The organism is Advenella mandrilli (assembly GCF_016595155.1).
GTDB lineage: Bacteria > Pseudomonadota > Gammaproteobacteria > Burkholderiales > Burkholderiaceae_B > Advenella > Advenella mandrilli.
Map to the genome: position 1 here is coordinate 1 of NZ_JAENGP010000019.1, position 46680 is coordinate 46680.

At 46.7% G+C, this 46680-nt stretch carries 48 protein-coding genes; 13 read left to right on the top strand and 35 right to left on the bottom strand.

Annotated features, from left to right (window positions below; all coding sequences use genetic code 11):
• Positions 1 to 109: 109 nt before the first annotated feature.
• The 3 genes from JHL22_RS14305 to JHL22_RS14315 all read right to left on the bottom strand — a co-directional run bounded on the left by JHL22_RS14305 (position 110) and on the right by JHL22_RS14315 (position 2608).
• The gene (locus tag JHL22_RS14305) at positions 110 to 445 is read right to left on the bottom strand and encodes a MurR/RpiR family transcriptional regulator (protein ID WP_200238929.1); all 336 of its coding nucleotides are present in this window, start codon (positions 443 to 445) and stop codon (positions 110 to 112) included.
• Positions 446 to 617: 172 nt separating this feature from the next.
• On the bottom strand, positions 618 to 1610 hold the full coding sequence (locus JHL22_RS14310) for a Bug family tripartite tricarboxylate transporter substrate binding protein (RefSeq protein ID WP_200238931.1): 993 nt from the start codon (positions 1608 to 1610) through the stop codon (positions 618 to 620).
• A 104-nt stretch (positions 1611 to 1714) separates the two neighbouring features.
• Positions 1715 to 2608, bottom strand: a complete 894-nt coding sequence (locus tag JHL22_RS14315) for a LysR family transcriptional regulator (protein WP_200238934.1) — start codon at positions 2606 to 2608, stop codon at positions 1715 to 1717.
• A 127-nt stretch (positions 2609 to 2735) separates the two neighbouring features.
• On the opposite strand from JHL22_RS14315, the gene JHL22_RS14320 reads away from it, so the two are divergent.
• Both JHL22_RS14320 and JHL22_RS14325 read left to right on the top strand, forming a co-directional pair.
• On the top strand, positions 2736 to 3629 hold the full coding sequence (locus tag JHL22_RS14320; RefSeq protein ID WP_200238936.1) for an NAD(P)-dependent oxidoreductase: 894 nt from the start codon (positions 2736 to 2738) through the stop codon (positions 3627 to 3629).
• A gap of 41 nt (positions 3630 to 3670) precedes the next feature.
• Positions 3671 to 4246 (top strand): amino acid synthesis family protein, encoded by a 576-nt coding sequence (locus tag JHL22_RS14325; RefSeq protein WP_200238939.1) that lies wholly within the window; start codon positions 3671 to 3673, stop codon positions 4244 to 4246.
• Positions 4247 to 4324: 78 nt separating this feature from the next.
• On the opposite strand, the gene JHL22_RS14330 is transcribed toward JHL22_RS14325, so the two are convergent.
• The 6 genes from JHL22_RS14330 to JHL22_RS14355 all read right to left on the bottom strand — a co-directional run bounded on the left by JHL22_RS14330 (position 4325) and on the right by JHL22_RS14355 (position 10336).
• A complete protein-coding gene (locus JHL22_RS14330; RefSeq protein ID WP_200238943.1) occupies positions 4325 to 5728 on the bottom strand; it encodes an amidase in 1404 nt (467 codons plus the stop codon).
• Between the two features lie 52 nt (positions 5729 to 5780).
• Entirely contained in the window at positions 5781 to 6500 is a 720-nt protein-coding gene (locus JHL22_RS14335) for an ABC transporter ATP-binding protein (protein ID WP_200238945.1), read from the bottom strand.
• The gene (locus JHL22_RS14340; RefSeq protein ID WP_200238948.1) at positions 6500 to 7216 is read right to left on the bottom strand and encodes an ABC transporter ATP-binding protein; all 717 of its coding nucleotides are present in this window, start codon (positions 7214 to 7216) and stop codon (positions 6500 to 6502) included. Before JHL22_RS14340 ends, JHL22_RS14335 begins: the two co-directional genes overlap by 1 nt.
• Positions 7200 to 8147: a branched-chain amino acid ABC transporter permease gene (locus JHL22_RS14345; RefSeq protein WP_200238951.1), complete on the bottom strand. Its 948-nt coding sequence runs from the start codon at positions 8145 to 8147 to the stop codon at positions 7200 to 7202. Before JHL22_RS14345 ends, JHL22_RS14340 begins: the two co-directional genes overlap by 17 nt.
• A complete protein-coding gene (locus tag JHL22_RS14350) occupies positions 8144 to 9028 on the bottom strand; it encodes a branched-chain amino acid ABC transporter permease (protein ID WP_200238955.1) in 885 nt (294 codons plus the stop codon). Before JHL22_RS14350 ends, JHL22_RS14345 begins: the two co-directional genes overlap by 4 nt.
• A gap of 126 nt (positions 9029 to 9154) precedes the next feature.
• Positions 9155 to 10336: an ABC transporter substrate-binding protein gene (locus tag JHL22_RS14355; RefSeq protein WP_200238958.1), complete on the bottom strand. Its 1182-nt coding sequence runs from the start codon at positions 10334 to 10336 to the stop codon at positions 9155 to 9157.
• Between the two features lie 189 nt (positions 10337 to 10525).
• Here JHL22_RS14355 and JHL22_RS14360 point away from each other — a divergent pair, with 189 nt between their 5' ends.
• Complete coding sequence (locus tag JHL22_RS14360; RefSeq protein ID WP_200238960.1) at positions 10526 to 11305, top strand: IclR family transcriptional regulator; 780 nt, start codon at positions 10526 to 10528, stop codon at positions 11303 to 11305.
• A 462-nt stretch (positions 11306 to 11767) separates the two neighbouring features.
• On the opposite strand, the gene lpxP is transcribed toward JHL22_RS14360, so the two are convergent.
• The 15 genes from lpxP to paaN all read right to left on the bottom strand — a co-directional run bounded on the left by lpxP (position 11768) and on the right by paaN (position 25620).
• Positions 11768 to 12688, bottom strand: coding sequence for a kdo(2)-lipid IV(A) palmitoleoyltransferase (gene lpxP / locus JHL22_RS14365; RefSeq protein ID WP_200238962.1), 921 nt, complete (start codon positions 12686 to 12688; stop codon positions 11768 to 11770).
• Between the two features lie 433 nt (positions 12689 to 13121).
• Positions 13122 to 13748 carry an acyltransferase gene (locus JHL22_RS14370; RefSeq protein ID WP_200238964.1) on the bottom strand — a complete coding sequence of 209 codons (627 nt, stop codon included), beginning with the start codon at positions 13746 to 13748 and terminating at the stop codon, positions 13122 to 13124.
• 53 nt (positions 13749 to 13801) lie between these two features.
• Positions 13802 to 14566, bottom strand: a complete 765-nt coding sequence (locus JHL22_RS14375) for a Phenylacetic acid catabolic protein (protein ID WP_200238966.1) — start codon at positions 14564 to 14566, stop codon at positions 13802 to 13804.
• A gap of 8 nt (positions 14567 to 14574) precedes the next feature.
• Positions 14575 to 15651: a 1,2-phenylacetyl-CoA epoxidase subunit PaaE gene (gene paaE, locus JHL22_RS14380; protein ID WP_200238968.1), complete on the bottom strand. Its 1077-nt coding sequence runs from the start codon at positions 15649 to 15651 to the stop codon at positions 14575 to 14577.
• A gap of 18 nt (positions 15652 to 15669) precedes the next feature.
• Positions 15670 to 16185, bottom strand: a complete 516-nt coding sequence (gene paaD, locus JHL22_RS14385) for a 1,2-phenylacetyl-CoA epoxidase subunit PaaD (protein ID WP_329610673.1) — start codon at positions 16183 to 16185, stop codon at positions 15670 to 15672.
• A 5-nt stretch (positions 16186 to 16190) separates the two neighbouring features.
• Complete coding sequence (paaC, locus tag JHL22_RS14390; RefSeq protein ID WP_200238972.1) at positions 16191 to 16964, bottom strand: 1,2-phenylacetyl-CoA epoxidase subunit PaaC; 774 nt, start codon at positions 16962 to 16964, stop codon at positions 16191 to 16193.
• Positions 16964 to 17248, bottom strand: coding sequence for a 1,2-phenylacetyl-CoA epoxidase subunit PaaB (paaB, locus tag JHL22_RS14395; protein ID WP_200238975.1), 285 nt, complete (start codon positions 17246 to 17248; stop codon positions 16964 to 16966). The genes paaC and paaB overlap by 1 nt, the downstream gene beginning before the upstream one ends.
• 83 nt (positions 17249 to 17331) lie before the next feature.
• A complete protein-coding gene (paaA, locus tag JHL22_RS14400; protein WP_200238978.1) occupies positions 17332 to 18321 on the bottom strand; it encodes a 1,2-phenylacetyl-CoA epoxidase subunit PaaA in 990 nt (329 codons plus the stop codon).
• 142 nt (positions 18322 to 18463) lie between these two features.
• On the bottom strand, positions 18464 to 19324 hold the full coding sequence (locus tag JHL22_RS14405) for a PaaX family transcriptional regulator C-terminal domain-containing protein (RefSeq protein ID WP_200238981.1): 861 nt from the start codon (positions 19322 to 19324) through the stop codon (positions 18464 to 18466).
• Positions 19325 to 19339: 15 nt separating this feature from the next.
• Positions 19340 to 20041: an ABC transporter ATP-binding protein gene (locus tag JHL22_RS14410; RefSeq protein WP_200238983.1), complete on the bottom strand. Its 702-nt coding sequence runs from the start codon at positions 20039 to 20041 to the stop codon at positions 19340 to 19342.
• Entirely contained in the window at positions 20028 to 20819 is a 792-nt protein-coding gene (locus JHL22_RS14415; protein WP_200238986.1) for an ABC transporter ATP-binding protein, read from the bottom strand. Before JHL22_RS14415 ends, JHL22_RS14410 begins: the two co-directional genes overlap by 14 nt.
• On the bottom strand, positions 20819 to 21775 hold the full coding sequence (locus tag JHL22_RS14420) for a branched-chain amino acid ABC transporter permease (RefSeq protein WP_200238989.1): 957 nt from the start codon (positions 21773 to 21775) through the stop codon (positions 20819 to 20821). The genes JHL22_RS14415 and JHL22_RS14420 overlap by 1 nt, the downstream gene beginning before the upstream one ends.
• A gap of 3 nt (positions 21776 to 21778) precedes the next feature.
• On the bottom strand, positions 21779 to 22651 hold the full coding sequence (locus JHL22_RS14425; protein ID WP_200238991.1) for a branched-chain amino acid ABC transporter permease: 873 nt from the start codon (positions 22649 to 22651) through the stop codon (positions 21779 to 21781).
• Positions 22652 to 22718: 67 nt separating this feature from the next.
• Entirely contained in the window at positions 22719 to 23876 is a 1158-nt protein-coding gene (locus JHL22_RS14430) for an ABC transporter substrate-binding protein (protein ID WP_200238994.1), read from the bottom strand.
• Between the two features lie 85 nt (positions 23877 to 23961).
• On the bottom strand, positions 23962 to 25620 hold the full coding sequence (paaN, locus tag JHL22_RS14435) for a phenylacetic acid degradation protein PaaN (protein WP_200238998.1): 1659 nt from the start codon (positions 25618 to 25620) through the stop codon (positions 23962 to 23964).
• A 142-nt stretch (positions 25621 to 25762) separates the two neighbouring features.
• Here paaN and paaG point away from each other — a divergent pair, with 142 nt between their 5' ends.
• The 4 genes from paaG to JHL22_RS14455 all read left to right on the top strand — a co-directional run bounded on the left by paaG (position 25763) and on the right by JHL22_RS14455 (position 29079).
• Positions 25763 to 26563: a 2-(1,2-epoxy-1,2-dihydrophenyl)acetyl-CoA isomerase PaaG gene (gene paaG, locus JHL22_RS14440; RefSeq protein WP_200239001.1), complete on the top strand. Its 801-nt coding sequence runs from the start codon at positions 25763 to 25765 to the stop codon at positions 26561 to 26563.
• Positions 26564 to 26565: 2 nt separating this feature from the next.
• Complete coding sequence (gene paaI / locus JHL22_RS14445) at positions 26566 to 27012, top strand: hydroxyphenylacetyl-CoA thioesterase PaaI (RefSeq protein WP_200239004.1); 447 nt, start codon at positions 26566 to 26568, stop codon at positions 27010 to 27012.
• Between the two features lie 53 nt (positions 27013 to 27065).
• Entirely contained in the window at positions 27066 to 28379 is a 1314-nt protein-coding gene (gene paaK / locus JHL22_RS14450; RefSeq protein WP_200239007.1) for a phenylacetate--CoA ligase PaaK, read from the top strand.
• 97 nt (positions 28380 to 28476) lie between these two features.
• On the top strand, positions 28477 to 29079 hold the full coding sequence (locus JHL22_RS14455) for a TetR/AcrR family transcriptional regulator (protein ID WP_200239010.1): 603 nt from the start codon (positions 28477 to 28479) through the stop codon (positions 29077 to 29079).
• Positions 29080 to 29352: 273 nt separating this feature from the next.
• On the opposite strand, the gene JHL22_RS14460 is transcribed toward JHL22_RS14455, so the two are convergent.
• The 3 genes from JHL22_RS14460 to JHL22_RS14470 form a co-directional block, all read right to left on the bottom strand.
• The gene (locus JHL22_RS14460; protein WP_200239013.1) at positions 29353 to 30330 is read right to left on the bottom strand and encodes a Bug family tripartite tricarboxylate transporter substrate binding protein; all 978 of its coding nucleotides are present in this window, start codon (positions 30328 to 30330) and stop codon (positions 29353 to 29355) included.
• Positions 30331 to 30391: 61 nt separating this feature from the next.
• The gene (locus JHL22_RS14465; RefSeq protein WP_200239016.1) at positions 30392 to 31906 is read right to left on the bottom strand and encodes an AMP-binding protein; all 1515 of its coding nucleotides are present in this window, start codon (positions 31904 to 31906) and stop codon (positions 30392 to 30394) included.
• 11 nt (positions 31907 to 31917) lie between these two features.
• Positions 31918 to 32784: an SDR family oxidoreductase gene (locus JHL22_RS14470; RefSeq protein ID WP_200239063.1), complete on the bottom strand. Its 867-nt coding sequence runs from the start codon at positions 32782 to 32784 to the stop codon at positions 31918 to 31920.
• 127 nt (positions 32785 to 32911) lie between these two features.
• On the opposite strand from JHL22_RS14470, the gene JHL22_RS14475 reads away from it, so the two are divergent.
• Together JHL22_RS14475 and JHL22_RS14480 are read left to right on the top strand one after the other, a co-directional pair.
• Positions 32912 to 33835, top strand: coding sequence for a LysR family transcriptional regulator (locus tag JHL22_RS14475; RefSeq protein ID WP_200239019.1), 924 nt, complete (start codon positions 32912 to 32914; stop codon positions 33833 to 33835).
• A gap of 114 nt (positions 33836 to 33949) precedes the next feature.
• Entirely contained in the window at positions 33950 to 34180 is a 231-nt protein-coding gene (locus JHL22_RS14480) for a hexameric tyrosine-coordinated heme protein (protein WP_200239022.1), read from the top strand.
• 132 nt (positions 34181 to 34312) lie between these two features.
• Here the strand turns inward: JHL22_RS14480 and JHL22_RS14485 are convergent, their stop codons facing one another.
• Genes JHL22_RS14485 through JHL22_RS14500 form a run of 4 tightly spaced genes read right to left on the bottom strand, consistent with a single transcriptional unit; the run spans position 34313 to position 37877 of the window.
• Positions 34313 to 35413: a maleylacetate reductase gene (locus tag JHL22_RS14485; protein ID WP_329610674.1), complete on the bottom strand. Its 1101-nt coding sequence runs from the start codon at positions 35411 to 35413 to the stop codon at positions 34313 to 34315.
• Positions 35413 to 36387: a Bug family tripartite tricarboxylate transporter substrate binding protein gene (locus tag JHL22_RS14490; protein WP_200239029.1), complete on the bottom strand. Its 975-nt coding sequence runs from the start codon at positions 36385 to 36387 to the stop codon at positions 35413 to 35415. The genes JHL22_RS14485 and JHL22_RS14490 overlap by 1 nt, the downstream gene beginning before the upstream one ends.
• A gap of 36 nt (positions 36388 to 36423) precedes the next feature.
• On the bottom strand, positions 36424 to 36999 hold the full coding sequence (locus tag JHL22_RS14495; protein WP_200239033.1) for a VOC family protein: 576 nt from the start codon (positions 36997 to 36999) through the stop codon (positions 36424 to 36426).
• Entirely contained in the window at positions 36996 to 37877 is an 882-nt protein-coding gene (locus JHL22_RS14500; protein WP_200239036.1) for an alpha/beta fold hydrolase, read from the bottom strand. The genes JHL22_RS14495 and JHL22_RS14500 overlap by 4 nt, the downstream gene beginning before the upstream one ends.
• Positions 37878 to 38035: 158 nt before the next feature.
• Between JHL22_RS14500 and JHL22_RS14505 the strand changes: the two genes are divergently transcribed.
• Positions 38036 to 38938, top strand: a complete 903-nt coding sequence (locus JHL22_RS14505) for a LysR family transcriptional regulator (protein ID WP_200239038.1) — start codon at positions 38036 to 38038, stop codon at positions 38936 to 38938.
• A 199-nt stretch (positions 38939 to 39137) separates the two neighbouring features.
• Here JHL22_RS14505 and JHL22_RS14510 read toward each other — a convergent pair whose 3' ends face one another.
• Entirely contained in the window at positions 39138 to 40163 is a 1026-nt protein-coding gene (locus JHL22_RS14510; RefSeq protein WP_200239040.1) for a bile acid:sodium symporter family protein, read from the bottom strand.
• Between the two features lie 88 nt (positions 40164 to 40251).
• Positions 40252 to 41004 carry a glucosamine-6-phosphate deaminase gene (gene nagB, locus JHL22_RS14515; protein ID WP_200239043.1) on the bottom strand — a complete coding sequence of 251 codons (753 nt, stop codon included), beginning with the start codon at positions 41002 to 41004 and terminating at the stop codon, positions 40252 to 40254.
• Between the two features lie 511 nt (positions 41005 to 41515).
• On the opposite strand from nagB, the gene JHL22_RS14520 reads away from it, so the two are divergent.
• Both JHL22_RS14520 and JHL22_RS14525 read left to right on the top strand, forming a co-directional pair.
• Entirely contained in the window at positions 41516 to 41959 is a 444-nt protein-coding gene (locus JHL22_RS14520) for an H-NS histone family protein (RefSeq protein WP_200239046.1), read from the top strand.
• Positions 41960 to 42183: 224 nt separating this feature from the next.
• On the top strand, positions 42184 to 42453 hold the full coding sequence (locus JHL22_RS14525; protein ID WP_200239049.1) for a hypothetical protein: 270 nt from the start codon (positions 42184 to 42186) through the stop codon (positions 42451 to 42453).
• A gap of 13 nt (positions 42454 to 42466) precedes the next feature.
• Here JHL22_RS14525 and JHL22_RS14530 read toward each other — a convergent pair whose 3' ends face one another.
• Positions 42467 to 43591 carry a CaiB/BaiF CoA transferase family protein gene (locus JHL22_RS14530; protein ID WP_200239052.1) on the bottom strand — a complete coding sequence of 375 codons (1125 nt, stop codon included), beginning with the start codon at positions 43589 to 43591 and terminating at the stop codon, positions 42467 to 42469.
• Between the two features lie 133 nt (positions 43592 to 43724).
• Positions 43725 to 45398, bottom strand: a complete 1674-nt coding sequence (locus JHL22_RS14535; protein WP_200239057.1) for an acyl-CoA dehydrogenase family protein — start codon at positions 45396 to 45398, stop codon at positions 43725 to 43727.
• Positions 45399 to 45512: 114 nt separating this feature from the next.
• Here JHL22_RS14535 and JHL22_RS14540 point away from each other — a divergent pair, with 114 nt between their 5' ends.
• Positions 45513 to 46400, top strand: a complete 888-nt coding sequence (locus tag JHL22_RS14540; RefSeq protein WP_200239060.1) for a LysR family transcriptional regulator — start codon at positions 45513 to 45515, stop codon at positions 46398 to 46400.
• The last annotated feature ends 280 nt before the right edge of the window (positions 46401 to 46680 follow it).

Genomic DNA, 46680 nt, shown 5'->3' on the forward strand with positions numbered 1-46680 from the left:
TCAGACACGTAACTGGCAACCGATTGGGGAAGTATGGCTCAATCCCGATAAACACCAGGAGATCATTCAACACAAAAAAGTGTTAGAGGCCGCGTGACTTATGTTCCAACTAGCTTGACAGATACCGCAAGCGTTGCATTAGCGCATTGCTGTGGCTTTCGTCGTTGTCCTTGCCTGTCAGTGACTGTTGGTTGGTCGCAGCCAGTTCTGCCATTAAAGCCAGCTTGAAATCACTAAAACCATTAAACCCCAGTTGTCGGCACAAGCGAACCACACTGGCCTGCCCGCTATGGGTAAACCCAGCCAGCTCGGCAACCGTCTGGCGAACCACTTTTTCGGGGTTGCCCAGAATATACTGCCCTACCCGCGAGGCGGCTTCACTTAAACCCGCAATGGAGTTGCTTAAATGGACCAGGGGTGCGCGTTGCTTGTTGATTTCAGGCATAAGTGAAAAAAGCCAATAATAGGTAACCGAAGAGCCCTATTATATGGATGAATAAAAGGATCTTACAAACATCAAATGTATATGAATAACAACACGGAAAGTATAAATCCACCCAACGCTACAATCAGGTGGATTTATACGGTAAGCACTATCGTTTACAAATATTCAGTATTTATAGTTTAGTAAAGTTTGTCTGTTCAGCTGCTGTTTTAAAACGCTCGATCTCCTCAACCTGGAATTTCCGCAGTTCTTCCGGCGCTAATGGCATAATTTCACCCGAGTTATTTGCAACAAATTCCTTTGAAGCGTCTTCACTCATAACTTCTATCAGATTTTCCGAGAGATATTTCTGCGTACTTTGCGGCGTACCGGCCTTTAGCCAAAGCGAAGTCCAGCTATAGTGCACGGCATTCTTAAAACCTTGTTCTTTTAACGTTGGAACATCTGGCAGTTCGGGGTGACGCGAAGTACCAGTTACGGCAACAGCCCTGACCTGCCCTCCTGCAATAATTTTAGTTGTTCCCGGTGTATCAATGACAGCAACATCAAGCTGTTTACCAATCACATCGCTGGTTGTCTGTGACAAGCCTTTATAAGGAACAACTTGCCAGTTAAAGCCTGCTTCCTTGACGAAACCAGCCACACCCAACTCATAACCAGTGGAATAGGTTCCCATATTCAAAATAGGTTGTTGCTGACCACGATTAACCAAATCTTCTACATTTTTAATCGATGAGTCATTAGGAACAATTACAACCGCCATACTGCGGCTCAGTCCAGATAAGGGAATGAACTGCTTTAATGGATTGTAGCGAAGCTCATTATAAGTAGAGACATTCACCGCCATCGGAGAATTACTGCCCAGCAATATGGTTAGTCCATCAGCAGGTTTGGCATAAACGGCCAACGCAGCCACTGCTCCGCCGCCACCTGGTTTATTTTCTACAATCACGGGTTGATTGATTTTTTTGGAAAGCTTATCACCAAAGTATCTGGCATAAACATCAGACCCACTGCCTGGCCCAAAGGGCACAACAATGGTAATGGGCTTGTCAGGAAATTCTGCTGGACGTGCCGTATTGGCATTTGCCCCTCCCATACATGCAAAAGCAATGGTTGTCAGCGATACGGCCTTCAGGGATTTTTTCAATATCTGTTCAATCACATTTGTCTCCTTTTATAGTCATACTTATGATAGAAACAAATGGCTGTAATGTCCTATTCCAAATGAACTGAACCTATAACTAAATGATATTGTCTGTCATCCTTTCAAAAACTGTTTTTAACATGTTTTCTTAATATTGATTTGAAATTTTTAATCTCTATACTTGGATTGTCAAACTTGGACTCAATAATGCTGATTTTTATGGAAATATCTTCCACCAATGGTTTAACTACCAGATTTGCCCACAGATTGTTACTTACGGAAAACTGATCAACAATGGCAATACCCAGCCCTTTTGACACCAGTGAACAGGCAAGCTCCGCACGCGGAACATCTATAATTGGCGATAAAGCAACCCCCTGTTTTTCTGCTGCGATGTTTAATATCTGCCCAAACGGAATCTGTCTGGAATACAGGATCAGTTTCTGATCTTCCAGATCTTTCAATGAAATAGAAGGTTTATCGCAAAAAGGATGAGTAATGGGTACAGCACATACCATCTTGCCTGTCATCAGGGTTTCCACATTCAGATTTGGGTGCTCTACTGGCAGTACAGATATGGCAATATCCGATTTCCTGCTTAACAACTCAAGTGGCATATCCTTAATCAGGGTTGTGTGAAAGTGAATTCTGGTATGGGGATACTTTTCAGAAAACAGCTGTAAAACAGATGGAATAATATTCAGACCAAGACTGGGGCTGCAGCAAATATTAATTTTCCCCGAGGGATTTGCAGACAGGTTTTCCGCAAAAGCGTCTACTTTCAATGCGGCTTCATAAACCAGATTGACTTCATCAAACAGATTATGAGCCTCTGGCGTGGGAATAAGTTTCCCCTTGCTCCTGTGGAATAGTTTAAGACGCAGATTGGTTTCTGTATGTGCCAATAATTTACTGACCGCGGGTTGAGAAATAAATAACATTCGTGCCGCACCACTAATCGAACCTGTAATCATCACCGCCCGAAAAATCTCCATTTGACGCAGCTTGAACTTCATGTTTTTCTCTTTTCCTATTAACTCACGGTTATGGCCTGTGATGATATTGATATACAGGGTATAAGCAATTTTCTTATAGACTGGCTATTTTAAAGCAACTGTACGACAAACAACACAGGAAGGAATAATGAAAATAGGATTTGTTGGACTTGGCACGATGGGACAACCCATGGTTAAAAACCTGTCAAAGCAATTTGAAGTACACGCATTTGATAATGCCCAAAAAACCATAGAAGACATCCAGAAAAACAATGAAGCAAACTCATTAACACTTCTGGATTCCATAGAAGAACTGAAAGATATTGATGTTCTTATATTGATGCTGCCTAACGGAAGAATTGTACGTGATTGCATTCTGGGGACCCATAGCACCGCTGGCGCACTGAACGGATTAAGTAAAGATGCAATTGTTATTGATATGTCCTCAAGCTCTCCACTGGACACCCTCAATCTTGATGAAGAATTAAAAAAAAGTGGTATTACCCTGCTTGATGCCCCTGTTTCAGGCAGTGTTCAAAAAGCGATAAATGGAACGTTATCCATCATGGTAGGTGGAGATGCTTCAGCCATAGAAAAAGTAAATCCGATACTCAAGACAATGGGTTCAGTCATTATCCCCACAGGTAAAACCGGTTCAGCACATGGCATGAAAGCATTGAACAATTATGTCTATGCAGCAGGCCTGTTCGCCGTGTCCGAAGCCCTGTTAATGGCAAAAAAACTGGAACTGGATCTGGAAAAATTCACCGATATTCTTAATGCCTCAAGTGGCAGGAATGTTGCATCAGAAACAAAGATCAAGCAGCATATGCTGAAAAATGGCGATTTCAAAGGTGGATTTGGTTTACACCTGATGGCTAAAGATTTGGGTATTTCATATGGCCTGACAGAGAAACTTGATTTCACCCCTTCATTATTGAATCTCTGTTTCCATACCTGGCAGGAAGCCACCAAGAATTTTCCGCCTGATGCGGATAATCTGGAAATTTATCATCATCTTCAAAATGAATATCAAGCCTGACTCAATGCTCAGGAAAATTTACAACGACAAGGAATCAGACGATGGCAATAGAAATCAGAAAAACCGTTTTAACCATTGAAGACATCTATCACGATGGGGGGCCGCCTGCACAAGAACCTTTAAAATGTGCTGTGGCATTTGCTATCGTAAAAAATCCATTTGCCGGTCGTTACGAAGAAAACCTGATCGATTTCATGAAAGCGCTTCGCGATGTCGGTTTTGATTTAGCCACTAGACTGGTAAATACATTAGGCAAAGACAAGGTTGAATCTTATGGCAAGGCAGCCATTGTTGGCTTGAATGGAGAAGCGGAACATGGTGCAGTATGGCACGAAGCCGGAGGCTGGGCCATGCGTGAAGTACTGGGCAACCCCAAAGCCATGGTGCCAGCTTCCCAAGTAACGGCAAGTGCCGGATTCCGGCTGATAATGCCACTTCATTATATCCACGCCTCCTATGTCAGGAGCCATTTCAACTCGATAGAAGTTGGTGCCGTTGACTCACCAAAACCCGACGAGCTGCTATTTGCTCTGGGCATGGCCACTGGGCCGCGTCTACACTCAAGGCTGGGGGGGTTATTGATTGAAAACGTGATTGGTGAAGACGGACAACGTTAAAGATAACTTTAATCAAGCAAGCATTCATCAGCAAAAAATGAATGCTTGCCTTTTACTCACTTAATAGTATTGATTAGTTCATTGTTTGTTTGCTATAAGTGATTTTTTCCTGAGCATCTTCTCAATTTCCACGGCAATTTCAAGCAATTTCAAATCATTGCCCGGTGCACCCATTAATTGATATCCAATAGGCAAACCTTCTGTCTGCAAAGGAATGGAAACAGCACATAAACCCAGGTAATTGGCTGGCTGCGTGTTTTGCGTCATTCCAAGTGCCAGCTTAAATGCATTGTCGGGATTGGCAAGCTCAGAAAGCAAGGGCGGGTAATCTGCTGTTGTGGGGCTGACCCACGCATCAAATCCAATAAATCTATTCTCCACAGCCATCCTGCTTCTGGTTCTTTTATCTTCCAGCGCCAGAAAATCATAAGTTTTTGCTTCCAAGCCAGACTCAATCCGTTTGGCAATGACCGGATCCATGATATTTTTTTGTTCCAGAAAATTATCTTTGCCCAAAACGGATAACAATGCTGCTGGCATGGAAACAGGAAAATAATCTGCCCGCTCTGGAGCCTCTGGCACCACGATTGACTCCAGTATACTACCTGCCTCTTGCAGCCACTGGTTAGTCGTTTTGAATGCCTGCTCAATTTCCGGATTCACATTATCCTGGAAATGGTTTTCAGGGATCCCCAGCCGTAATCTATCTACTCGAATGCCAGAAGATGAAGGCTGGAATTTATAACCAAACAAAATAGAAGAAATGGCACGGAAAATCACTAGCGCATCCTGAGCTGATTTAGTAAGCAATCCGATAGAATCCACTCTGGGATCAAGTGGAAATGCACCGTCAACTGGCCAGAACCCGAAGGTGGTTTTAAGCCCGAATACGCCGTTAAATGCAGCGGGTACCCGTACCGATCCACCCGAATCAGAACCAATGGCAAATGCACACAAACCTGCTGCAGTAGCCACTCCAGAGCCAGAACTTGATCCGCCTGGCAAGCGGTGACTTTCCGGGTCAGCCGGATTCCATGGTGTTCCCCGAGGGGCTGAATCCCCTGTTATCCCCAAGCAAAATTCAACGGTTTTTGTTTTCCCCAGGAATACACAACCTGCTTTTCGCAAGGCTTGAATAAAAGGCCCTTCTGCATCCCCTAGAATATCAGGGAAATTAATATTGGTTCCAACTTTAGGGGGTGGCATCCCCGCTATGGTAAATACATCTTTAATGGCAATCGGGAGGCCCATCAATGGACCTAGATCGGTTCCTGATTGCCTCAACAAATCCATGGCACGAGCCGTTGCCAGTGCCTTTTCAGTATCAACGAACTCAAACGCACCTAATTTTTCATCCAGTTTTTTTATTCTTTCCAGATAAATTTCCGTTAACTGCACCGACGTTATTTTTCCTGACCTGAAGTCTTTCCCAAACACTTCAATACCACCATCCAATAATGGGTCAACGGGTAGAGTTGCCATTGTTACCTCCTTTATGCTTAATATTTTGAATAACGATTGTTTTTAATTAGATCTATAAACCCAAATAAGCTTTTTTAATCATAGGGTGCCCCTGTAATTGATCTGATGGCCCCTCAAGAACCAGTTTGCCATTTTCCAGCACATACGCTCGATGGCTAAATTGCAAAACCTGTTTGATATTCTGTTCTACAAGTAAAACCGGAAATCCCAAATCGGCAATTTGACGAATGGCATGCATCACCTGTTTCACATATAACGGCGACAAGCCAAGACTGGGCTCATCCAAAATCAGCAAATCAGGCTCGAGCATTAAGGCTCGTCCAATAGCCACCATTTGTTGCTGTCCGCCAGACAAAGAGCCTGCATAAGAATTTGCAAATTTTTCCAGATCAGGAAATAAAGAAAAAACTTTATCCAGGTTTTTCTCTCGATTGGCTCGTAATCTGGGTAAATACGCCCCTAATAAAATATTATCTTTAACAGAAAGGTTGGGAAACAACTGTCGCCCCATCGGTACATGAGCAAGACCCCGCTCAGCCATTTGGTGCGGTTCCAAACCAGAAATGGACTCTCCTTTGAACAGAATCTGTCCACGCATGGGTTTAATCATCCCGGAAACAGCCCTCAATATTGTTGACTTTCCGCTTCCATTTCCCCCAACCAGCCCAACCAGCTCTCCCTTTTTAACCTCTATAGAAGCATTAAATACAACCTGTAATGTTCCATAACCAAGATCAACTGAGTCCACTTTCAATACAACATCATTATTCATTAGTCAGTCCCCAGATAAGCCTCTATGACGTTTTCATCATTAATCACGTCGATTGCCAAACCCTCTGCAATTTTATTACCGCTTGCCAGCACAATGACATGATCAGCCAATTGAATAATGGCTTCCATAATATGCTCAACCATGACAATGGAAATCCCTGTTGCCGTCAACTCCCTTAACAAGGCAATCATTTCCTTTAATGCCGGCGGATTTAATCCAGCCATAATTTCATCAAGAAACAAAATCTCAGGCTCAAGCGCCAGCGCTTTTGCCAATTCAAGACGCCTTAATCTGGCTAGATTAAGGTCAGATGACAATTGATGTGCCCTATCCAGCAAACCAACTTTTTCCAAAGCCGATAACGCAATTTTTTCTGCATCTTTCCTTTTATTGTTTTTCAAAAAAGCAGCGACTAATACATTTTCCAACACAGTTAAATCTTCATAAGGACGCTCTGTTTGAAATGTCCGGCCCATGCCATATCTTGTGCGAATATAAGGAGGCAGTTTTGTAACATCTTTATCGAGAAAAAATACTTTCCCAGAAATAACCGGAGCAAAACCCGTAATAGCATTGAACAACGTTGACTTGCCAGCTCCATTTGGCCCGATCAGACCAAGAATTTTTCCTTTTTCAAGTGACAGGGACACATTATTGACAGCAACCAGACCACCAAATTTTACGGTTATGTTCTCTGCATTAAGTACGACTGGCATATTTCCTCCTGATAACTCTTTGCACATATTCACCTACAATACCTCTGGGCATCATCAGGATAACAACGAGAATCAATGCTCCATAAAGTAACAAATTGGCCTGTGCGAATGTTGTCCGGAATATTTCACCTGAGACAACCAAAAGGAATGCGCCAACTGCCGGCCCCCATATTGTTCCCCGCCCACCAATAATCACGGTCAGTGCAATCTGGATTGAAAGCAATAAGTTAAAAATAATATGTGGCTCAATAAACGACAGGTAAATGCCGTATATTCCACCTCCCAATGCAGTCAATACACCGGAAAGCACAAACGCTTTTAATTTAACAACGGTTGGATTTATGCCTGCAGCCATCGCTGCTTCTTCGTTATCCCGGACTGCCCTTAACTGAAAACCAAATTTTCTGCCAGAGACAAAAATCGTAATTGCTATTGTTAGGGCAGCATAAAACAACGCCATATAGTATTGGGACACCTTATCAAACAGATCCAAACCAAAAGGCTCTGGTAAAGTATCAATAAACACCCCAGTTGCACCACCTGTTAACCAACCTTCGTTAATCGCAACCAGCCTTAAAATTTCTGCTACGGCAATAGTTGAAAGGGAAAAGTAAGGCCCACTCAAACTAAAAGTAATCCTTCCCCAAATAAAGGCAAGAATTGCTGCAAACAACATCCCAAGCATAATTGACCACCATGGAGCCAATTGAAACTCAGAAGCACCCAGTGCTACAAAATAAGCACCTAATCCAACAAAGCTGGCATGTCCCAAACTTAATTGACCTGCCCATCCGCCCAACAAGTTCCAGGAACTGGCCCAGCCGGTAAAAAGCAAAACTGAAATACCAACCGTTATATAAGAAGAGGAGATCACCGGAAAAAGCCCGGCAATCAATAAAACGCCAATTAAAAAAATGAAATGTTTCTTCATACCCGTTTCACCGTTTTACCAAAAAGACCTTCCGGTTTGACTAAAAGCACAATCAGAAAGACAACGAGCCCATAAGCATCCCGATAAGCGGAGTCCATATATGAAGCACCCATAATTTCTACAATACCCAAAATAAGACCGCCCGCAATCGCGGCACCAATATTGCCAAGTCCTCCCAGTACAGTAACCACAAAAGCTTTAAGTGTAAATAAAGCACCCGTTGTAACTGGTGAAGCAAAAAGCAAAGGAATTAAAGCGACACCTGCAGTAACTGCCAAGGCCATACCAAGACCAAAAACAATTGCCTGTATTTTTTTAGTGTTTATGCCAACTAGCTCTGCACCCAAACGGTTCTCTGAAGTTGCACGGATTGCTCTGCCAATCTCCGTTTTATTCAGTAAAAAATATAAAGCGGCAATAACAAAACATGTTGCAATCCCTGCAAGCAGAAGAACAATTGAAATTCTTACCTCACCCAATGAAAAAGTGCTGGAAGCATAAGAAACATTGACGGACTTAGGCTCACCACCAAAAATCAATAGCAACAGATTCGCAATAACCAGTGAAACCCCAAGTGTTGCCAGCATCATGGTTTCAGGTTGGGCATCAATTACTTTGGCCAGAATAAACTTCTGGATAAAGGCACCAACAATAAACCCCAGTGGTATGGCAAAAATCAAGGTCAGGTATGGATCAATACCAAAAATACTATTTAAAACAACTGCAAAATACATCCCCAGCACAACAAAATCACCATGTGCAAAATTAATCGTTCTCATTACGCCAAAAACCAGTGTCAAACCGACACCAATCAGCGCATAAACAGCACCGATTAAAAGACCGTTGGATAAATTCTGCAAAAAAGAAATTAAATCAAACATAAGCAGACCACAACCTTAAAAACTCATTTTCAATACGATTCAACAGTCAATACTCATCCACCTGCATGCCAAAGAATTGGCGTGCAGGATGGTTTTAACTTCTGAAACAGGAAATATTACTGAGGATTATTCGTTGGAAACCCTTGCTTCCTTAGAAGCAAGTTCAGTTGGGAAAACAGTTACATGTTTACCATCCTGAATTTGAACAATGACACTCTTGATAGGATTTTGTCCCTGGAAACCATCGTAGTTTTTGAAGACAACATTGGTCACGGGTGTTTTCAAATCGGTATTTGCCAATGCTTCACGGACCGCTTCACGATCAGTGGACTTGGCCCGTTTTAAGGCATCTGCAGCTACTTTCAAAGCCAGATAACCTTCTGCCTCATAGAAAGAAGGTTCACCTTTAATTTTTTCTTTTATAGCTTTATAGAACTCAGGGTTACCCTCGTATTTCACGTCAGGACTCCAGCTAACAGCAGAAACGATATTCTCAGACTGTTTTCCGACCTGATCTATATAACTGCTCATTGAAGAGGCAGTATCAATAGCCACCACCTTGGTGGCCAGACCAACCTCCTTCAATTGACGGGCAATTGCAATACCATCATCAGCATAAGAACTGGTCAACAGAATATCAGGATTGCCTGAACGGAACTTATTAAGGATGGGCCTGAAATCGGTTGTACCTTGATCGTAAGCCTGCCTCCCGATGACTTCATAACCACGTTCCTTGGCAAGTTTTTCCCCTTCTTCACTCACAGAGGTTGGCCATGCACCGTTACCATGCATAATGGCAATTTTTTTCAGACCGTGTTTATCGCGTAAATTATCGAAATAGTCCAGGTAAGCCTTCGCTACAATACTGGAATTATGTTTGGCACGAAATACCCAAGGTGAGCCTGGCTTGGTAATAGAATTGTCTGCACTACCAAGAACAATTAATGGAATTTTCTGGCGGGTTGCTACTTTAGACATGGGTCCTGTAATGCCGGAGGCATAAGATCCGATAACCAGTGGCACGTTCTGCTTGTTTAATGACTCAAGTGCGGACAGGGCACTTTGTGCATCAGATCTATCATCCTGGGAGATAATTTCCAGCTTTTCGCCATTAATACCACCATTTGCGTTGATTTCTTCCAAAGCAAATTGTAAGCCTGCATTGTAACGTTCACCAAAAGCCGCAAAATTGCCCGACAAACTATTAATGACTCCAATTTTAATCTGGGCTGCTACCGGCATTGAAAATGCGGTCGCCGATAATGCGATCAACAAACCTGCTTTAATATTTCTAGATTGAGTTTTCATCTTGTCTCCGTTTATTCTATGAGTTAACTATTATGAATTAATTTACAACAGCTCTTTTTAATTAAGAAAAATTTCCAAACCCCTCCATATTTTTAACTGTTTTAAAATTGCTATGTTGAAAGTAGTATATATGTTAATCAAAAAAATTCATTCCATTTATCAGAGTTTAAAGCTAGAATATTCCGTATAATGGAACATGAATCAAATTTACTACCAAATAGTGCAACTTCTCTTGCCAAAGGCTTGGAAATTCTCAGGTGTTTTTCCGCGCGCGAACCTGCGCTTTCAAATAGTCAGCTTGCAAGCTATACTGGTTTACCAAAATCGACCGTTTCCAGATTAACCAAGACCTTGGTAGAGTTAGGCTATTTACGACACGACCAAAAAAGAAGACAGTACCGAATAGGTCCGTCTGTTCTTGCTCTAGGATATGCGGCTTTGTCAAATCTGCGTGTCATTGACATTGCACGTCCACATATGCAAGCTTTAGCAGAAGCCACGGATGCACTCATTTCCCTGGCAATCCGAGATCGTCTTTCAATGCTTTACATTGAAGCCTGCTCCAGTGATGCAAATTTGACACTAAAAATGGGACGTGGCGTGCACATGCCCATGATAACAACCTCAATTGGCAGAGCTTTCCTTGCAAGCCTGCCAAAACTGGAACGCGAATATTTAATTACGCAAATCCAGTCAGAGCAGCCCCAACAAGTTCAGGCAGATATTCTGGCTGCTTTAAATGCGGAACTGGATTTTTTTAATAGGAATAAATACTGCCGTTCTTTTGGTGAATGGAAAAAAGATGTCAATGCCGTTTCGGCCCCCATTCAGTGGCCCGATGGCACTGATCTGGTGGTATTGTCAATAAGTGGCCCATCATTTATTATTACTCCCCGTCTGCTTGAAGATGAGCTGGTTCCCAGATTACTTTCACTCACTGACTATATTTCAAGCCAACTTGTGTTATGAGAATTTTAAAGCGCTTGACCGTACACAGAAAATACTTGCAAACAAGCAGGCGTTTGCCGTCTCACCATCACCTAGCTGGAACTTGGTCAAGTATTGGGCCTGGCAATTCATAGCTTGTACTACGGTCACCTACCGGTGATTTTTACAAAACACCGTGCGCAAACAGTTCTGTAATATCACTAGCTGCCTGTTATGGATTCTGCTAAAGCATCAAGGTAATAGTGCCACCGCGGCCAAGGCGGAGATCGCCTGATATATTCACCGTAACTCATGCGGTGATTATGGGATGGTTTTTCTGGCTGTCAACGTAAAGCAGAACCGTTTTAGTTCATTATTTTAATCAGCGAAAAGTTATTTTTGATTTAATCGCATTGCCTAATCCAGTATCCAGCTAATGTGACAGACATCGCAAGTAAGTCATTGCCATCCTGGATGAACTGCCATACCGCTCCATTCCACCTATCAGTAAAGTGATGCCACCCCTACCGGTCGCGTTTTGAAGCGGCGATGCAGCCACATGTATTGATCAGAGGCACGCATGATTTCCTTTTCCACGACCTTGTTCATATACGTGGCAGCGGCAATTTTATCTTCAATGGGAAAATTTTTCAGTTCGGGTTGAATCAGCAAGTCATAACCACTGCCATTATCTCGACGCACCAGCACCACGGGCAGTAATGCCGGTTTGGCCATCCGCGCCAGCATATACGGGGCACAGGTCGTCGCTGCCTCATTGACCGCGAACAGCGGCACAAAAACACTGCCACTACGACCGTAATCCTGGTCAGGCGCCAGCCAGAGCGCTTCTCCCTGTTTGAGGGCATGAACCATGCCACGTAAATCCTTGCGGTCAAGCATCGCCTTGTTGGACCGCAAGCGGCCTTTGGTCTGCACCCATTCCATCGCTTTGTTATTGTGTGGCCGATAGGTGGCCATCATCGGCTGACACAGCCCCATGGCACGACCACCCAGTTCAAGCGACATCAAATGCACGCCAATCATAAGCGCACCGCGACCATCCTGCTGCGCCAGCTTCAGATGATTCAACCCTGAAACATCGAACCAGCGCTTCACCCGCCTGTCAGACCAGAACCAGGCCATACCGGTTTCAAACAAGCCCATGCCCAGCGATTCAAAATTGGCCTGCACTTTACGCTCTCGCACGGCTTCATCCATTTCAGGAAAACACAACTCCAGATTGCGTCGCGTGATAGCGACACGGCGCTTCAGAAAGTGCATGGAAATGCGCCCCATCCATATTCCCAGGCGATTCAATATTGGATAAGGCAGCTGAACAAGCAGAAAAAGCACGCCCAACCCAAACCAGGTCAGCCAGTAGCGGGGGTGAAAAAAGCTGGCCTGAAATTGCCGTGAATACTTCATAGGTTCCTTGATGCGTTCGCGCAGGAAAACGATTGAGTTTAAGGGAGTTATTAATAGCGATAGCAAGAGTCTAAACCTGCATGCAGATATCATTTCGTTTCTGTCATCTGTTGAAATGCAATATCGCTATAAAGAGGAAAACGCACTCTATTTGTGCTTGTTAATCCAGACGGTAGTGTACGCATGAGTCTGGATGATGCGAAAATCGGGAGCGAAGTTGCGCACGATCCCATATCGCCATTGCATGGCTCTGATACCATTAGTTTTACCACATTATGGTATTTACATGAACACAAGAAACTTATTTAAACAATTTATTCTCACCTGGCTGACCCGGACTGCGATCCTGAAATGGCTGAAACAATGTGCTCCAAGGGGCGTCATTCTTCCAGCCAGCGAAACTAACCGTCTTGTACTGACGCATCAGCACATATCAAGGCAAACCCGCATCCTGCTTCAAACGAGCAATAAACAAGGGATCATACGCGGGTGCCCGAACCCGCTTCCGGTTGGCTTCCGGCTGGGTTAACGGCTCTGCCACTTGTTTCGTGCTTTGCCTGGATTCCAGGGCAAGCCGCTGATAAATCAAAGTGCCTTCACGTTTCCAGGCTATTTCTTCGGGCTTTAGTGCCCGCACAACACTGGCAGGAAATCCCAGAGCCAGATGGCCGGCCGGGATTTCCATGGAAGCCTTTAAAAAAGACATGGCGCCAATAATCGCATTTTCACCAATAACCACCCTGTCCATGATCACGGAATTCATGCCCACCATTGCATTTTTACCTACCCGGCAACCATGCAATATCGTGCCATGACCAATATGGCCTTCTTCTTCCACAATCACTTCAGCATCAGGAAAACTGTGCGCCACGCAGTTGTCCTGAAAGTTTGCCCCTGCCAGCAACTGAATACGGCCAAAATCACCGCGTAATACGGCACCCGGCCCCACGTAACAGGCCGGACCAATCAACACATCACCAATCAAAGTGGCGGCAGGATGGACATAAGCAGAAGGATCAACAACGGGAATCACGCCGTCAAAAGAAAAAATCTGAGCCATTAAATCAATACTCCCAATAACTGGCAATCATAATCAAGACATCATTTTTTATATTACTGGGCACGCAATCCCAGTGCCTGTAACTGGTTTTTTACCAATGACGCCCAACGTTGCAATTGGCTTTCATTACTTTCATGACGCAGCCCCAATTTGCGCAACATGTCATATCGCTCTGCATTCTGCTGACCGAATCCAACCGCAATTCGTGGATACCAATAATCCACGCTTTGCTGCAATGACTGTTGATGCTCTCCGGTTTTAACCAATAATGCCAAACCCTCCTGTGACAACTTGGTGTGCTCATGCTCGCGTGGCGCGATCACGCGAAAAACCACCGCCAATGGATCATACGAAACACGACTCAACTCTTCAAGCTGGACTTCGGCTGCCAGGCCCTGTAACACCGTCATGACAACGGCATCCATCCAGTTAAGCAGCGGGAAATAAAACACGGGCAAACGCATATCCGCAGCCTGCCGCTCTTTAGGCAAATCATTTTCCCTGGGTAAGCGGAATGCCCACTCATGCTGTTTTTCATAGCGCTCGGCATCAGTACCAAATCCACTTAAAATCCGTAATACCCGCTGGGCATGATCGGCTTTTTCCAGTGTAATACGACTGGCCGCAATGCGTGCTTTAATATCCGGTGCAAAATTAATGGATGAGGCAAAACCAGCCGAAGCAGCCAATTCGCTATCCACAAACACAAACATCATGCGCATCAGTTCGGCACGGTAACGGGCCGGTGCATTTTCAGGAGAACTGAAAACGCCCCCCTGGGCCAGATACTCTTCAACTTTCATGTTATCAAACATCATGCTTCTCCTTATTCGTCATAACTGACTGTTATCCGGTCACTTTGGGGGTAACACTGGCATGTCAGCACATAACCCTGCTCTACTTCGTAATCTTCCAATGCATGGTTAACAGCCATTTCAACCTCGCCTTCCAGTACCTTGGCTTTACAAGTTGAACAAATCCCCGCTTTACAGGCATAAGGCGCATCCATCCTGTTTTCCAGCGCGGCATCCAGCAAACTCTGTCCCTCTTTGGGGAAATCAAAATTATGAACTACACCATCCAGCGTGACGGTTGCCACACATTGGTTAGCGGTACCGCGACTTGCCGATTTCACAACAGGACGGCTTAAGCGGCCGGGCTGGGACGAAGCAAAAAGTTCAAACTTGATATTTTCTTTAGCTAACCCATGATCTTTCAGGGCATCGGCAATGGTTAGCATCATGGCTTCGGGCCCACAGATAAAAGCAGTATGGACACGCTCAAGATTTATCCAGCTACTAAATAACGCCTTACATTTTTCGCTGTTGAGGCGGCCTGAAAAAACCTCGTTTTCCTGCCCTTCACTTTCAAGAAAATGAACGATGGAAAAACGCCCCATATACTCGTTTTTCAGGTCTTCAAGCTCTTCACGGAACATAATAGAGCCCACCTGGCGATTGGCATAGACCAATGTAAAACTGCTTAGTGGCTCTTGGGCCAAGGTGCTTTTGATGATGGACAATAATGGAGTAATACCACTGCCACCGGCAAATCCCAAATAATGCCGCTTGTTTTCAGAGGCAAGCGGTATATGAAAACTGCCCATGGGTGCCATCGCTTCCAGTACGGTACCGGCACTTAGGTTTTCATTGGCCCAGGTAGAAAAAGCACCGCCATCCACCCGTTTGATGCCTACCCGTAGAACACCCTCATCAGGGGCCGAGCAGATAGAGTATGAACGACGCAGCTCATCACCATCCACACCGTGACGGAAAGTCAGATACTGGCCGGGAATAAACTTGAACAATGCGTCATCTTCCTGACGCGGTTTTAATGTCACTACAACCGCATCACGCGTGTCGTGATGCACATCCAGAACTTGCAAAGGGTGAAAGCGTGTCATGAGCTCCTCCGATGGTGATTAAATACATTTAAAATAATCAAATGGTTCCAAACAATCCTGACAGCGATAATTGGCTTTACAAGGTGTTGAACCAAACTGACTGACTTTTGTTGTGTTAGTGGAGCCACAGCGCGGGCAGGCAACCGTTAGGTTATTTTCTGTCCGTAACCAGATACGTGTACCTGCACCCGGACTTTCCTCGGTAACAGGTGGTGCAATACCATAGTCCCGCAACTTTTTCCGCCCCTGCTCACTAATCCAGTCGGTACTCCAGGGAGGTGACAGCTGGCGTTCCAGCCGCAGCTTTTCGATGCCATGGGCACGCAATGCCGCTTCAATATCCGCATTAATGACTGACGTGGCCGGACAGCCTGAATAAGTGGGCGTAACCAGCACTACCAGCGTTTCGCCCTCGTAATACAACTTGCGGATAATACCCAGGTCTACCAATGAAATAACCGGAATCTCAGGGTCTGGCACGGCATCCAGCCATTGCCAGACCTGATCCAGCTCTGGTCGGGATAAAGTGTTCATGGACATCACCACGCACAGCCAGGATAGGCGCGCTGTAAAAATTGCATTTGCGCCAGAAGGTGTCCCAAATACTCGGTGTGTCGTCCCTGTTTACCCCCTTTATGCATGAAAGGATTATCCGGTAACGTAAGGGTGGCCTGTTCCATGACTTCCTGCACACATGCCAGCCAGTCATCACGCAAACTTTCCGGCAAGGGTGCAACACCTGCATTAGCCAGCGCAATGTCATGCTCGTCGCCCACAAACATTTCTCCGGTATAGGCCCACAAATTATCAAGCGCTGACTGCATGCGGGTATGACTTTCGGGCGTGCCATCACCCAGGCGAACCAGTAAATCACTACTGCGCTCAAGATGATAACTTACCTCTTTGATCGCTTTGGCGGCAATTTCGGCAACGCTGGCATTGGTAGACTGCGTTAAGGCCTGTAATTGCAGAAAATGCCAGGCATCAAATAAAAACTGCCTGACGATGGTATGGGCATAATCACCATTCGGCTGCTCTGCCAGGAGCAAATTACGAAATTGCGCACAATCCCGTAAATAGGCCAGCTGATCGGCGGTTTTTCCTTCTGCTTCAAGCTCTGCCGCCAGCGCCAGCCAAAACTGGGTTTGCCCAATGAAATCAAGGGCAATGTTGGCCATGGCAATATCTTCTTCCAGCACCGGTGCATGACCGCACCATTCTGAAATGCGGTGTCCCAGCACCAAGGTGCTATCGCCCATTCGCAATAACATTTGCTGCAAGGCCGTTGACGTATCTGAATGCGCTGTTTTCATTACATACTCCCCACTTCCTTGGGAATTTTAAAAAATGTGGGATGCCGATAAACCTTGGCGTTTGAAGGTTCAAACAAGGGGCCTCGTTTGGAGGGTGCACTGGCCACCACCTCTTCAGACTTGACCGCCCAAATACTAACCCCTTCATTACGACGGGTATACACATCACGCGCATTATTAATTGCCATTTCTGCATCAGGTGCATGCAGGCTGCCTACATGACGGTGACTTAACCCATGTTGACCACGAATAAAAATTTCCCATAAAGGCCATTCTTGAGACATGAGATGTCCTCCTTATTTAATTGATTGTGACTAAATATCCAAACTTGCCCCGCTTTGCAAAGCGGGCTTTGCCCATGACTGTTTTAGACAGCCTGTTTACGCAAGGGCAATTTTTTCGCATGAGCCGCCAGGCCTTCGCGAAACCATGCTCCGTCTTTCCAGGCATTGACCCGGGCTGCCATGCGGTCTTTATTACAAGGCCCATTACCGGCAATCACGTCAAAAAACTCGTTCCAGTCTGGCTGGGTAAAATCATGGGCACCCCGTTCTTCATTCCAGACCAGATTCTCATCAGGAATGGTCAAGCCCAGGTATTTCGCTTGTGGCACGGTCTGATCCACAAACTTCTGGCGCAATTCATCATTCGTATTAATCTTGATTTTCCAGGCCATGGACTGCTCTGAATGCACCGAGTCTTTATCAGACGGGCCAAACATCATTAAGGCCGGATACCAGAACCGGTTCATGGCATCTTGCGCCATTGCTTTTTGCTCAGGGCTGCCCTGGCACATTTTGATAAGCAGGTCATAACCCTGGCGCTGATGAAAGCTTTCTTCCTTGCAGATACGGATCATGGCACGGCTGTAAGGCCCATAAGACGTGCGCTGCAAAGCCACCTGATTCATGATGGCCGCACCATCCACCAGCCAGCCAACTGCGCCAATATCCGCCCAGTTCAGGGTGGGATAATTGAAAATAGACGAATATTTCATCTTTCCGGCATGAAGCAGTTCAGTCATTTCATCACGGCTGATACCCAATGTTTCAGCGGCGCTATACAGATACAGGCCATGGCCGGCCTCGTCCTGAACCTTGGCCAGCAAAATCGCCTTGCGTTCCAGAGTTGGGGCACGGGTAATCCAGTTCCCTTCGGGCAATTGCCCCACTACCTCTGAGTGGGCATGCTGGCCAATCTGGCGAATCAGCGTTTTGCGATAGGCCTCTGGCATCCAGTCTTTGGGCTCTATTTTTTCCCCTTTTTCAATACGTGCCATAAAGGCTTTTTCTTCTTCGGGCATCTCTCCTATTGAGCGTACACGATCACTACCTGTATCAATTACCTGTGCATACATAAATTTCACCTCTGTTTTAAACGCTACACCCTACATTAAACAACCGACCGGACGGTCACATATAAGACATTATTAAGCCATTTAAAACATTACGATTCAATAAGTATTTACCATTAAAATGTAATGTTTGCCGATAAAAAAATCAAATCAGTTGCGATAAACACACCAGCCGCTGCTGTAAAGATTGCCCCTGCTTAATTAAAACGCCATCGGTATCCACAAACTGGCTGGCCACATAAGCGTCAGCCTTATTGGATAAGGCCAGATACAAACGGGCAAACAAAGATCTGGCCACATGTCCTTCCCAGTTTTCTGGCAAGGCTTCACGGGGCAAATGCGGCGCCCGCAATGCAACATAACGATATTGATGCACCATCAATAAACGAATGGTTAAGGCCGCTTCAGGAGCCAATTGCGCCAACAAGCCTTCAACCGGCTGAAAACTTTTGATAAACGCCTGGAAGGCATCGGCATAAACAGGCAGGTCCCAGTGCGCAGCCGCAAAGCTGCGCATTTGTGTATGACCTTGCATGACGTCCGCTGTCCAGACCAGCGCCCCTGGCGGCAAGGGTACACCATCAGGGCCAAGTGCCAACCTGGGATTTAACGCGGCATAGCCCAGCCTTTTCAGGCTGCGCATAAGGGCATCCGCATTTTCTCCATCCAGATAAACCAGTCGCCATTGCTGGTCAGCCTGTGAGGTATACAGCACCCTGGCGGCATAAGCGAACTCAGTACGGGCAACCGGCGTCAGACGATAAAAACTGCGTCGGCCTACGCGTTCACCCGCCAGCTGTCCTGCCGCCACCAGACGCGACACCGCCGTACGCACCAGGTTTTCACTGATTCCTGCCATCGCACAGGTTTCTATCACATTGCCCATCCACAATACGCCCCCACGCGGCTCCACCACATCACCATATAACGTGACAATAAAAGCAGCTGCCTTCAGTGGGGCACAGTGCAACAATTGGGTAATTAGCGTATCAACTTCTTCAGGCATGAGACATCTCTTAATTTACAAACCCAGATAAGCCGAACGGATGCGAGGATCAACAATTAACGCTTGCGCATCCCCCGACAACGTGATGTTTCCGGTTTCCATCACATAACCACGGTCGGCAATTGACAAAGCACCAAAGGCATTCTGTTCAACCAGCAAAACCGTGACATCCAGGCTTTTCAGGTTTTTGACCACATCAAAAATCTGTGCCACCAGAATGGGTGCCAGCCCCATGCTGGGTTCATCAAGCAACAGGCAGGACGGCCGGCTTAGCAAGGCTCTGGCAATAGCCAGCATCTGCTGCTGTCCACCCGACAAACCGCCTGCTGGCAAGTTACGTTTTTCACGTAATATGGGAAACATGTTAAAGGCATCTTCCATATCACGATCTACTTTCTCATCCATATACAGGTAAGCGCCCAGGCGCAGGTTTTCCTCGACACTCAGGCTGGTGAAAATCTGCCGGCCTTCTGGTACCTGTGCCAAGCCGTGTTTGACGCGCTGGTAAGCAGGTACGGTGTTAAAACTTTCTCCGCGAAAGATAATATTACCGTCCTGTATGGGTTGAACACCAGACAAACAGTGCAACAACGTTGTTTTACCCGCACCATTGGCACCAATCACCACCACAATTTCACCGGCGCTAATTTCCAGGCTCACGCCATGTAACACTTCTATCCGCCCATAACTTGAGCGTAACTGATTAACACTCAGCATAACGTGTTGCCTCCTCTGTAGCGGCTACCCCCAGATAAGCCTCGATAACCCGCGGATGACTGACGACCTCGGCGGGTGTACCTTCCGCAATTTTTTCACCATGATCCAGCACGACAATATGACTAGAAATACGCATCACCATTTTCATATCGTGCTCAACCAATAAAATGGCGGTTCCGCTTTTGGCCACTTCCGCCACCAGCTTTTCAATTTCTTCGGTTTCTACCGCATTGCAGCCGGCAGCCGGTTCATCCAGCAATAAAAGCCGTGGTTGCAAAGCCAGTGCCCTGGCAATTTCCAGACGTTTTAACGCGCCATAAGACAGGGACCCGGCTTCAAAATCAGCCGCCCGCTCAAGCCCTACTGCTTTAAGCAGCACCATAGACTGTTCTTCTGAGCGTTTCGTACGACGTCGTGCAGAAGGAAAGCCCAACAAATCAGCCAGTAGCGAACCATTTTCCTGCAAATGAAAGCCTGTCGCGACATTTTCAAGCACGGTCATTGCAGAAAATATCTGCAGGTTCTGAAACGTTCTTGACAAGCCACGACGAGCCAGCAAATGTGAGGGCATCCCTGTCACCAGCTCACCCGCCAGGCGAACCTCACCCTGTTGCGGGCTATAAACCCCGGACAGCATATTGAACAAAGAGGTTTTACCGGCACCATTGGGGCCGATGACCGAAACAATCTTGCCCTCATCAACCGAAAAGCTGACATCCTGCACAGCCCGCACGCCACCAAATGAAATGCTCACTCCTTTTACGTCAAGCAGACTCATCAACCTCTCCCCCGTACCATACGTACCAGACTGGGTAATACGCCACCGCGCAGAAAAATCATCACCAGCATCATGATCAAGCCCAGAACAATCTGTTCATATTCCTGTAAAAACGTCAGTATCTGTGGCAACGCTGTCAACAGGGTCGCCCCCAGAATCGCCCCAACCACTGAAGCCGCCCCACCCAATACCGCCATGGTAACAATTTCAACCGAATGCATGAAACCCGCCACATCGGGTGTGACAAAACGGTTTTGCATGGCCAGTAAAGAACCAGCTACCGATGCATAAACGGCAGAAATAACAAACCCGCGCAATTTGAATCGCGCCACATCAATACCAACGGTACGTGCCGCTATCTCTGAGCCATGCAAGGCATGCAAGGCACGACCGGTCGCACTATGCTTCAAGTTCAGGGCCATCCAGACGCCTATTAGCAGAACAAGTCCATTGAAGGCATACCAGAACTCGGCATTGCTGAGCGAGATTCCCCAGCTTTTAAGCAATGCCCTGATCCCGGGATCAGCCACCACCATGCCATCAGGTCCGCCGGTTAGCCAGGCCTCGTTGTTCAGCACCATAAAGATCAGCATGCCAAACCCCAAGGTGGCGACAGACAGGTAGTAACCGCGCAAACGCAGGATGGGTCGTCCCACCACCCAGGCTACGGCACCGGAAACAACCGCCCCCAGCACGCAAGCGCTTAATACAGAAACATTAAGATGAACCGGTGCCAGGGCGCAGGCATAGGCCCCGATCCCGATAAAACCGGCATGTCCCAGACTGATCTGCCCGACATACCCCGTCAAGATCACAATACTGATCACCGACAGACTATTAACAAACACCAGGGAACCAATGCGCAAATAATAGGAGGAAGGAAAAAACAAGGGGGCCAGCGCAATTAGCACCAACAACACCAGCAACGTAACTTGTTTGGAAGAAAGTCTTTTCATTATTTAAACCCTCTCGGCAACTTTACGGCCAAACATACCCTGAGGCATGAAAAACAGCACGCCCAGAATTACCACGAATGCTGCCGCATCCTTATACTGTGAACTGATATAACCTGCTGTCAACGCTTCGAGCAAACCCAGCAACATGCCACCCGCCAATGCCCCTTTGGGATTTCCCATTCCGCCCAGCATAGCCGCAGCAAACCCCTTCAGTGCCAGCGTCATGCCAATGTCATAGCTTGTCAGGGTAATCGGTGTAATCAAAATACCGGCCAAGGCGCCAATCGCGGCAGACAGGGCAAAAGACAAGGCCATGATATAGCGGGTATTAATACCCACCAGTAAAGCAGCGATACGGTTATTGGCGGTTGCCAGCACTGCCCGCCCCGTTAAGGTGCGGGTAAAAAACAGCCATAACGCCACAAACACCAGCAACGCCCCGGCAATCACCCATAAACTCTGGGGCAGGATGGTTGCGCCCAGCACATGAATAGGATCATTGCCGGAAAAGGCGGGAAAACGATGGAGCTCTTTATCCAGCAATATCTGCGTTAACCCGCGAATAAAAATAGATGCTCCAATCGTAATAATAATCAGGCTGGCCACGGGTGCACCACGGGCCGGCTCAATGGCCAGCTTGTTTAAAAGTATGCCAATAACTGCCGTTAGCACAATAGCCAGGGTTGCCGCCAATAACAAGGGGGCACCGGCCGCATAGGCAGAGGCCGTAATCATGCCGCCCAGCATGACAAACTCACCTTGGGCAAAGTTGGCCACGTCGGAGGCGTTATAAATAATAGTAAAACCCAGGGCTACCAGCGCATAAACGGCGCCAACGGTTAGCCCGGACAGCAAAAACTGCATGAACTCAGACATATATGTCTCCGGAATTTCATCTGGTCGTAATGATGAGTGGAGGCATGCGCCTCCACAAAAAATGGCGTTACTCGATGAGCTTCCAGTTACCGTCCTGGATTTCCAGCATCCGGAAAGCACTCAGATCCAAACCCAGATGATCTTTGGCCGACATGGTATAAGTACCGGTAGTACCCACCAGGCCCTTTGTGTTTTCCAACGCATCCCGAATGGCAGCAGGCTCTGGCTTTCCGGCTCGCTCTATGGCATCCACAACCAGATACAAGGCATCATGCGCATATCCGCCAAACGTGGAAACCGGCTTGCCAGCCATGCTTTCATATTGTTGTTTATAGCGCAACGCCACTTCCCGCTGCGGGTCATCTTCTGCCAGCAACTCGGCAACCAACAAGGGGGTTCCCGGCAAACGCACGCCCTCCGCCTCTTTGGTGCCCGCCAGTTTAATAAAGGCATCCGATGCCACCCCATGCGACTGGTACAACGGCAAATCAATGGCCAGCTGCGCATAATTCCGGGTAATAATGGCAGGCCCCGACCCCAGTCCCAGGCTAAGAATGGTTTGAACCCCCTTTTTATTACGCAAGTTGGTCAATTGGGGGGTCATGTCTGCATCAGTGGGGCCAAAGACTTCATCGCCCACTACGGCAATTCCATAATCACCCACGATATCCAGACACTGCTTGCGCATGGAGGCACCAAAACTATCTGAACCCGATATCAGGCCCACTTTTAACAGTTCCCGCTTTTTCATATCTTCAAAAATCTTGGCGCAGGCCATGCGGTCTGTATGCGGCGTCTTGAAGGTATGGGAGCGTACCGGCTGGATAACTTCAATGGCACCGGCAAGAGAAACAAAAGGTATCCCCTCTTCCTGTACGGTGGGCATAATAGCCATTGTTGCACCGGTTGTGGTGCCTCCTATAATGGCAACCACTTCGTCGTCTTCTATCAGGCGGGTGGCAAAGGTACGCGCTTTATTGGCATCTCCGGCATCATCATAAGCAACCAGTTTAAGCTGCTTGCCCAGCACACCGCCTTTGGCATTAATGTCATCCACCAGCATTTTCAGGGTTTGCGCTTCGGGTTCTCCCAGATAAGAAGCAAACCCCGTCGCTGAAACCGTGGAACCAATACGGATTTCTGCCTGTACGCCTGTTGCAAAACATAAAGCGGCAAGCAAGCCTGCCCATTTACGTCCAGTTTTTCCTGTTTTGTTATGACTCATTTTTTGTCTCCTGTTTATTTTCAGACATTTAAATATTTTCCGGCTTGTGCTTAAGTGGCACTTGCCGGAAACAAATACAGCTTAATTATTTTTTAAGGCGACGCCACATCGCCACTCTGAACCGGTTAGCCACAAACGCCGAGTCAGCAAAGCAGCAATTGCCTGCCGGATTGGCACCCGTACCATGAAAGTCACTGAAAGCGGCACTTTGATTAACAAAAATCCCACCCACCAAATTAACGGACAGGTTCACACCCGCTTGGGCAAACGCATCAACCGCCTGGGCCAGACGCTTTTCATCGGTTTCATAAATAGCCCCTGTAATCGCCCCTTTAGTACGTGCCAGCTGCGTGGCACGACGTATGCCCTCTTCCACATCGTCCACGGCAATCACAAAAGAAACTGGGCCAAAGCATTCGGCACCGTAAATATTTTCATCACTGGCATCCAATGCCTGAATCAAGGGTGTTGCCGTACGTACCTGTTCCATGCCAGGCAAGGCCGCTGAATCGCGGATCAGGCGTCCGGCTCCACGCATGGCTGCAACACGTTCCAGCGTAGCCTCGTTAGCAATAGCCCCCGTAACCATGACTGCCCGCACAGGATCAGCCAGCAAGGCATCCACCGCATTGGATATACCGGCCGTCACTTCATCAAACGTCTTGCGTTCACCGTTAACCAAAACACCGTCACGCGGCACAAACAGGTTTTGCGGTGTGGTACACATTTGTCCGCTATACAGCGTCAGGGAAAAAGCGATGTTCTGGCACATGGCTTCAAAGTCATCGGTTGAACCCAGCACAATACTGTTCACACCGGCCTCTTCGGTATACACCAGCGGAGTAGCCGCCTGCGTACGCAGCCACTGCCCAAAAGCGGTTGCACCCGTGTAGTCAATCAGCGCCACGTCAGGGTGCAAGGCCAGTTGCTTGGCCATGCCCATGCCGTCATCTTCAGCAGCCAATAACACGACATCTGCGGGCAAGCCCTGTTCAGACAACACTTCGCGGGCTACCCGTACCGTGATGGCCATAGGCAGGATGGCTGATGGGTGCGGCTTGGCAATAACCGTATTGCCGGTCACCAGATTGGCAAAAAATGCCGAATAGCTATTCCAGGTTGGAAATGTCTGGCAGCCAATTAGCACCGAGACACCGCGTGGAATAATGCGCCAATGCTTTTCCAGAACCAGATCACCTGCCCTGCCCTGTGGCTTGACCCAGTCGGTCTGTCCGGGAATCTGACTCATTTCCGCCCAGGCGTAAGCCAATGCTTCCAGAGCCCTGTCTTGTGCATTCGGCCCACCCGCCTGAAAGGCCATTGGGAAAGCCTGTCCGGAAGTATGCATAACGGCATTGGCTATTTCAAAGCTCATGCTATTAAGACGCGCAAGAATTTCCAGACAAATCCCCATGCGCACGTCCAGGGGCGTATTGGCCCAGACTTTACCGGCCTCCTGTGACTGCTTCAGCAACGTTTCTGCACTGGCAACCGGATAGCGTATGCCCAATGCCACACCATAAGGGGATTGTTCATTTCCGGCCCGGCCCTGTTCGGGATAACCGGGCAAGCTGAAATCTTTGTTCAAGAGGGCATCATAGGCCTGCTGCCCCTCTTCTTTGGCTTGTTCCCCATAAAAACGGGTACTGGGCATTTCCGGATAAGCAGACCAGAACCCGCGATGCCTAATAACCTCAAGCGCTGTTTCCAGCGTAGAACGATGCTTTTCAAATAAACTGGACATTCCTGATTTTCCTGTATGAAATTATTTTCAATACATTATTGACCAACCGGCCGGTTTATGCAATAGTGTCGAACATTAATTGCAAAAAAAATCCGGGAAAACAAAAAATCCCAAATAAATAAACCTTAGTAAAGGAGACAACATGGCACTTCAGTCACATGAAAGTGTTGCAATAAAGCTTGAAGAAAATGTATTGCATCTCACCCTGAACCGTCCCGATAAATTAAATTCGTTTAATGTCGATATGCACCTGGCATTCCGTGCAGCATTAACGCAGGCAGCACAAGACCCTGCCGTTCGGGCCATCTTGCTAACGGGTGCTGGCCGGGGGTTTTGTGCCGGCCAGGATCTGGCTGAACAAGACCCCGCTGCCAGCAATACCACGCCAGATCTGGGTGAAACCATTGAACAGTATTACAACCCCCTGATCCGTCAAATACGTGCTTTGTCCAAGCCGGTTATCTGCGCTGTCAACGGGGTGGCGGCTGGCGCTGGCGCCAACCTGGCATTGGCTTGCGATATTGTGCTGGCAGCCCGTTCCGCCCGTTTCATCCAGGCCTTTACCAAAATTGGCCTGGTTCCAGACTCAGGCGGCACCTGGCTGCTTCCCCATTTATTGGGTGAAGCCCGTGCCAAAGCGCTGGCATTGACGGCAGCCCCCCTTGAGGCGAGCACTGCGGCCAACTGGGGATTGATTTGGCAGGTCCTTGAAGATGATCAATTACAAGCCAGAGCCACTGAACTTGCCCGCCAACTGGCTCAAGGCCCTACTTTCGGGCAAGGGCTAATCAAACAAGCGATCCAGACCGCCTCAGTCAATACATTAGATCAACAACTTGACCTGGAACGCGACCTGCAACGCCAGGCCGGATGCAGCGAAGATTATGCCGAGGGTGTCAGTGCTTTTCTGGAAAAACGTCCTGCCGTTTTCAAAGGAAAATAAACATGTCCGATCACACCCTTTCCCCCACCCTTGCCCAGGACTGCGCCAACGCCATGTGGCAAGACGATCTTGCCACCCAGCATTTAGGCATGCAGCTGCTTGACGTTGAAGCCGGCAAAGCCAGCATGCGCATGCGCATCAAGTCCCACATGCTTAATGGCCACGGCACATGTCATGGCGGCTATATTTTTACCCTTGCGGATACTTGTTTTGCTTTTGCCTGCAATACTTATAATCAGCGCACCGTTGCCCAGCATTGCTCAATCACCTACCTGGAGCCGGCATTTGAAAGCGACGAATTGACAGCATACGCCCGTGAAATCAGCAAACAGGGACGCAGCGGGCTTTATGACGTCGTTATTCGCAACCAGAACGGCAAACATATCGCAGAATTTCGCGGTCATGCCCGCACGATTAAAGGCACCTTATTGCCCAGTACACAATCTTGACTAATCCATCGTCAAAAAAACGATAAAGAAACATAAAGCTAGAGGAAACAAAAATGGAAAACCTGACCCCCAGAAAAGAAGACCTGGACCCTATCGAAATAGCATCCCGCGATGAGCTGTCCGCCCTGCAATTGCAACGCATGCAATGGACACTTAATCATGCTTATGAAAACTCGCCTTTTTACAAAGCACATTTTGATAAAGCCGGTGTTCATCCATCCGATCTGAAAACCCTGTCAGATCTGGCCAAATTCCCTTTTACCCAAAAAACAGACCTTCGGGATACCTATCCTTTTGGCATGTTTTCCGTACCTCAAAACAAACTCGCACGCATCCACGCCTCTTCCGGCACGACTGGCAAACCGGTGGTTGTGGGTTATACCCATAATGATATTGAGGTTTGGGCAAGCCTGGTAGCCCGCTCCATTCGCGCCGCCGGTGGCCGGCCCGGTGATGTTCTGCATAACGCCTACGGCTATGGCCTGTTTACTGGGGGTCTGGGGGCGCATTATGGTGCCGAGAAACTGGGTTGCACGGTAGTGCCTATTTCCGGTGGCATGACCGAACGCCAGGTATCACTTATTCAAGACTTCAAACCCCGCATCATTATGGTTACGCCGTCATACATGCTTTCCATTCTTGATGAGTTCCATCGTCAGGGGCTGGATCCACGCGAATCATCCTTGGCCATTGGCATTTTTGGCGCAGAACCCTGGACCAATGCCATGCGCCAGGAAATTGAACAGGCCTTTGATATGCATGCTGTTGATATTTACGGCCTGTCTGAAGTCATGGGTCCCGGTGTTGCCAATGAATGCGTGGAAACCAAAGATGGCCTGCATATCTGGGAAGACCATTTTTATCCTGAAATCATTAATCCTGAAACCGGTGAGGTTTTACCCGATGGGGAAGAAGGAGAACTGGTCTTTACGACCCTGACCAAAGAAGGTTTGCCAATTATCCGCTACCGCACCCGCGACCTGACCCGCCTTCTGCCCGGTACGGCACGTACTATGCGCCGTATGGAAAAAATTACCGGTCGCAGTGATGACATGATTATTCTGCGCGGGGTCAATGTCTTTCCTACCCAGATCGAAGAACAGATTCTGAAATGCCATGGCCTGGCTCCCCATTTCCAGATTGAACTGAACAGAAGCAGCTCGCGTATGGATAGCATGACGATCAATGTGGAATGCCAGCCCGGTGCCGAAGATGAAAATGCCCGGAATTTTTCGGCCAAAGAACTGGCGCATCATATAAAAAGCATTGTCGGGATCAGCACAATCGTTAATGTTACGTTGCCCGGCACGCTCTTGCGTTCCGAAGGAAAAGCCAAACGGGTGATAGATAATCGTCCAAAACGCTAAATACTGTTGTTCTGAGTAGGGTCTAGGTATAATCCCCAATCAGAAGTAAGCTAGAATAGCGTTTTTGGTTTTTATTTTTATAGGACAGTCAATCAGTATGGCACGCGCCCGCGCAGCAAATTTCGAGGAAAAACAACTTCACATCCTGGTTAATGCTGCCGCAGTTTTTGCAGAATTGGGCATGGAAAAAGCTTCCATGTCACAAATTGCTGCCCGCAGTAAGGTTTCCAAAGCACTTCTTTACCACTATTACCCCAGTAAAAGTGCGTTGATCTTTGATATTATCCGCTCACATCTGGAAGAGCTGGATCAGGCATTGCAAGCCGTTGCCGATGAGTCGCACAACGACTTGCCTGAACTGCGCCTGCGTAAACTGGTCCGTCAAATACTGGAATGCTACCGTGATGCCGATGACAAGCATATTGTTCAATTAAATTGTCGCGGTTTGCTGGCAGAAGAAGAAACCAACGAAATCAATGAACTGGAAAGGCGCATCGTGATGCGGATTGCCAATACCCTTCACGACATTAACCCCGAGATCAATAATAATCGCCCTTTACTTAAACCGGTAACCATGTCCTTATTTGGTATGCTCAACTGGGTTTACATGTGGTTCAAGCCCAACGGCCCCATCACACGCGAAGAGTATGCCGACGTGGCCACCACGTTAGTGCTGGAAGGCCTGAAAAACATAAAGTAGCCGTTGTTGGAAATGCCAGGCTAAATGATAGTCTCCCAATAATTTGGCTATCGGTAAAGGGTAAGGTCTTCATGCTACCCCCCTGATTCCATGAAGAGAAAACCCTACCTTTAAATACGTTTATTTTCCGGGAAAACTACCCGTCAAGGACTGGAAACAGGTTATGACTCAATTTACTATCCTCTATGAAGATCGTTTTATTAAACTTATCGTGTAATTCTTCAATCACCTTGAACACGAAACTTCTAATGCCCCCTCGTCTTTTTGCTCTGTTTAATCCAAGAAAATCTGGTTTTTATCAATAACTGTTTTCCAGCGTTTTCTATCTTCATCTGTGAACAAGGCAATTTCCTCGCTGGTACGCGGAACCTGGATGTAAAGACCCAAAGCCTCAAATTTCTTCTGGAACTCCTCATTCTGCAAAGTATTATTAATGGCAGTTTGCAAAGTATTTATTGTCTCTTTGGACGTGCCTTTAGGAGCCGCAATACCAAACCAGGTTGATGCCTGGTAATCCGGGTTACCAAGTTCGGCAACAGTGGGGATGTCTGGCAGTACATCCAGCCTTTTTGCGGTTGTTACCGCCAAGGCATTAACACGTTTATCTTTAATTAATGGCAAGGAAGTACTTATGCCATCAACCATCAACTGGGTATCGTTGGCCATGATAGAAGTCAATGCGGGTGAGCTGCCATTGAATGGGACATGGACTACCTCAATATCATATTTGCTCAAAAGCAACTCGGTAGCCAGTTGTAAGGGATTGCCCGTTCCGATTGATGCATAGTTCAATTTGGCTGGGTCTTTTCTGGCAGCCTCAACAAACTCGTTTAATGTTTTCAAGCCAGTTTTTTCATTGGTAATGACAACCAATGGCATTTCCGCAACGATGGCGATCAATTCAAAATCACGCTGTGGGTCATACGGCATATTTTTGTACAGCATGGAGTTCAACACCATACTTGAATTACTGGCCATGAAAAGCGTGTAACCATCTGCCTTTGAACGGGCAACAAATGAGGCCCCTATGCGAGTGCTGGCACCTGGCTTGTTATCCACCACAACGGACTGGTTTAAATATTTGCCTACACTTTCTGCCAAAGCTCTTGCTAGCTGATCTGCCGCACCTGCTGGTGTATAGGGAACCACCAATTTTACGGGCATTTCGGGGTAAGCCGCATGTACGGTACCAATGCTGCCAATACACAAGCCTAAAGCCAACATCATTTTTTTGGTGAATGTCATCATCATGAATATATCTCCTAATCTAATAATATTTTTTAACTTTCCTAACAGCCTTATTTATTTCAATTTAAACTTTTCTGGCTTTCCCCTCCCAAAACTTATCACGCAGAAAACGCTTGTAAATTTTTCCATTATCATCCCGGGGCAAATCATGCTTGATAAGCAACTGTTTGGGGATTTTATATTTGGCCAGCCGTTGTTTAAGCCATTCACGCAAGTCTTCCACCTGTAAACCCGTATTTTCATAAGGTTGTATATAAGCAAGCAAAGTTTCACCAAACTCATCATCCGGAATACCCAATACAGCGCAATCAGCCACACCAGAATATTGCAGAATTTGATGTTCTATTTCTGCGGGATATATATTCACGCCCCCAGATATCACCAAATCCGAATTCCGGTCACACACAAATAAATAACCATCATTGTCAAGGTAGCCAATATCACCAAGATTAATCAAACCATCCCTTTCGACTTGCTGTCTGGCTTCGGGATTGTTTCGATAATAAAAATCGGTATAGGAATATTGACGAACATGAATATGCCCCACCTCGCCTCTTGTACACTCCTGACCTGCCTCATCGTAAATTTTGACCACCGCCTGCCCTACCGGCAAGCCGGCTGTACCGGGTTTATTTAAAGCCTGAATAGAATCAACAAGGGTAATCAACCCCGCTTCGCTAGAGGCATAGGTTTCATAAACAACGGGGCCAAACCATTCAATCATTGCCCGTTTAACTTCCGGAGCGCACGGTGCCCCTGTTGAAGCAATAAACCGTACAGATGAAATATCGTATTGTTTACGCACACTTTCATCCAGCTTCAACAGTCTGACATACATGATGGGAACCAGATAAACAACTTCTATCCTGTATTTTTCAATGAGTTTTAACAGTTCAACCGGATCAAATTTTTCAGTCAACACAAACACATCACACACTTGCAGTGCAATTTGTGCAAAAAGGCTGGGTGCACTGTGATACAACGGGGCAGGCAACAAGGCACGGCATCCCTGCTCAAGACCCAATGTCTGTTTCACGATGACTTGCAATTCTTTTTGCTTCGCATCCATCTCTTCTTTTTTGAACGGGATGCGTACGACGCCTTTAGGCTTGCCGGTTGTGCCCGAGGTATAAGCCATATGACCCCGTGGGCTCTTTGAATAAACGGCACGTTCCTTGAAGCTGTCACGCCATGACTCATAGTGGAGCAAAGTATCCTTGGCGTCATGTCTGGTATTAATAGGCTCACCAACGATAATCACCGGCATTTCTGGCGGAACCACTTTTTTTACATTACCCCAAAACTCAGACTGGATAATAAGCGCATGGGCCCCACTGTCATGCAAAATATGTTTCACCTCTTCAACAGTAAAATGCCAGTTTATTGGGCAATAATACGTACCTATCTGTCTGCTGGCATTAATGACTTCCAGATATTCCTGAGAGTTCCTGAGCATGACGGCAATAACATTACCTTCCTCAATCTGCAAAGAGTCAAACCCTGACGCCAGCTTTCTAGCATTCACATTGACATCATCAATAGCAACTTCTTTAGTTCCGATAACGATCAATCCTGTCATGTCTTTCTGCCTCACTTCGCACCTTTGGTTTTTGCCTTGATAACTTCACGGGCTTTTTCCCAGTCTTCTTTGCTCCATTCAAAGTACTGTTTGAAGTACGCACCATTGGCCAACCAATCACCACCATCCAGGGCAATAGTTTGCCCATTGATCCAGCTATTTTGAGGGCATAGTAAAAAAGCAGCCAATTGGGCAAGATCATTCATCTGACCAAGTCGCTGCATGGGATTTTGTTTAACCAGATTCTCGGTATTATCATCAACAGGGCGCAAGCGTGCAGAAGCGCCTTCGGTAGGAATAACACCCGGTGCAATGGCATTAAAACGAATACCATGCCTGCCCCACTCAATGGCCAAAGACTTTGTCATGGTATCTACCGCTGATTTGGACATGGCCGAAGGCACAACAAAAGGTGATCCAGTCCAGACCCATGTCACAACAATAGAAAGAACAGACCCGGGACGCTTACTTTCAATCCAGCGTTTGCCTACTGCTTGAGTAACATAAAATGTTCCGTTAAGCACGGTTTCTGTAATGGCCTTGAAACCGTTAATCGTAAGGTCTTCGGTTGGACAGATAAAATTGCCTGCCGCATTATTGATTAACGCATCAACACCGCCATGCTCATCCCAAATTTTCTGAACCAATGCCTCTACCATGTCCGCATCGCGAATATCCAGGGAGTGGGCAAATATGTCGGTATCCGGGTATTTTTCCTTAAGGCTGTGAGCAGCTTGCTCAATAACTTCCTGTCTTCGACCACATAAATGCAGCGTGGCCCCTAGGCTGGCCAGCCTGTCAGCCATGCCAAAGCCCAAACCGGTGCCGCCACCGGTAATCAAGACACTTTGATTTTTAAATAATTGAGGTGAAAAAATTTCATTTTGCATTGTATTGTCTCCTGTCAGATCAGTGTATCAGCAGGCCAATATGGAAACAATGCAACTAAACAGGTAATATATGTTTCGTACAGGGAAACAATAGACCGATTAAAAGGCATCAAATATGTTCAACATCCAGAATTTTGATATGAATCTGGTACGGCTTTTCGTTACCATCATAGATACCGGTACGCTTAGTGAGGCAGCCACACGCCACGGGATCACCAAATCCCAGGTTAGCAAAAACCTTAAAAAACTGGAGACGCTATTAAACACACAGCTTATCAGACGTTCCACGCGACGGCTTGAATTAACCCAGCAAGGTGAAGTGCTGTATGAGCATGGCATTAGCATGCTCAGGGAAATAGAAATGGCCCAACAGGAAATCCAACGTCTGGGGGCCGAACCCATGGGCAATGTCCGCTTAAGCGTTCCAACCGGTTTGGGGGAGTTGATTTTGCAACCCATGCTCATTGAATTCAAAAAAAAGTATCCGCAATTGAATTTGCAGATTCTGTTTTCGAATCGGGTCACTGATTTGATAGAATCGCAAATTGATGTCGCTGTCCGGGTCATCTCCACACCGCCCAAAGACTATGTTGCCAAAAAAATCAGTGATATTACATGGCGACTTTGTGCATCACCTTATTATTTAAGGAAAAACAAGGTTAATACAACGCATATTGAAAAATTTTCCAATCTTGATTATTTATGCCCTTCCAACAACAAGGCCTATGAAACACTTACCTTGATCTCCAATGAGGAAACATTCAAAATAAAAATGAATCCAAAGCTACAATCAGAAAATTTCAGATTTCTGCTTGAAGCGGCAAGAAATGATCTAGGCGTCACGCTTCTTCCCAGTTATATTATTGAACAGGATATCGTCAAGGGAACGCTTAAAACCCTTATCCCCGACATGAATATTGTGGCATTCGATTCCGCGCTTTATATTCTCACCACCCCAAAACCGCACTTGTCTTCGGCGGCCATAAAAACCTTGACGCAATTTTTACAGGAACAATTAAGTTTTTTATTTATGCATTAAGTATGTGTCAACCAGTCTTCCACTTCCAAACGTCAATTGCCACCCATTCCTCCAGTTGTGGATTCGTGCTAACCTCTACCTGTAGTAACCGGTTTCTTGAAAGGAGAACACAATATGTCTGATCAATGGCTTTCAACACTTATTACCGCTACACCACAGGAAGGATTCGAACTGGCCATCACGCTAAGCCGACGCGGTGTGAAATATACCCAACCCGACCCGGATACACTTAAAAAATTACGCCCCGAATATGCCAATAATGTAGAAGACCTGATCGCTTCATCACAGGTTATTGCGATTAATTTTCAAACGGTGGCGGCGGCAAACAATTATTGGCGAAAATAATTGTTTGCTTCTTAAATTCGTAATACAAACCCGTAACCGAATGGCTATATTCACATTGCTTGCCATAGTACGAAGATACTGACGAACATTCGGTTACGCTGTTTTTACACTACAACAGCCAACCAAGGTACTTTATATACCCCGCTCAGGAGGCAATCCCTCATAGGCATTTTGAAGTAATTGCCGCAGTGGTTTCTGTTCGATTTTCCTGGGGTTTGGGTACTCCTTCTGCATTGCCAACTCACAGGCAAGATCCAGGTCTTTTTCATGCATGCCCAGTTCTTTCAAAGCAACACTTGCACCATGCCTTGCGGAAAACTCAAACATGGTCTGCGCAAGATCGGCAACCTCTAAAGCCTTGTTCAATTTCTGCAACTGACCAGAGGTTTCAGATTGATTATATGCAATGGCATGTGGCAGCATTACGGTATGCAACGAGGCATGAGGCAAGTTAAAACTGCCACCCAGCACATGGCACAATTTATGATGCAAGCCCATACTTGTACTGCCCAAAACAGCACCACACATCCAGGCGCCATATAACGCCTGGGATCGTGCATTTACATAAGCTTTAGTGGAAACGGCTCCCTCTGACAAACACTGCTCAATAACCGGAATCGCTTTCATTAATGACAAAACCCCCTGAATGGCAAATGACTCGGTAATTGGGCTACGATCATGGGCATACAGGCTTTCAACCGCATGGGCAATTGCATTGATCCCGCTAACCACTGTCAGATCCAGGGGTAAATTAAGGCTTAGCAAGGGGTCATAAATAACCAGCCCCGGCAACACCACCGGTGATCTTCCGGTTGTTTTGATGTTTGCTTCAGTCAACCCGTAAATTTGCGTCATTTCCGAACCGGCATAGGTAACCGGGATGGCAATAACAGGGACGCCGGTTTTCAAAGCCAGCGCCTTTCCCATCCCAATCGCCGATCCGCCCCCGATAGCAATCACGCAATCCGTATTATGTTCATGGCCAACCTTGATAGCCTGCTCTACATATTCAATGGGCACGTGCATGACAGCTTTATCAAAAACCCGAACATGACAGGCTGATAAAAGCGACATCAATTTTTCTGCATAACCATGGCCTGAACCGCTGGTCACCAGCAAGATCCGCTTATATCCGGCCGTTTTCACTTCTACGGCCAATTCAAGCAAAGAGCTCTCCCCAAAAATTACTTTCTGGGGATACGTCGTATAGGAAAACTGATTCATATTACTCATCAATTAATTTTCAATCCGATTTCTTGAATTAATGATGCATATCGTTTTGCATCATGCTCAATGGTTTTTTTCATGTCTTCAGGAGAACTTTGCAATGTCACCAGTCCTTGGACTGCCAATTTTTCACGGACCTCACTTTGCCTGGCGGCTTCATTGAGTACTGATGACAACTTATTAATCTTCGTTTCATCAGTGCCTTTTCTGACAGATACCCCTATCCAGGTATTGCCGGTAGACAATGGAAAACCCAGTTCATTAAAAACCGGAATATTTTCTACCAACGAAGAACGCTCTTCACTGGTGATGGCCAGTATTTTCAGACGACCCGCCTTATGAGGCTGCACCAGATTAACGATGGGATCAAACCCCATGGGAATATGTCCAGCCATCAAATCCTGGGCCATGGGCGCGCCGCCTTTGTAAGGTGCAAAGTTCAAAGAGACGCCGGCCACTTTTGAAAACACATAAGCCATCATATGACCTTCGCTTCCAATGGCCCCCATGCCACAGATCGCTTTTTCCTGATTTTTCTTTAACCATAAAATCAACTCGGACAAATTATTGGCAGGAACGTCCGGATGCACCGCCAAGGCCCACGGGAACTGGGCAACAAGGCCAACCGGTGCAAAATCCTCTTCAACATTAAATTGCAAATTAGAATATAAGGATTGGGAAATACTGTATACATTTACCGGAGCAAACATGATCGTATTCCCATTCAACCTGGCTTTAGCCAATGAACTGGCGGCAATGTTACCCGCAGCGCCCGCGCGATTTTCAACAACAAAGGTCGCATGTTTTTTCATGGCATTGGCATAAACCCGTGCAGTTGTATCTATAGCTCCTCCCGCCGGAAAACCAACCAGTGTTGAAATAACCTCTTCTGCCCTTACACTTCCAATACCCATTTGTGCGGCTAAAGCTATCGCTCCTAGCGTAAAATTTCTTCTTGAAATACGCATGTTTTCATACATTTATTTGTCTCCTTGTTATTTTTTTATTCTAATTTATTATTGATGTTTTAATGGCATCTGGCTCAACCAATAATCAACCGTCTCCGGATCATCGAACAGGGTTTCAAGCTCTTTTCTGGCTTCTTCTTCTGATTGATAAACAGACTCCACAATTCCCCCGGGCGTTGATAGTCGCGTAGTAGCCAATTCCAGCCGTATACCGTTTGGATCATAAAAATAAGCAGACCAAAAGCGCCCTCCCAAGGCTACAGGGCCAATAACATTAACATTTTGCGCTTTTACGTTTTCAATCAGGTCATCAAACTTCTCGGGTGGAACATAAAAAGCCACGTGTTGCATGCCGCCTGGCAAATCCCGGTTTTGTTTGTCAAGACCTTGCGGATATTCAAAAAACGCCAATAGCTGATCATGTCCCATATCAAAAAAATAATGACGCAAATTATCATACGGTGGCTGCCCCCGGTCCATTTCAAATGGCACTCTGCGTACATGGACCAGCTTCATCTGTAATACTTTGGTGTAAAAACCCATCGTAGCGGGCAAATCATCCGTCACAAAAGCCAGATGATCAATACCCCGTGTAGGTGGCGAATTTTTCAGTATTTGTTTCATTTTGTCTCCAGGGATTGAATAAATGTACTCATGGACTCAAGCGACATCACCGGATTATCACCAATGATATAGTGGCCTGCGTCAATTTCCTGTGCTTGAATTAAAGCGTTGCTATCAAGCATTTTGGGCAGTGTTTCGGCGGCAAATAAATCAGAACGGGTACCTCTTAATAACAAAACCGGCACTTGGATTGCGCGTACCACCTCCCATAAATCGACACCCCGTTTAGGGGCGTTACCCGATTCCAGTTGTTTGATGAATTGTTGTTTAAAAAAACCGGATCGTTTAATGGTTATACGGTCACCTGCTTCTACCGGTTTGGTATAAGCTTTAAAACGTTCAAGTTTGTCTTGCCCATCCGGGGAATCAGGATCTGTCCCAAAATACTTCATGACCTCTTTTAAGTCTACAAAAGCATCCGGCATATTGGCCACTGTTGTGGCAACCCTTTTCGAGCCGGCAGGGGCATTCTCAGGAGACCAGTCAACCAGCACCAAACCTTTTACATATTCAGGATTGTTCCGGGTAAAATAAGATGCACTTCTTGCGCCCATTGAATGAGCAACAAGAATCACTTTTTCCCAACCCAAATGATCCAGTAAATTCTTGATATCCTCCGCCATGGAGGGAATTGAATAATCATCATCGACACTTTCGCTTGAGTCACCAAAGCCACGCATATCCATGGCACATCCCAAACGATCCACACACAGTTCTGAACCGAATTCGAGCCAGTCATATGAAAAATAGGAAAGTCCGTGAATGAATAACACAGGCGTTTTTTCATTGCCATTAATAGTCTGTTCGTTTCCGAACAATCGATAATTCAAGACAATATCCGCTGATTTACATTTGCCATTATCATGATTGATAATCATATGCCTCGCTTCCTTCTGTTAAGTTACCTGATTTGTATGGTCACAATTTTTAAATAAAAATCGTTAAAAACTGATCCACATCAAATTCCATGTAGAGATAGTACTTTTCAGACTACACTCATGTCGATATATACAGACTCATAACAATTATGAATACCATGCATATTGATAAACTTGAATTCACGCAATTGCGACTTTTGGATGCGATTTCAAAAACACGGCGAATTACATTAGCGGCCGATCAGGTCGGAATGACCCAATCTGCCGCCAGTCACTCTTTAGGTCGATTAAGACAAGTATTGCAAGACCCGATTTTTGTCAGGACTTCACAAGGCATGGAACCCACGCCCTATGGAGAAATTTTATGCGTTGCCATCAGCGAAGCACTTCAATTGATTCATACCGGGCTGGAAGGGAAGAAACTTTTTGACCCAAAAACATCTACGCATACTTTCACGATTTATATGAGTGAAGCCGGTCAAATTGAACTGCTACCCGGCTTGCTGGAATATCTACGCCTGAATGCACCAGGCATCACCATTCATGTTGAGCGCTTACCTGAGAAAAACCAAAACCAGGCACTGGAGTCAGGGCATGTTGATACCGCGATTGGCCATATCACCACCATGACTAATGGTTTTTATCAACGGTTGTTATTTCATGAAGAATATGTCTGCATTGCTGACCCGAACAACCCTCTTTTTGAAAATGGCATGACACTGGATGCTTATAAAAAAGCAAAGCATGGTTTGGCAAATTCCAGTGGCATGGCCCATTGGCGTTTGGACCAACACCTGTTACAGCAAAATATTATCCGGCAGAGCAACTTGGTCGTTCCCGAATTTCTTGCACTACCTTTTCTGATTCCGGGCTCTGAACTCGTGGTTACCATGCCCGGCAGAGTGGCCAAAAAATTTGCAAAAATCATTCCATTACGTGTCATGCCCTTACCCGTTAAGATAGACCCCTACGATATTTTGCTTTTTTGGCACGAACGGGTTCATAAAGATCCTGCCAACCAATGGCTCAGAACCGTTTTGGCTACGTTATTCAGGAATTAATAGTTATGTATATCAGGGTACGGATTCCAACCGGTTTTGGTCATTTCAAACAAATACACCTCAACCGCCACCAAACAGCTAATGGATTATCTACAAACCCGTATTCTTGTGCTTGAAAGCGTATGGCAAAGAAAATCCCATTAACGGTTGCCAAACTTATGTTGACAACCAGTGCGCTTTCCAGACCGGTAACTTACACTCACTTGGCTGCCTGCATCGCCTCGTCTTCATCAAACACAGCCACCTCTGTGCGTGTGGCCAGCCTGGCTGCAATAAATGCACAAACCATTAATTGGATCTGATGAAAAATCATCAGGGGCAGCACGATAGCACCCACTGCCTGCCCGGCAAACAGCACCTGCGCCATTGGCAAACCACTGGCCAGACTTTTTTTCGAGCCGCAAAACACCAGGGTAATGCGGTCTTCAAGCGAAAAACCAAACAGTTTGCCAATAAAAGAGGTCAGCAACAGCACAATAGCCAGTAACACGGTGCTAACCAGGATTAGCGACAGCAGGGCAACCGGCGGGGTCTGGCTCCACAAGCCCTCATTGACCGCTGCGGAAAACGCCACATATACCACCAGCAGAATCGAACCCTGATCGACAAACTTCATGATAGAGCCATGGCCACCGATAAAACCAGCGGTGAAGGGACGGCTGAAATGACCCAGTACAAACGGAAGCAAGAGCTGCTGGGTAATTTTCCAGATGGCGTCAAGGGCCTGCTGCGTGTCGTGGGTAGCATTGCTGTCGGCAATCAGCAGATTGACCAGCATAGGTGTGATGAAAATACCTAAAATACTAGACGATGAGGCACTGCAGACTGCTGCGGAAATATTGCCACGTGCAATCGAGGTAAAGGCAATAGCCGATTGTACGGTTGCTGGCAGCACGCACAGATACAAGACACCTTTATACAAATCAGGCGTAAGCATGGGTTCAAGAACGGGCCTGAACACAACCCCCAACAGGGGAAACATAATAAAGGTACAGGAAAAAATAACCAGATGAAGGCGCCAGTGGGTGGCACCGGCAATAATAGCCTGGCGTGACAGACGCGCCCCGTGCAGAAAAAACAGCAGGGCAATGGCCAGGCTGGTTGCCATTTGTGCCACCGGCATGCCCCGCCCATGGGCAGGCAAGACCGTGGCAATAATAACTGCCACAATCAGCAAGAAAGTGAAACGGTCAATTTTAAGGAAACGAAGCAGGGACTGGAACATTTGGTGTACTTACAGTTTAAACTTTAAACAAGAAATGAGCATACCAATTAACACAGAGATATTGTGCCATTGGCCTGCCTTTATTGCATTAAACTACCGCCACATTGCACAAATCGGCAGGCAAGAACTGCGCCGCCAGTTCGTCAAGCAAAACAAGGGCATTGGGGTGAGATTTAATAACAGAGGCCGGCAACTGCTCACTGACGGGGCTTTCATACAGCTCAGCCATGATTTGCGCCTTGTTGGTTCCTGTGGCAATCAAAATGATTTGCTTTGATTCCATGATGTCCTGCAGACCCAGCGTAATGGCCTGAGTAGGCACTTCATCCAGTGAATCAAAAAAACGGCTGTTATCTATCCGGGTTTGTTCAGTCAGGGGCACGACATGGGTACGGCTGGCAAATGAGGTGCCCGGCTCGTTAAATCCGATATGACCATTATTGCCAATACCCAGCAGTTGCAAATCTATATGGCCCGCCTGCTGGATTTGGCGTGAGTATTGCTCACATTGCTGTAACGAATCTGCGCACAAGCCATCTGGCAGGAAAGTGCGATGCTGCACAAAAGCCAGGCGATTGAACAGATGCTGCCGCATATAGTAACGATAGCTTTGAGGGTGATCGCTACCCAATCCGATATACTCATCCAGATTGAAAGTGGTTAACCCCGATACATCTACATTTTGCTGTGCAACCTGCTCACACAGCTTGGCATAAACAGGCTCCATGGTACTGCCTGTAGCCAGGCCCAATACCGCATTATTTTTTTTCTGTATTTGGGCAATAAGCAAGCCACTTACATACTCTGCAATAGCCTGGGGATTGGGAAAAACGTAAAACATAGTCGGTCCGATAGTGATAAATATAAAACGGCACTTACTTTTGATAAACAGGTGGAATTATCCTCCTATTTTTTGATTCATGTTTTGTTTTTGCCCGGTTTTGTAAAATTTGGCCAACAAGCATTGGCAACGTTTTTATCTGCTATCCCTTCTACGCTAAGACCAAACCTTGACTATTAATCATACTGAGACCGGCTTTCAGGATTAACCACTTCGCTTAATAGTCTTTAAACCAATTAATTAGTCGAATAGTAAAACCATTTTTGATTCATTTGTATTTATTAAAAACAAACAATTTGTTATTAATAAATACAAATAAAAATCTATATGTATTGATATAAACAGCCATACGTAAATATAACAATAATATTTTTATAATTACAAGTAGCATATAAAAGCCACTTTATCTATAATTAAGCTCAGCGTTCTGACATGGTTAATAATTTTTCTTATTAACTATCTAACAGAAACCAGTTATTTATCAAAATCAATTTCAAAAGGCTCTAACAATATGTCAAACACCATCGCATTGGAATCCGCAAAAGAAGAACATAAACCGCTAATCGGGTCTGTTAATGAATTAATCAATACACATAACATTACACCTGTCCGATTTCTGGAAGTTCTGGTTTCCAACCTTTCTTCTGCCACCGACATCGTAGAGGTACAAAACCTGCTGGAAAAGCGTATTAATGAAATCCGCACTGAAGAACTGAGCCGCTATATCCAGGAAGGTAAAAAAATGGCTCAGGCACTGGGTATAGACCCCGCCCTTATTGCTGAAGGTTTAACTGGCAAACAAGCCAAAAGCGTAAAACCGGTTAAAGCCAAGTATCGCAGTAAAGATAATCCGGAAGCCACTTGGTCTGGCCGTGGCAAAAGACCGGTGTTTATTACTAACTACCTGGCAGAAAATCCAAACAACCTACTGGAAGATTTGTTAATTAACGACTAACTTCAGTTAATATAGCTTATCTTTAGCACATCTAATAGACGCTACTGTAATCAGGTAGCGTCTATAATAATTATTACAAATGCATGCCATTCCAACAAAAGCCCCATGCAATTTAAATTAGTGATATTATCTGCTCTGCTTTTTTGCATACTGGCATAATTAAAAAACAGTCATTCATGCGCTAAAACGCCTCTACCATTACAACGCTTTAATAAAGATTCCGCATGAAAAAAACCGATTTAGAAAAACAAAAAGCCCTGAAAACAGTAGGAAAAATGAAACAGGAAGGCATTCCCAGCCGTTTTTCCACCGATTCAGGTGTCCAAATTGACCGCCGCGAACAACGCAAGCTTGACCAGGCACAAGGCTTGGTCTCGTTCCCAGTCAAAATAAAACAAACACTTATCGAAGAGATTCGTTCTCAGGCAGTTGCACAAAACATGAGCACTAACGACGTGGTTAACGCCTTGCTGGAAAAAGCCCTGAAAAGCTGAGATTGAACCTGTCTTACATAAGGGGCTTCTGTAACGCGGGCGCCCCTTTTCTGAAACGGGCGGGCGTCCGGGACAGCTTGATGGGGGTGTTAATCCCTTTGTAACCCTCCTGCTCAATAACCATATTTCTGTGTGCTGTATGCGGATGATCCAGCAGCTGGGCCACATTATTAATGGGGGCGGCCGGAACACCAGATGCCAGCAGCGCCTGCGCCAGTTCCTGGGCTTTGTAATCAAGCAAAATCACAGAAAGCACCTCGCGTAATTGCGGCCTGTTTTGCAACCTGTCTGCGTTATTAATGAAACGTGCATCTTCGGCCAGAGCCGGATGATTCAGTTTCTGGCATAACAGGGCAAATTGCCGGTTATTACCCACTGCCAGAAAAATCTCCCCTTCGCCGGTGGCATAAGACTCATAGGGGGCAATATTGGGATGATCATTACCGGTTCTGCCCGGAATATTGCCACTGTTGAAATAATTGGGCGCATGCGGATGCAATAATGAAATAGCACAGTCATACAAAGTGATGTCAAGATGCTGCCCCAGCCCACTGGTATGCCGTTCATTCACCGCCATCAAAATCGCAATCGCGGCATTCAGGCCCGTTACCATATCCACGACCGGCAAACCAACCCTAAGCGGTTCCCCGTTTTTTTCTCCATTCACACTCATCAGGCCACACATGGCCTGGGCACAGGCATCATAGCCCGGCAGTCCTCCCAAAGGACCATCCGCCCCAAAACCACTAATGCAGCAATGGATCAGGGCGGGAAATTCCTGCTGCAAGGTTTGGTAGCCGACTCCCCATTTTTCCAGGGTGCCCGGCTTGAAGTTTTCTATCAGAATATCGGCATCTGCCAGCAGGGTTCTTAAAAATGCCCTGCCTTGTTCCTGGGACAAATCCAGGCTCATGCCCTCTTTATTCCGGTTAACCCCCACAAAATAAGCCGCCGTATCCCCCACAAACGGGGGGCCCCACATCCGTGTTTCATCGCCTGAAGGCGGCTCTATTTTAAGCACATTGGCACCATGGTCTGCCAGAATCTGGGTGCAGTATGGTCCCCCCAGGACTCGCGTCAAGTCTATTACCGTCAGGCCGGTTAACGCGCTATGGGGGGTAGGTAATTGATTATGCATTATTCTTAATCCAGTTGAATTTTAGCGTCAGCATGAACCGTTAGCGGGGCAAGCGCTATCAGGGTTGATGCAATCATTAGCGTTTTAATATGTTTTTTCATTGAATGTCTCCTCAGTGTTCGTTTATGCCGCTTTACAGGGCATAAGCCAGGATTGCCGCGTTTTCTTCACAGAATGATTCTTCCGCAAGCGGATCTTTAGGCGCCAGGCGGTGCAGCAATACCTGGTCCGCCAGCAAATTACGGGATTCCATGCCGGTTTGTTTAGCCTCCCAGCGCATGGCCGCCATTGAAATGACGTTATACAAGGCAGTACCCACCTGCCGTGCTTGTTCAGGCGTGTTGTTACCGGCCGCCCTGGCCGCCAGTGCAAACGCATTTTGTATGCAGCGGGTTTGCAACTCATACAACGACGCCTTGCAGGGCATGCCGTTTTCCAGCAAATATTGGGTATGCCGTTGCAAGGCAGCCAGACCATCACTTTTCTGTATGGCACGTAATACATCCAGGGCCACAATATTACTGGTGCCCTCCCAGATAGAACCCAAATGCGCATCACGCAGCAGGCGCGGTTCTGTCCACTCTTCGATATAACCACAACCACCGCGCACTTCCATTGCGTCTCCAGTCACCGTGCGGGCATCGCGGCAGGCCCTGAATTTAATTAATGGCGTCAGGATCCGTACCAGGCTTTTGCCTTCCTGCTCACCGTTATCAGCGCGTTCCAATGCCTGTGCAGTTTGGAACATGACCGACCGGCCCTGCTCGGCACGCATGATCATTTTCACCAGCTGTCGCTGCATGAGCGGCATTTCGATAATTCTTTTGTCAAACGCGGTTCTGTGCTGGCTAAAATAAATGGCCTCGCTCACTGCCCGGCGCATTAAGCCAGCTGCCCGCATTCCGTTAGACAGGCGGGAATTGTTGATCATATCGGCCATTTGCTGGAATCCCCGGCCACGCTCACCCACCAACCAGGCAAAAGCCCCTTCAAGGCGAATTTCACCACTGGCCATGGAACGGGTACCCAGCTTGTCTTTCAGACGCAACAGGCGGTAGTTGTTTTGTGTGCCATCGGGCTTTATTTTTGGCAGCAGGAACAGGGACACCCCTTTGAGTCCTTCCGCCTCTTCACTGCGGGCAAGTACCATGGCAAAACCGGCATCCGGGTTGGAACAGAACCATTTATCACCCGACAGGCGCCAGCTGCCATCTTCAGCCAGTGTGGCTAGCGTTTGCGTGGCACTCACATCCGAACCAGCGGCCTGCTCCGTCATGAACATGGCACCCTGTTGAAGCTGGTCAAAATCCTGGCTGGCCACCTGCGGCAGTACCTGCTCCACCAATTCGGGGTCACCATATTTTTTCAGGGTACGAGCCAGGGAGTCGGTCATGCTGACCGGGCAGCACAAGCCAAACTCTGCCTGCACAAACAAGTGTGACAGCGCATACTTGGCAGCAGGCGGAAAGGTCTCATTCCAACCCAACACCCCTTTGCGGTGCGACATAGCAGCCAGTCCCAGTTGAGCATAAGCCACTTTTTCCAGCTCAATATAAGCCGGATGTTTATGGATACTATCGCCATCAGTGCCATTACGCTTGCGCACGGTTAACACGGGCGGGTTCTTGTCGGCAATATCCGCCAGCTCATCCAGCGAATCACCAATTTGCTGGCCCAAGCGGTCAAATACGGGTAACAGATGCGCGAACAGGTCTGGCTTCAGGTAGGTACGCAACAGGGATTCTGAATACGGATCCATCCGGAAATAATTGCTGCCACGACTGTCTGGAATATTATTGCCTTGCATGAAATCACCTTTATTGACATGTACTTGAATAGAATCATGCGCTTATGATAAACAAATTGATGTATATTCAAAAATACTGTTTTAATGTAGATCCATACACAGAAAATATAGATAATGGATATTGACCTTCGCCTCCTCCGGTACTTTGTTGCGGTTGCCGAAGAACTGAACTTCAGCAAGGCAGCCGTGCGCCTGAACATATCTCAGCCTCCCCTTAGTTTTGCCATCAAGCAACTGGAACAGGAGCTGGATCTTGTCCTGTTTGAGCGCAACAGCCGGCAAGTGGCCCTGACCAATGCCGGCATCCGCCTATATAAAGAAGCCCTGTTTATTCTGGGCCATGCCAGTTCACTGAAACATACGCTGCATCATGCAGATGCCAGGCCGCATATACGGATAGGCTTTGTGGGCTCCATGATGTATCGCAATCTTGCCGGCTTGCTTGCAGAATTGAAACAGCTCTTTCCCGATATGACATTTAGCCTGACCGAAGCCAATTCCAGTGAAATCATTCACGACACCGACAGGGGAAATATTGATATTGGCTTGACCCATGCCAACCAGCTTCCTGCTGGCATTAAAAGCCGGACGTTAATGATTGAGCCTTTCCTGCTTTGCCTGCACCAAAGCAACCCCCTTGCCACCCAAAAAAGCCTGGATCTGGCAGACTTGCAACACGAAAACTTTATCTTCTTTTCCCGCTCGGTGTCTCCGGCGTATTATGAAATGCTGCTCTCCATGTGCGTCAGTGCCGGGTTCTTCCCCAGGGCCAATGACGAGGCCAGGCACTGGTTAAGTATTACCAGTCTGGTGTCACAAAATCTGGGTGTCTCGATTGTGCCCGCCTGCATGCAACACTGCGGTTTGCCAAACTTACGGTTTATACCCTTCAAACACACTCAGCGGTCAGTCACTGACGTGGTTTGGTCAGCCCGAAAAGATGCCGATATTAAACAGAAAATCGTGGATGTCGCCGCCCGTTTTTATGCCCCTTTTTTATAGTTTTAGGGCATTGGTTTTGAGTTTGGTAAAAGCCGAACTCATACGCCTTTCAGCCAATACCACCCAATCCCAATCCATTCATGCAAGACACTGGCAGAAACCCGCAAGGCATCTGCCCGGGGAATATATTTAAGAAAATTGGGCGGGTAATCACCCCCTGTGTCAGACTAGTTGGAACCTCTACCGATGTTAGAATTTAACTCATCCTAAGATGGGGGCAAAGAAAAGGTTCCTATGAAATACTCACCCGAACGCCGCGAAGCGATACTGGCCAAATTAA

Coding starts and splice junctions, on each gene's coding strand:
- JHL22_RS14305 (WP_200238929.1), bottom strand. CDS start 445: ATGCCTGAAATCAACAAGCAACGCGCACCCCTGGTCCATTTAAGCAAC.
- JHL22_RS14315 (WP_200238934.1), bottom strand. CDS start 2,608: ATGAAGTTCAAGCTGCGTCAAATGGAGATTTTTCGGGCGGTGATGATT.
- JHL22_RS14320 (WP_200238936.1), top strand. CDS start 2,736: ATGAAAATAGGATTTGTTGGACTTGGCACGATGGGACAACCCATGGTT.
- JHL22_RS14325 (WP_200238939.1), top strand. CDS start 3,671: ATGGCAATAGAAATCAGAAAAACCGTTTTAACCATTGAAGACATCTAT.
- JHL22_RS14330 (WP_200238943.1), bottom strand. CDS start 5,728: ATGGCAACTCTACCCGTTGACCCATTATTGGATGGTGGTATTGAAGTG.
- JHL22_RS14335 (WP_200238945.1), bottom strand. CDS start 6,500: ATGAATAATGATGTTGTATTGAAAGTGGACTCAGTTGATCTTGGTTAT.
- JHL22_RS14340 (WP_200238948.1), bottom strand. CDS start 7,216: ATGCCAGTCGTACTTAATGCAGAGAACATAACCGTAAAATTTGGTGGT.
- JHL22_RS14345 (WP_200238951.1), bottom strand. CDS start 8,147: ATGAAGAAACATTTCATTTTTTTAATTGGCGTTTTATTGATTGCCGGG.
- JHL22_RS14350 (WP_200238955.1), bottom strand. CDS start 9,028: ATGTTTGATTTAATTTCTTTTTTGCAGAATTTATCCAACGGTCTTTTA.
- JHL22_RS14355 (WP_200238958.1), bottom strand. CDS start 10,336: ATGAAAACTCAATCTAGAAATATTAAAGCAGGTTTGTTGATCGCATTA.
- JHL22_RS14360 (WP_200238960.1), top strand. CDS start 10,526: ATGGAACATGAATCAAATTTACTACCAAATAGTGCAACTTCTCTTGCC.
- lpxP (WP_200238962.1), bottom strand. CDS start 12,688: ATGAAGTATTCACGGCAATTTCAGGCCAGCTTTTTTCACCCCCGCTAC.
- JHL22_RS14370 (WP_200238964.1), bottom strand. CDS start 13,748: ATGGCTCAGATTTTTTCTTTTGACGGCGTGATTCCCGTTGTTGATCCT.
- JHL22_RS14375 (WP_200238966.1), bottom strand. CDS start 14,566: ATGATGTTTGATAACATGAAAGTTGAAGAGTATCTGGCCCAGGGGGGC.
- paaE (WP_200238968.1), bottom strand. CDS start 15,651: ATGACACGCTTTCACCCTTTGCAAGTTCTGGATGTGCATCACGACACG.
- paaD (WP_329610673.1), bottom strand. CDS start 16,185: ATGAACACTTTATCCCGACCAGAGCTGGATCAGGTCTGGCAATGGCTG.
- paaC (WP_200238972.1), bottom strand. CDS start 16,964: ATGAAAACAGCGCATTCAGATACGTCAACGGCCTTGCAGCAAATGTTA.
- paaB (WP_200238975.1), bottom strand. CDS start 17,248: ATGTCTCAAGAATGGCCTTTATGGGAAATTTTTATTCGTGGTCAACAT.
- paaA (WP_200238978.1), bottom strand. CDS start 18,321: ATGTATGCACAGGTAATTGATACAGGTAGTGATCGTGTACGCTCAATA.
- JHL22_RS14405 (WP_200238981.1), bottom strand. CDS start 19,324: ATGCCTGAAGAAGTTGATACGCTAATTACCCAATTGTTGCACTGTGCC.
- JHL22_RS14410 (WP_200238983.1), bottom strand. CDS start 20,041: ATGCTGAGTGTTAATCAGTTACGCTCAAGTTATGGGCGGATAGAAGTG.
- JHL22_RS14415 (WP_200238986.1), bottom strand. CDS start 20,819: ATGAGTCTGCTTGACGTAAAAGGAGTGAGCATTTCATTTGGTGGCGTG.
- JHL22_RS14420 (WP_200238989.1), bottom strand. CDS start 21,775: ATGAAAAGACTTTCTTCCAAACAAGTTACGTTGCTGGTGTTGTTGGTG.
- JHL22_RS14425 (WP_200238991.1), bottom strand. CDS start 22,651: ATGTCTGAGTTCATGCAGTTTTTGCTGTCCGGGCTAACCGTTGGCGCC.
- JHL22_RS14430 (WP_200238994.1), bottom strand. CDS start 23,876: ATGAGTCATAACAAAACAGGAAAAACTGGACGTAAATGGGCAGGCTTG.
- paaN (WP_200238998.1), bottom strand. CDS start 25,620: ATGTCCAGTTTATTTGAAAAGCATCGTTCTACGCTGGAAACAGCGCTT.
- paaG (WP_200239001.1), top strand. CDS start 25,763: ATGGCACTTCAGTCACATGAAAGTGTTGCAATAAAGCTTGAAGAAAAT.
- paaI (WP_200239004.1), top strand. CDS start 26,566: ATGTCCGATCACACCCTTTCCCCCACCCTTGCCCAGGACTGCGCCAAC.
- paaK (WP_200239007.1), top strand. CDS start 27,066: ATGGAAAACCTGACCCCCAGAAAAGAAGACCTGGACCCTATCGAAATA.
- JHL22_RS14455 (WP_200239010.1), top strand. CDS start 28,477: ATGGCACGCGCCCGCGCAGCAAATTTCGAGGAAAAACAACTTCACATC.
- JHL22_RS14460 (WP_200239013.1), bottom strand. CDS start 30,330: ATGATGATGACATTCACCAAAAAAATGATGTTGGCTTTAGGCTTGTGT.
- JHL22_RS14465 (WP_200239016.1), bottom strand. CDS start 31,906: ATGACAGGATTGATCGTTATCGGAACTAAAGAAGTTGCTATTGATGAT.
- JHL22_RS14475 (WP_200239019.1), top strand. CDS start 32,912: ATGTTCAACATCCAGAATTTTGATATGAATCTGGTACGGCTTTTCGTT.
- JHL22_RS14480 (WP_200239022.1), top strand. CDS start 33,950: ATGTCTGATCAATGGCTTTCAACACTTATTACCGCTACACCACAGGAA.
- JHL22_RS14485 (WP_329610674.1), bottom strand. CDS start 35,413: ATGAGTAATATGAATCAGTTTTCCTATACGACGTATCCCCAGAAAGTA.
- JHL22_RS14490 (WP_200239029.1), bottom strand. CDS start 36,387: ATGTATGAAAACATGCGTATTTCAAGAAGAAATTTTACGCTAGGAGCG.
- JHL22_RS14495 (WP_200239033.1), bottom strand. CDS start 36,999: ATGAAACAAATACTGAAAAATTCGCCACCTACACGGGGTATTGATCAT.
- JHL22_RS14500 (WP_200239036.1), bottom strand. CDS start 37,877: ATGATTATCAATCATGATAATGGCAAATGTAAATCAGCGGATATTGTC.
- JHL22_RS14505 (WP_200239038.1), top strand. CDS start 38,036: ATGCATATTGATAAACTTGAATTCACGCAATTGCGACTTTTGGATGCG.
- JHL22_RS14510 (WP_200239040.1), bottom strand. CDS start 40,163: ATGTTCCAGTCCCTGCTTCGTTTCCTTAAAATTGACCGTTTCACTTTC.
- nagB (WP_200239043.1), bottom strand. CDS start 41,004: ATGTTTTACGTTTTTCCCAATCCCCAGGCTATTGCAGAGTATGTAAGT.
- JHL22_RS14520 (WP_200239046.1), top strand. CDS start 41,516: ATGTCAAACACCATCGCATTGGAATCCGCAAAAGAAGAACATAAACCG.
- JHL22_RS14525 (WP_200239049.1), top strand. CDS start 42,184: ATGAAAAAAACCGATTTAGAAAAACAAAAAGCCCTGAAAACAGTAGGA.
- JHL22_RS14530 (WP_200239052.1), bottom strand. CDS start 43,591: ATGCATAATCAATTACCTACCCCCCATAGCGCGTTAACCGGCCTGACG.
- JHL22_RS14535 (WP_200239057.1), bottom strand. CDS start 45,398: ATGCAAGGCAATAATATTCCAGACAGTCGTGGCAGCAATTATTTCCGG.
- JHL22_RS14540 (WP_200239060.1), top strand. CDS start 45,513: ATGGATATTGACCTTCGCCTCCTCCGGTACTTTGTTGCGGTTGCCGAA.